This window comes from Pseudomonas sp. SJZ079, from assembly GCF_007993865.1.
Taxonomy (GTDB): domain Bacteria; phylum Pseudomonadota; class Gammaproteobacteria; order Pseudomonadales; family Pseudomonadaceae; genus Aquipseudomonas.
The window spans coordinates 228,767-285,239 of the sequence record NZ_VIUH01000003.1; the positions used below are offsets into that span (position 1 = coordinate 228,767).

Consider the following 56,473-nt stretch of genomic DNA (forward strand, 5'->3'; position numbering starts at 1 on the left):
CGTTGCTCCGCGCACCATCGACGAGGAAAAAGACAGTTTCCGCCGTGGTGGCCGAGGCAAGTCGAAGCTGAAGAAGCGCAATCAGCACGGCTTCACCAGCCCGGCTGGCCCCATCGTGCGTGACGTGCTGATCGGTGAAACCATCACCGTGGGCGACCTGTCGCAGCAGATGTCGGTAAAAGCCGCCGAAGTGATCAAGTTCATGTTCAAGTTGGGCACCCCGGTGACCATCAATCAGGTACTGGATCAGGAAACCGCACAGTTAATCGCCGAAGAACTGGGCCACAAGGTCAAGCTGGTCAGCGACAATGCGCTCGAAGATCAGTTGGCCGAATACCTGAAGTTCGAAGGCGAGTCGATTTCCCGTGCGCCGGTTGTCACGGTCATGGGTCACGTTGACCATGGTAAGACCTCGCTCCTCGACTATATTCGTCGCGCCAAAGTGGCCGCGGGTGAAGCCGGTGGCATCACTCAGCATATCGGTGCCTACCACGTAGAAACCGAGCGCGGCATGGTGACCTTCCTCGATACTCCGGGCCACGCGGCGTTCACCGCCATGCGTGCACGGGGTGCCAAGGCGACCGACATCGTCATCCTGGTTGTGGCGGCGGACGACGGCGTGATGCCGCAGACGATTGAAGCTGTTCAGCATGCCAAGGCTGCTGGGGTTCCGCTGGTCGTGGCCGTGAACAAAATCGACAAGCCGGGTGCCGATCTCGATCGCATCAGAAGCGAATTGTCGGTCCACGGCGTGACTTCCGAAGAGTGGGGTGGTGATACGCCATTCGTGTCCGTCTCGGCGAAAGCCGGTACCGGTGTCGACGACCTGCTCGAAGCAGTCCTGCTGCAAGCCGAAGTGCTGGAGCTGAAAGCGACCCCGTCCGCCCCAGGGCGTGGCGTCGTGGTTGAGTCGCGTCTCGACAAGGGTCGCGGTCCGGTTGCCACTGTGCTGGTTCAGGACGGCACCTTGCGTCAAGGCGATATGATTCTGGTCGGCTCGAACTATGGCCGCATCCGCGCCATGCTCGACGAGAACGGTAAGTCGATCAAGGAAGCCGGCCCAGCGATCCCGGTCGAGATTCTCGGTCTCGATGGTACGCCGGAAGCAGGCGACGACATGACTGTCGTAGCCGACGAGAAGAAGGCCCGCGAAGTCGCCCTGTTCCGTCAAGGCAAGTTCCGCGAAGTCAAGCTGGCTCGTGCGCATGCTGGCAAGCTGGAGAACATCTTCGAGAACATGGGGCAGGAAGAGAAGAAGACGCTGAATATCGTCCTCAAATCCGATGTCCGTGGCTCGCTGGAAGCTCTGCAGGGCTCGCTCGGCGGGTTGGGCAACGACGAAGTGCAGGTGCGCGTAGTCGGCGGCGGCGTCGGTGGTATCACTGAGAGTGATGCCAACTTGGCCCTGGCGTCCAATGCCGTACTGTTCGGCTTCAACGTGCGTGCCGATGCCGGTGCGCGCAAGATCGTCGAGCAGGAAGGTCTGGATATGCGTTATTACAACGTGATCTACGACATCATCGAAGACGTCAAGAAGGCCCTGACCGGCATGCTTGGCAGTGATGTTCGCGAGAATATCCTGGGTATCGCCGAAGTGCGTGACGTGTTCCGTTCGCCGAAGTTTGGCGCGGTGGCCGGTTGCATGGTTATCGAAGGTGTGGTGCACCGCAACCGTCCGATTCGCGTGCTGCGTGATGACGTGGTGATCTTCGAAGGCGAACTGGAGTCCCTGCGCCGCTTCAAGGACGACATGTCCGAGGTGCGTAGCGGCATGGAGTGCGGTATCGGCGTGAAGAGCTACAACGACGTCAAGGTCGGCGACAAGATCGAAGTGTTCGAGAAAGTCCAAGTGGCTCGCAGCCTGTAACAGGCATGTAAGCGCGAGTTGCGATACGCAGCGCCCGGCCCCGTTTACGCGCGGCCGGGCGTTTGCCGCTTTTAGGTCCACTGCTTATCCGGGCAGTGTGGCGAGTGAAGGTAGTAGAAATGGCCAAAGAATTTAGCCGGGCCCAGCGCATCGGCGATCAGATACAGCGCGAGCTGGCACAGTTGATCCGCATGGAAATCAAAGACCCGCGTCTGGGTGGTCTGGTGACCGTGACCGCGGTGGAAGTCAGTCGCGACTCCAGCCACGCCAAGGTGTTCGTCACCGTGATGGGTGGCGAGCCGCAAGAGGGTGTGGATAGCGTGGCGCAGAGCATCAAGGTGCTCAACGATGCCAGCGGTTTTCTGCGCATGCAGTTGGGCAAGGCGATGAAACTGCGCAGCGTGCCTAACCTGCGCTTCCACTACGACGCCAGCGTGATTCGCGGCGCACAGTTGTCGGCCTTGATCGAGCGGGCGGTGAGTCAGGATCGTCAGCATGGCGACGAATCCACCGAGGCCGAGGAGTAAGCGCGTGGCCCAGGTCAAACGTATTCGTCGTCCGGTCAATGGCATCATCCTGCTCGACAAGCCCCGTGGCTTCAGCTCCAACGCGGCGCTGCAAAAGGTCCGCTGGCTGCTCAATGCCGAGAAGGCGGGGCACACGGGCAGCCTCGACCCGCTGGCCACCGGCGTATTGCCGCTGTGCTTCGGCGAGGCGACCAAGTTTTCCCAGTACCTGCTGGACGCCGATAAAGGCTACGAGACGCTGATGCAGCTGGGTGTCACCACCACCACCGCGGATGCCGAAGGCGAAGTGTTGGAGCGTCGTCCGGTGACCGTTGGTCGCGCCGATATCGAAGCGCTGCTGCCGCGTTTTCGCGGTGAAATCAGTCAGATACCACCGATGTACTCGGCGCTCAAACGTGATGGCCAGCCGCTGTACAAGCTGGCGCGTGCCGGTGAAGTAGTGGAGCGTGAGCCGCGTTCTGTTACTATTGCGCGCCTGGAATTACTGGCCTGCGAGGCTGAGCAGGCGAGCCTCGCAGTTGATTGCAGCAAGGGCACCTATATCCGCACCCTGGTCGAGGATATCGGTCAGTTACTCGGTTGCGGTGCTCACGTTGCGCAGCTGCGCAGAACCAAGGCGGGCCCCTTCGATTTGAGCCGTACCGTGACGCTCGAAGAGCTGGAACGTGTGCATGCCGACGGTGGCAATGATGCGGTCGACCAGTTTCTCCTGCCGGTGGACAGTGGCCTGCAGCATTGGCCGTTGTTGCAGTTCTCCGAGCACAGTTCGTTTTATTGGTTGCAAGGGCAGCCGGTCCGCGCACCGGAAGCGCCGAAATTCGGCATGGTGCGGGTGCAAGATCACAACGGTCGCTTTATCGGTATCGGTGAAGTGAGCGAAGACGGGCGGATAGCGCCGCGTCGTTTGATTCGGTCGGTTTGACCGTAGTGGGTGGTCGCAAACCTTAGGTTTGCGATGTCCATGTCGAGGGTGGCTGTTAATAGGCACGGTCATACCTCATTTAAAAACACGGGAAGTAATTTCCGGCCTATTGGAACTGCTGGTTTTCGGCAGTTTCCTAACTGAGAGGAAGCCCACATGGCACTCAGCGTTGAAGAAAAAGCTCAGATCGTTAACGACTACAAGCAAGCTGAAGGCGACACTGGTTCGCCGGAAGTGCAAGTTGCCCTGTTGTCCATCAACATCAACAAGCTGCAAGGTCACTTCAAGGCCAACGGTAAGGACCACCACTCGCGTCGTGGCCTGATCCGTATGGTTAACCAGCGTCGCAAGCTGCTGGATTACCTGAAGAGCAAGGACGTTAGCCGTTACAGCGCCCTGATCGGTCGCCTGGGTCTGCGTCGCTAAGCAATGCTTACGCGAAGCTGAATGCCGAAGCTGGAAGTGGGGGTTATCCCTGCTTCCAGCTTTTGCCTTTCAGTTACACGCGTTTTGGACGGCTGCGGGTTCGACTCCCGCTGTTGCCCACGAATTCTGCAAGAAACAGCTTTCCCCAAAGGCAATGAAGAGAAGGAAAACACCGTGAACCCGGTCATCAAGAAATTCCAGTTCGGTCAGTCGACCGTTACCCTCGAGACAGGCCGTATCGCCCGTCAAGCCTCCGGCGCAGTGCTGGTCACCGTTGACGATGACGTTGCCGTACTGGTCGCCGTCACCGGCGCCAAGACTGCCGACCCAAGCAAAGGCTTTTTCCCGCTGTCGGTGCATTACCAGGAAAAAACCTACGCAGCCGGCAAGATCCCCGGCGGTTTCTTCAAGCGTGAAGCGCGTCCTTCCGAGAAAGAGACCCTGACTTCGCGCCTGATCGACCGTCCGATCCGTCCGCTGTTTCCGGAAGGCTTCCAGAACGAAGTGCAGGTCATCTGCACCGTGATCTCCACCAGCAAGAAGACCGACCCGGACGTCGCTGCGATGATCGGTACCTCGGCAGCTCTGGCCATCTCGGGTATTCCGTTCAACGGCCCGATCGGTGCCGCACGCGTCGCCTTTCACCCGGAAACCGGCTACCTGCTGAACCCGAACTACGAGCAGCTCAAGGCTTCCAGCCTGGACATGGTCGTCGCCGGTACCAAAGACGCTGTGCTGATGGTTGAGTCGGAAGCCAAAGAGCTGACCGAAGACCAGATGCTCGGTGCCGTGCTGTTTGCCCACGACGAATTCCAGGTGGTGATCCAGGCCATTACCGAGCTGGCTGCCGAAGCCGCCAAGCCGACCTGGGACTGGCAGCCCAAGCCCGAGAACACTGCCCTGCTCAACGCTATTCGCGGCGAGTTCGGCGAGGCTATCTCCCAGGCTTACACCATCACCGTCAAGCACGAGCGTTATGCCCGTCTGGGTGAGCTGCGCAATGAAATCGTCGCCAAGTTCGCAGGCGAAGAAGGCCAGCCGACTGCCGGTGAAGTCAAAGAGGTGTTTGGCGAGATCGAATACCGCACCGTGCGTGAGAACATCGTCAACGGCAAGCCGCGTATCGATGGCCGTGATACCCGTACCGTCCGCGGTCTGAACATCGAAGTCGGGGTACTGGACAAGACCCACGGTTCGGCGTTGTTCACCCGTGGCGAAACCCAGGCCCTGGTGGTTGCCACCCTCGGCACCGCACGTGACGCACAGCTGCTCGACACCCTCGAAGGCGAGCGCAAAGACCCCTTCATGCTGCACTACAACTTCCCGCCGTACTCGGTCGGTGAGTGTGGTCGCATGGGCGCTACTGGCCGCCGCGAAATCGGTCACGGCCGTCTGGCTCGTCGTTCCATCGCGGCCATGCTGCCGAGCGCCGACGTGTTCCCGTACACCATTCGCGTGGTCTCGGAAATTACCGAGTCCAACGGTTCCAGCTCCATGGCTTCGGTCTGCGGTGCCTCCCTGGCGCTGATGGACGCCGGTGTGCCGATGAAGGCGCCGGTTGCCGGTATCGCCATGGGTCTGGTCAAGGAAGGCGAGAAATTTGCAGTTCTGACCGACATCCTCGGTGACGAAGATCACCTCGGTGACATGGACTTCAAGGTAGCCGGTACTGACAAGGGCGTTACTGCTCTGCAGATGGATATCAAGATCCAGGGCATCACCGAAGAAATCATGGAAATCGCTCTGGGCCAGGCCCTGGAAGCGCGCCTGAATATCCTCGGCCAGATGAACCAGGTACTCGCCCAGTCGCGTACCGAACTGTCGGCCAACGCACCGACCATGATCGCGATGAAGATCGATCAGGACAAGATTCGCGACGTGATCGGCAAGGGTGGCGCGACCATCCGTGCCATCTGCGAAGAGACCAAGGCCTCGATCGACATCGAAGACGACGGCACCATCAAGATCTTCGGCGAAACCAAGGAAGCGGCTGAGGCAGCGCGCCAGCGCGTTCTGGGTATCACCGCAGAGGCCGAAATCGGCAAGATCTATGTCGGTAAGGTTGAGCGCATCGTCGACTTCGGCGCCTTCGTTAACATCCTGCCGGGCAAGGACGGTCTGGTGCACATCTCGATGCTGAGCGATCAGCGTGTCGAGAAGGTCACCGATATCCTCAAAGAAGGCCAGGAAGTGAAGGTTCTGGTACTGGACGTGGACAACCGCGGCCGTATCAAGCTGTCGATCAAGGATGTAGCGGCAGCCGAAGCCTCAGGCGTGTAACAGCACCTGTACTTCAGGTTAAGAAAAAAGGGTCCCTTCGGGGACCCTTTTTTGTTTGGTTATTAGCAGCCGCGGCAGTGCAGTCAGGGTTGAACCGGCGCGCTGCGGTTGTGCGTGGCATCGAGATACCGAGGGCATGGCACGCTAGGGTCTGTTGCCGTTTCATTCGCGGCCGCGCCGTAGCCTGTTTTTGCGCGAGGCAAGGCACGAGGAGCGCGGTTTGGTTGTTCCAAATGAGCGACGAGAAACGCCGCATCGCGCAAAAACAGGCCCGGCCCTTCGGGTTGCGCGGGAAATGGCCCCCGCTGTTGTTGCAGGACTTGGCAAGGGAATGACCATTACCTGCGTCCTGCGCCTAATCGGGGGCCATTTCTCGCGGCAACGCGGCTCGCAATGAAACGGCAACAGACCCTAGCCCCTGAACGGGATTTGAGGCTGTCAGTGGGGAGGGGGCGTTCGCCTATGCCGCTACACAAGCCCTCAAGGCTTGAGCGGCGCGGCCACTGATAACAGTGCGCGATTGGCTCCTGCCAAGGCTGTCGGCTGGTTGTCTGTGTTTTACCGGATGCCGGCGATATAGGCGCATCCAATGAGGCCCGCTGAGGCCTCCGGTTTGTGCACTTTTGGGCAGGTGACTCATTCAGCCTTGATGGCCTTTTGCTTCGTGCAATTTGCCTGAAGCAATTCGCTCGAGCATGCAGTTTGCATGAGCAGTGCAATCTTTGTGTTTTTATAAGTCATTGATAAATATTGGGTTATTAGTTGTATTTGGCTTGGCATAGGGCTTGCGACAGTACTCTCGAGACTGCAGCCGGGAACGGGCTTGCAGACAGTACTGAAACGTACAGGAGTCGATAGCCATGAAACAGTCAATCAACAAGTTTGCTTTTGCCGCGATCACTGCAACCGCCCTCAGCCTGGCGTTGGCCGGTACCGCCTTCGCCGGCAGAAGCACTGCTGTGCAGCCTACGCTGCTGGCGGGCAATACGATGGATAAAGCTGAAGAAGCGGTGTCCGATACCTGGATCACCAGCAAGGTGAAGTCGACTTTCCTGGCCGACGACAACCTCAGCGGCATGGATATCAAAGTCGAAACCAATCAAGGCGTGGTCGCACTCTCTGGCGTGGTCGCCAGCGATGCCGAGCGTGACCTGGCGATTGCCAAGGCCAAGGAGATCAAGGGCGTCGCCGCAGTGTCTGCCGACGGCCTGAAATCCGCCAACTAAGTGTGGCGTTATACGTCAGGCCTGTTTGGGTCTGACGTCATCCACGGAGGACAGAGCATGAATGCCGATGTGATCAAGGGTAAGTGGAAGCAGGTCAGTGGGCGGATCAAGGAGCGTTGGGGCAGCCTGACCGATGACGACCTGGATGTCGTCGAAGGCCATAGTGAGTATTTGGCCGGTAAGCTGCAGGAGCGCTATGGCTGGACCAAGGACAAGGCCCAGCAGGAAGTGCGCGACTTCAGCAGCAAGCTGTAAACGCTTGTGCTAAAAAGCCCCGCGAGTATTGCTCGCGGGGCTTTTGTGTTTGTTCCGACCCTTGTTCAGTACCGTTGTCAGGCTTGGTTTCTTGGCAGAACGGGGCAGTTGAAGCAGCGTACCTAGAAAGCGCAGATATCGTCTGCACCTAGGTGCTTGACTGGGAGCGGGGCATCGCCGACAGGTTGGCCTGCCTCAGTTACCGCGCTTGCTGTCGATCCTGATCAGCCGATTACCCTCGAAGCGCAGGAAGTGATACATGCCATTACGCGGGCCATAGGTCCATTCCTCGACCGCGACTTCGTTGCGAAAGCCATAGGCGTCGAGCACCTCACGGTAACCGAGAAAATCACGACTGAGTGGCTCGCCGCATTTACTGAGGACTTCGCTGCTGGGGTCGCCACCGCTAACTAACGCGCGGCCGCAGCGTAGCGTCGCAGCTTCGGCGGCGCTCGTGAGTAGCAGCAGGGAGAGCAACAGATACTTCACCAGGGCGTCTCTTAAAGCCTACGAGGGAAGCTCAGCCTACACCGCCTGATCGGGGCCTGTCAGTGACTGCGTCGCCGCTCGATGCGGGTTAGCCGATTGCCCTCGAAGGTGAGGATGGTCAGCACGCCATTGCTCGGGCCATAGACCCATTCTTCTATCTTGAACTCACGCCGTTCGTAGGGCCCTAGGGTGTAGCCGACCAGGTCGCGGGAAGCCGGCTCGCCGCATTTCTGCTGCACTTCGTAGGCGCGGTCGCCGACACTTACCAGTTGACTGCCGCAGCGCAGGGTGTCGGCATGTGCGCTGACGTTGTAACAGAGGAGCAGCGCCAGGCCGAGCAGGTAAATACGCATCATCGGCTCCAGTTCATTGGCTATCGAGGTGCAGCGCAGTGTTCACCTTGCCGCCCGCTGGTGCAGGATCGAGGCTGACGTCCAACAGATAGATACGCTCGTTTGGCAGGCCTCCTCGGTCGACCAGGAAATCCTTGATCGAGGCGGCGCGAGCCTGGGCCAGCCGACGCGGCAGTAATTTGCTCTGTGCCCAGAACTGCAGCACGGCATTGCGCAACTGGGCGGCGCGTTGCTCAGCCTCCAGTTGGGTCCACTCGGCGGGCGGCTGCTGTTTCAGACGGGCGCGGTAGATGCCTTCGAGCAGCGCGGCCTTTTCCTCTTCCGGGACCTGTAGCAGGCTGGCCTCGGCTGGTACTGGGGTGCCACGGCGCTGGAGGGTTTTGTAATAGCTGTACTGGTATTCGCGATCTAGGCGCTGGGCGGCCAGTGGTGGGCCATCGCTGAGTGGCGCGCTTGTGCCTTCAACTTCCAGGCGCAGCGCCGGGCGTTGTTGCAACGCCTTGGCCAGGGTGTTCAGGGCGGCCTGTGCCTCAGTGTCGAGCTCGGCGCTGCCGGCGGCGAATGGCACGTGACTCAGGTCCGTCTGCGAGCCGCCGCCGACCAGACCCGCAATGAACGTGAAGGGCGCTTGGACGGCCCGCAGCACCAGGCCGCGTAGGGTTTTCCAGACGATCGGCATGACGCTGAACTGGGGATTGTTAAGGTCGCCTTTAACCGGCAGCTGGATGGCGATCTTGCCTTCGCTGTCCTTGAGCAGGGCGACCGCCAAGCGTATGGGCAAGTCGACTGCGCTAGGACTGTCCACTTGTTCGCCCAGTTGTAGTTGCTCGACCACCACGCTGTTTTGCGCATTGAGCTGGCCTTTGCTGATGCGGTAATGCAGGTCCAGATTGAGCCGGCCCTTGCGAATCCGGTAACCGGCAAATTTACCCGAGTAAGGGGTCAGGGTGGTCAGCTCGACTTGCTTGAACTGGGTGATGATGTCCAGGCTCTCCAGCGGGTCAAAGGGATTGAGGCTGCCCTTGACGCTGACGGGCGCGTAGCGATCGATCTTGCCGACGATATCCACCTTGGCCGGCTTGGAACTGCGATTGTCGAGGGTGCCGATGCGCCCGTTGAGCTGCTGAATGGCGGTGGCGAAGTCGGGCGTCAGGCTGAAGTCGGCGAAGTTGGCCGAGCCATCGGCGATGACCACCTCGCCGATGTGAATGGCCAACGGGGTGCCGGTCGGCTCTGGGGGGACGGCTGCAGTCGAGGTGGCGGTCACCGGCTGAGTGATCAGCAGGTCGCTGACATTGGTGGTGAGGTCTTCGTTGATGATAAAGCGTGCATAGGGTTGGCTCAGGCGCACGCTATCGATGCTCAGGCTGTCGCCGTGTTGGTAGTTCACGCCGTCCAGGTTGAGCTGCTGCCAGCGCACGAAATCGCGCTCCTTGAGGCTGTCGAGGCTGTGCAACTGGTTGATCTGGGCCTTGCCGGAGACGCTGAACGCCAGCGGCGCGGTACTGCTCAGGTCGACGTCCAAATCGCTGCCGAGCAAGCCACTACGCAGTTCGAGGCGCACGAAAGGGCTGAGGTAGGCCTGGGCCAGACGCAAGTCGATGTCGCGCGTACTGACTTTCAAGGTGGCGGAGATCGGCTTCAGCTGTACTCGACCTTCGGCCTGCAGCTGGCCCTGTTGGCCCAGACCGCTGTCCAGCTTGAGGCTGAAGGGCGAGGTGCCGAGGCTGTCGAGGTTCTGCAGGTCGAGGTTGAGCGGGCCGAGTTCGAGCGTGACTTCCTGCTCCGGCAGGCGATCGGCCAGATGAGCCCGATAATCACGCAGTTGCACATCCTGCAGCAGCACCTGCCAGGGTTTACTGGCTGTCGGGTTCTGCTGCTGTTTGCCTGGACGTTCTGCCGGCGCCTGGATTGCCGAGGTGCCTTCCGGCGCGGTCGGTAGCAGCAGCCTTTGCCAGTCCAGTTGGCCATCGCGCTCGCGTGCCGCCCAGGTCTCCAACTGCTGGCTGCGGATTTTACCCACTACCACCTGTTGTTTGGCCAGGTCCAGGCGGGCGTCGCTGATCTCCAGGTTGGCCAGTTTGACCAGCGGCCGGCCGCTCGGTGCTGCAATGGCGAACGCTTTGACTTGGACCTGGATGTTGTTCAGCAGCAGCTGGAGTTTGTCGTCGAGCTTCAGTTGATAGTCGGTGGCCAGGCTGATCTGGCCTTTTTCCAAGGCCAGCGGGGCGGCATCGCGCACGTAGGGCCAGAGGCTTTTCAACTGGCCTTGGCTGAGCGTCAGGTGGCCGCTGGAGCTGAGCGGTCGCAAACTGATTTGACCACGCCAGTCTATCCGCCCGACTTCAGGACCGTTGGCGCTCAGGGTTATTTCGGCGTTGTCGTCGGGCAGGGTACTGAGGTGCTGCAGTTCCAGGCTGAGGTCGTCGTAGATCAGTTCTATAGGTTCGCTCGGACGCCGATCCGCGAAGTGCAGATTGCCGCCGGCCAGTTTGATTCGGTCGATGCGCAGCGGGAACGGCTCGCCTGGCGCTTGGTCTGGCGCGGGCGCGCGGCGCTCGGGCAGCGTGAACAGTTGCGCCAGATTGAGCCTGCCTTGCTTGTCGAGCAGCACCTGACTGCGGGCTTGATCCAGTTCGACATTGGCCAAATGCAGCACGCCACTCCACAGACTGTCGAGTTGCAGGTTGCCGTACAGACGCTCGAAGGCCACTTGCGGTTGATCCTGCTCGCCGATGCGCAGGCCCCACAGGCTGAGTTCCAGGCTGAACGGGTTGAGCTGCAGGCGTTCGAGTTTGGCCGGCACGGTGGCGTAGAGGGCCAGTTGCTGGTTGGCCAGGCGCAAGGCGATACCGGGCAGAATCAGGAAGCCGAGCAGACTGTAGAGGGTTGCGGCAATCAGCAGGGCGCCGGCGGCGCGTTTCGTTCCTTGGTGCATGGCGAGGCGTCATCTATCCCGATGAGAAGTGCCTTGGAGTATGGCATGTGCCACCGGTTCCTTCTTCGCCCTGCTGTTTCTGCTGCGCGTCGTCGGCGGTTAGAGATGCAGGATCAAGGTCTTCAGTGGCGGCTGGCCGTCGCGCGAGGGGAAGTCCGTGGCTGGCGCCAGAACCTGGCACTCACGCACGGGTCGCCCGAGTTTGCTGGCGCAGCGCAGCACCTGTTCGCGCCAGTCGGCCAGGCCGACTTTCGCCAGGTTGTTGCAGCAGATCAGCACGCCACCCTCGGCGGTGGCGAGCAGTGCCGGTTTGAGCAGGCTCTGGTAGTCGCGCAGCAAGTCGACGGTGCCGAAGGCGCTCTTGGCCCAGGCGGGGGGGTCGAGAAACACCAGATCGAACTGTTGCGGCTCCACGCGCGGATAACTGGGCAATTTTTGCCCGCGGCGCTGGGCAATTGGTAGCCCGGCCAGTTGCCGGATCGCCGGGAAATAGTCCGACTGGATGAAGTGCATCGGTGCCAACTCTGGGTTGAGTGCGCCATTCTCGCGGCCGACCGCCAGGTTGCCCTCGGCGAAGTCCAGGTTGAGCACCTCAGTCGCGCCACCGGCTGCGGCGCTGAGGCCGATACCGCAGGTGTAGGCGAACAGATTGAGCACGCGTTTACCGGCGCTGTGCGCTTTTACCCAGCCACGGGCGTTGCGCAGGTCGAGAAACAGCAGCGGGTCCTGGCCGGCATGGCGACCACGCACGCGATAGTTGAGGCCCCATTCATGCCCAATCAAATCGGCCAGCGCGGCGGGTTCGGCTGGGTAGATGGGATCCTGGCGGTCGATCCGCGAGTTGCCCTGGGAACGGTCGTTGTACACCAGCAATAAGGCCGCCCCCAGCGCTTCGGCGCACTGGTTGGCCAGCTGCAGCAGCTCATCGCGGGGCAGGCTGTGGTGAAAACTCTGCACCAGCAATTGCGGGCCATAGCGGTCTATGGTCAAGCCGCCGGCACCTTCCTGGCTGCCGTGGAACAGGCGGTAGCAGTCGGTGCCTTGCTGATGCAGTTCATCCAGCAGGGCTTGGCGATTGTGCAGGGCGGCGCGCAGCGCCTGGTCGAGAGCAGGCATGCGCGGCGACTCGGAAAAAGAGGGACGCGCAGTCTAGCAAGAAAAACGCCGGCGCCTGCTCTCGCAGCGGTGCCGGCGTTCAGCCGTTAGCACTGTTTGTCCAGTGCTCGTAGTAGCGAGGCGGCGGCGCGCAGGCAGTAGATCGACTACGGCAAGCGACGCCGAGGCAGCTAGTGCGAGTGCCAGGCGTCAGCAGGCCGTTGAAAAATGTAGCGAGCGATGGCTAGGCAAGGCGAAATCAGCCGCAACGCAGCGAAGCGGAGTAACAGCCGGAGGCTGGCCCGCAGGGTGAGCGTAGCGAATCAAAAGCGCAGTGTACGAGTTGTACATGAGCATTTGATTCGCTTCGCTCACCCCTTCGGGGCCGCGCTAAAGCGCGTTCAACGCGGCGCTTTTGTGAGGCTGATTTCAACGCCGCATAGCCGAGCGCAGTAGTTTTTCAACGGCCTGTTAGTCGCGTTCGATGGCCAGGGCCACGCCCTGACCGCCGCCGATGCACAGGGTGGCCAGACCTTTCTTGGCGTCGCGCTTGATCATCTCGTGCAGCAGGGTCACCAGCACCCGGCAGCCGGAGGCGCCGATCGGGTGGCCGAGGGCGATGGCACCGCCGTTGACGTTGACCTTGCTGGCATCCCAGCCCAGCTCCTGGCCGACCGCCAACGCCTGGGCGGCGAAGGCTTCGTTGGCTTCGATCAGCTCGAGCTCACTCAACTGCCAGCCGGCCTTGTCCAGGCAGCGACGGGTCGCCGAGACCGGACCGATGCCCATGATCGCCGGGTCGACGCCGGCATTGGCGTAACCGGCGATCCGCGCCAGCACCGGCAGGCCGAGGGCCTTGGCCTTGCTCGCGCTCATCAGCAGCACCGCGGCGGCGCCATCGTTGAGGCTGGAGGCATTGCCGGCGGTGACGCTGCCGTCCTGCTTGAACGCCGGCTTGAGCTTGGCCAATGATTCGGCGGTGGTACTGGCGCGCGGCTGTTCGTCGCTGGCGAAGGCGACGGGTTCGCCCTTGCGTTGGGGAATCAGGATCGGGGTGATTTCGTCGGCGAAGCGCCCGCCCTCGATGGCCGCGCAGGCTTTCTGCTGCGAGGCGGCGGCGAAGGCATCCTGGGCTTCACGGCTGATGGCGTACTTGTCCACCAGGTTCTCGGCGGTGATGCCCATGTGGTAATCGTTGAAGGCGTCCCACAGGCCATCTTCGATCATGCTGTCGAGCACTTTGCCGTGGCCCATGCGCAGGCCGGTGCGGGCGCCGGGCATGACGTAGGGGGCCAGGCTCATGTTCTCCATGCCGCCGGCGATGATCACCTCGGCATCGCCGCAGCGGATGGCCTGGGCGCCCAGGTGCAGGGCTTTGAGGCCCGAGCCGCAGACCTTGTTGAGGGTCAGGGCCGGCACCGCATGCGGCAGGCCGGCCTTGATCGCGGCCTGGCGCGCGGGGTTCTGCCCGGCGCCGGCGGTGAGCACGTGACCGAGGATCACTTCGTCGACCTCGGCGCCATTCAGGCCGGTTTGCTCGAGCAGGCGGCGGATCACCGCGGCGCCCAGTTCGACTGCCGGGATGCCGGCCAGCGCGCCCTGGAAACTGCCGATGGCGGTGCGGGTGGCGGCGACAATGACGACTTCTTGCATGATTCGATCCTCACGAGTGAAAGGCGCGGTAGGCCGCGAAGGCCATTATGGTGGCACAGGGGCTTTGCCCGCGGCCACCCCGTGAAACCCGTACGGTCAGCCAGCTAGTGGTGGCCCTATGCAAGCAGGCACGCTAGGGAACGCCTCGTTATGCGATCCGGTGAGGGCAGGCGACTCGGCTTGTAATGGCAGGGGTGGTTTTGTCGCCCCATACTTGCCGGTTCGTGGTACTCGGGGTGAACAGCACAGCGCCTCGTCAGGGATGACGAGGCGCTGACGGCGTTGGGGGCCGCCTGCGCAGCATCACCCGGGCAACACGGCGCGTGTGCCCGGGTGTGCCGCCTTCAGCGGTTGAGGCGCTTGTCGATCAGGCCGTCGACCACGGATGGGTCGGCCAGGGTCGAGGTGTCGCCGAGGTTGTCCAGTTCGTTGCAGGCGATCTTGCGCAGGATGCGGCGCATGATCTTGCCCGAACGGGTTTTCGGCAAGCCCGGCGCCCATTGGATCAGCTCCGGTCTGGCGAAGCCGCCGATTTCCTTGCTGACCAGGGTCAGCAGCTCCTTTTGCAGCGCCTCGCTCGGCTCTACGCCGTTCATCGGGGTGACGAAGGCATAGATACCCTGGCCCTTGAGGTCATGCGGGTAACCAACCACCGCCGCCTCGGCGACCGCATCGTGCAGGACCAGGGCGCTTTCCACTTCGGCGGTGCCGATGCGGTGGCCGGATACATTGATCACGTCGTCTACCCGCCCGGTGATCCAGTAGTAGCCGTCCTCATCGCGGCGTGCGCCGTCACCACTGAAGTAGTAGCCGGGGTAGGCGGAGAAATAGGTGTCGATCATCCGCTGGTGGTCGCCATAGACGCTGCGGATCTGGCTCGGCCAGCTGGCCTTGATCGCCAGCACGCCTGAGCCCGCACCCTCGATTTCCTGGCCTTGCTCATCCAGCAGGACCGGCTGCACGCCAAAGAACGGCCGGGTCGCCGAACCGGGCTTGAGGTCGGTGGCGCCGGGCAGCGGGGTGATCAGGATGGCGCCGGTTTCGGTCTGCCACCAGGTGTCGACGATCGGGCAGCGCCTGTCGCCGACCACATTGAAGTACCACTCCCAGGCTTCCGGGTTGATCGGCTCGCCGACGCTGCCGAGCAGGCGCAGGCTGCTGCGCGAAGTCTGCTTGACCGGGGCTTCGCCTTCGCGCATCAGCGCGCGCAGGGCGGTCGGCGCGGTGTAGAAGATGTTCACCTGGTGCTTGTCGATCACCTGCCAGAAACGCGAGGCGTCGGGGTAGTTCGGCACGCCTTCAAATATCAGGCTGGTGGCGCCGTTGGCCAGCGGGCCATAGACGATGTAACTGTGCCCGGTGACCCAGCCGACATCGGCGGTGCACCAATAGATGTCGCCGTCGTGGTAGTCGAACACGTACTTGTGGGTCATGGCCGCCATCAACAGATAGCCGCCGGTGGTGTGCAGCACGCCTTTAGGTTTGCCGGTGCTGCCCGAGGTGTAGAGGATGAACAACGGGTCCTCGGCGTCCATCGGTTCGGCCGGGCAATCGTCGTCGGCGTCGTGCAATGCCTCGTGATACCAGAGGTCGCGGCCCTCGACCCAGTCGATCTCGCCTTGGGTACGCTCGACCACCACCACGGTCGAGACGTTCGGGCAGCTTTGCAGCGCCTTGTCGACACTGGCCTTGAGGGGCACGTATTTGCCACCGCGGACGCCTTCGTCGGCGGTGATCACGGTGCGGCAATCGGCGTCCAGGATGCGATCACGCAGGGCGTCGGCAGAGAAGCCGCCGAACACCACCGAGTGCACCGCACCGATGCGCGTGCAGGCGAGCATGGCATAGGCCGCTTCCGGCACCATCGGCATGTAGATGCACACCCGGTCGCCTTTCTGCACGCCACGGCTCTTCAGCACATTGGCCAGGCGGCAGACGTGATGGTGCAGTTTGCGGTAGGTGATGTTGGCGGATTCGCTGGGGTTGTCGCCTTCCCAGATCAGCGCGATCTGCTCGCCGCGTTGTTCCAGGTGGCGGTCGATGCAGTTATAGCTGACGTTCAATTGCCCGTCCCTGAACCAGCTGGCCTGGCCTTTGCGCATGTCGCCGTGGTGCACGCTGCGCCAGGGTTTGAACCAGTCGAGAAAGGTCGTCGCCTGCTCGGCCCAGAAGGTTTCGGGCTGCTCGACGGATTGTCGGTACAGGCGCTGGTAGTCCTCGTCATTCAGGTGGGCACGCTGACGCACAGCAGCGCTGACGGGGTGGCGGGTGATCTCAAACATGGCGGGGCCTTCTTGTTGTGTGTCCGCGATGCCCGTAAGGGTAGCACCCAAGTCGCTGTCTGATTCAAGTGCTGGCGGGTGGTTTTAGCGAGTGCGCAGGATCGCCGCCGCGCCTGCGCAGGACGCAGGTCGCTGTCGCGCCGCAAGGCCAGCAAGTAGGCGGTGTAACAGTGGTGGATGGGTCGTGCTACCTGGCGCATGCCGGGTAGCGCGTGGGGCGCTTAGCCGCGATGGCGACCGCGGAAATAGTCGATCAACCCCTGGGTGGAGGGGTCTTCCGCCGGCTGCTGCTCATCGCCGGTGAGGCGTTGGTACACCCCCTTGCCCAGCTCCTTACCCAGTTCGACGCCCCACTGGTCGAAGGCGTTGATGCCCCAGATCGCACTCTGTACGAACACCTTGTGTTCGTACATCGCGACCAGTGCCCCCAGGCGGCGCGGGCTGATGCGCTCGAGGACCAGGGTGTTGCTCGGGCGGTTGCCGGGAATCACCTTGTGCGGCGCGAGGAACTGCACCTGCTCTTCGTTCATACCCTTGGCGCGCAGCTCGGCTTCGGCTTCTGCGCGGCTCTTGCCCAGCATCAGGGCCTGACTCTGCGACAGACAGTTGGCGTACAGCCATTGGTGGTGGTCGGCGACCGGGTTGTAGCTGACCACCGGCACGATAAAGTCCGCCGGAATCAGCTGGGTGCCCTGGTGCAATAATTGGTGGTACGCGTGCTGGCCGTTGCAACCGACCCCGCCCCAGATCACCGGGCCGGTCGCGCAATCCACCGGGCTGCCGTCCTGCCGCACGCGCTTGCCGTTGGACTCCATGTCCAGTTGCTGCAGGTGTTTGGTGATATTGCGCAGGTAATGATCGTACGGCAGGATCGCCTGACTCTGCGCGTCCCAGAAATTGCCGTACCAGATGCCCAGCAGCGCCAGCAGCACCGGCATGTTGCGCTCGAACGGTGCGCTCTGGAAATGCTCATCCATGCTGTAGGCACCGGACAACAGCTCCTTGAAGTTGGACATGCCGATGGACATGGCGATCGGTAAGCCGATGGCCGACCACAGCGAATACCGCCCGCCGACCCAGTCCCACATGGGGAAGATGTTTTCTTCGTGGATGCCGAACGCGACCGCCGCCTCGCGATTGCTCGACACCGCAATAAAGTGCCGATACAGCTGCGCTTCGGAGCCGCCCTGGGCCAGGTACCAGCGGCGTGCGGCCTGGGCATTCTTCAGGGTTTCCAGGGTGCTGAAGGATTTCGACGAGACGATGAACAGTGTGGTTTCCGCACGCAGCTTGGCCGACAGTTCATGGAACTCGCTGCCATCGATATTGGCCAGGTAATGGCAGCGCACACCGCGTTGGGCGAATGGCAGCAGCGCTTCGGAGACTAGTTGCGGACCGAGAAACGAGCCGCCGATGCCGATATTCACCACGTCGGTGATGGGTTTTTCAGTGTAGCCGCGCCACAAGCCATCGTGGATGCTGCCGACCAGTTCGGTCATCTGCTGCAGCACCCGCTGCACTTCCGGCATCACATCGACGCCATCGACCAGGACCTTGTCGCCGATGGGACGGCGCAGGGCGGTATGCAGCGCCGGACGCGCTTCCGATGCATTGATCGGCTCGCCATCGAACAGGGCGCGAATCGACTGGGCCAAGCCGGTTTCTTGCGCCAAGTTGACCAGAAGTTCGCGCGTCTCCTGGTTAATCAGGTTTTTCGAGTAGTCGAGAAATATCCCACAGCTGCTTAGCGACAGTTTGCTGAAGCGCTCTGGATCGGTGCAGAACGCTTCGCGCATGTTGAAGTTCTGCAAGCTGGCTCGATGAGTTTGCAGGGCCTGCCAAGCGGGCAGGGCAGTGACATCGAGCGGGTGCTGGTAGTACGCCATATGCGGAGGCTTCCTTGTGCGGGTGCATGCTTAAAAAACGGGGCAATAAAAAGCCCGCAACGCTGCTTGTGTACCGGGCTGTTAGTGTAGCGGCCTGGGTACAGGATTAGCAGGCCGTCGAAAATGTAGCGAGCGAAGGCTAGGCAAGGCGAAATCAGTCGAAAAAGCGCAGTGTACGAGTTGTACATGAGCATTTGAGGCTGATTTCAACGCCGCATAGCCGAGCGCAGTAGTTTTTCAACGGCCTGTTAGGCAACCTGCAGGGGGATGGCGTTGCTGGTGTGGCTCAACTCGTTGCCCGGTGCCATGTACAGCATGCGCGGTTTGAAGTTGAGCAGGTCGGCCTCGCTGTAGTGGGCGTAGGCGCAAATGATCACGCGGTCGCCAACCCCGGCCTTGTGCGCGGCCGCGCCGTTCACCGAAATCATCCGCGAGCCGGCTTCGCCACGAATCGCGTAAGTGGTGAAGCGCTCGCCATTGTCGATGTTGTAGATCTGGATCTGCTCATATTCCTGGATGCCGGACAGGTCCAGCCATTCCCCGTCGATGGCACAGGAGCCCTCGTAATCGAGCACTGCATGAGTGACTTCGGCGCGGTGCAGCTTGGCTTTGAGCATGATGGCGTGCATGGCTTTTCCTTGGAGGTCCACAAACGGCGGATGAAGTGTGCCCTGGGTGATAACAGCGCAGTAAGGGCACAAGCAGTCGGTTAAGTCGCGGCGTCGAGGTCGAACGCCAGGTTATCGATCAAGCGGGTGTTGCCAATAAAAGCGGCAGCCAGAACGACCAGTTGGCGATCCGCCGGGCTGGCCACTCGCAAGCTGTTCGTCTCGCGAATTTCCAGGTAGTCCGGGCGAAATCCGGCGTCGCGTTGTTGCTGTTGTGCGGCCGCGATCAGCGTGGCGAAGTCACGCTCGCCGCTGCGAATCGCCGAGGCAATCTGCTGCAGGCTGCGATACAGCGCCGGCGCCGCACTGCGTTGTTGTTCCGTCAAGTAACCGTTACGTGAGGACAATGCCAAGCCATCTTCGGCGCGCACGGTCGGCTCGCCGATAATCTGCACGGGCATGTTCAGATCACGCACCAGGGTACGAATCACCGCCAGTTGCTGGAAGTCCTTCTGGCCGAAGACGGCTAGATCCGGCTGCACTATGTTGAACAGCTTGGTCACCACAGTGGCGACCCCGTCGAAATGGCCGGGGCGACTGGCACCGCACAGTCCTTCGGCGACGCCTTGCACGCAGACGCGGGTTTGGCCGGCCATGCCGCCGGGATACATTTCGTCGACATCCGGGGTGAACAGCAAGTGACAACCGGCCTCGAACAGTTTTTTCTGATCCGCGGCGAGGGTGCGCGGGTAGGTGCCAAGGTCTTCGGTGGGGCCGAACTGCAGCGGATTGACGAAGATACTGGCGACCACGAAGTCGGTACGCTGGGCGGCTTTGGTCACCAAGGCTGCATGCCCGGCATGCAGGTTGCCCATGGTCGGCACGAAACCTATCTGCTTGCCTTCGGCGCGGGCCTGGGCGACAGCGGCATGCAGTTCGCGGATGGTTTTAACCGTGTTCATGCAGAAAACCCGTGTTCGGCTGCGGGAAAACTCTGGTCTTTGACCGCTTTGACGTAAGCGCTGAGCGCCGTCTGGATGCTGCTCTGGCCAGCCATGAAGTTTTTCACGAACTTCGGCGTGCGGCCACTCAGGGACAGGCCGAGCATGTCGTGCAGCACCAGTACCTGACCGTCGGTGGCGTTACCCGCACCGATGCCAATGACCGGGATATGCACCGCCTGGCTGATCTCGGCGGCCAGTTCACTGGGCACGCATTCGAGCAGCAGCATGGCGGCGCCGGCTTGTTCCAGGGCCATGGCGTCGGCGCGCATTTGCCGTGCCTGAGCCTCCTGGCGTCCCTGGACTTTATAGCCGCCAAGGATATTCACCGCTTGCGGGGTCAGGCCCAGGTGGGCACAGACCGGCACGCCGCGCTCGGCCAGCAGGCGAATAGGTTCAGCCAACCAGGCTGCGCCTTCCAGCTTGACCATGTGCGCGCCCGCCTGCATCAGCGCGGCGCAGTTGTGCAGGGCTTGTTCGGTGGTGGCATAGGCCATGAAGGGCAGGTCGGCGAGGATCAACGCGCCCTGGTTGCCGCGCTTGACGCTGGCGACGTGGTAGGCCATGTCGCCAAGGCTGACCGGCAGGGTGCTGTCATGCCCTTGCAGAACCATGCCGAGGGAGTCGCCGACCAGCAACACGTCGACGCCCGCCTGGCAGGCGGCTTGGGCGAAGGTGGCGTCATAGCAGGTCAGCATGGCGATTTTTTCGCCGCTCTGCTTGAGGCTTTGCAGGGTGGTCAGGGTAATTTCTGGCATGAGAATCGTCCTCACTCAGGCATTCAGCAAGCAGGTAACCTGCTTCAATGTGGCCTGCATTGGCCTCGTTTTGCACCGGTGCTGGGCAACGGGACGCCTATAGTCCTGATGGGGGGGCTTGAAGTCAATTGCGGGTGTTACCGACTTGTTACTGACGTTACCGCCAATCCCCGAGCCGGGCTGTTCTACGCCCCTGCTGAGGCCACTGATTTTTCGGCCGAAGCGGCACAGTGCGGTCGTTCATCGCGTGGCTAACGCCGCATGCGCCCACCCAGTGTTCAGACGGGTAGGCGCTCCAGTCCTGCGAAGGGACAAGCCGCGAGCAGTTCGCTGAGTGCCCGGCCGTCGGGCAAACGCAAGGCGGGCGCCAGCTCGGCCAGGGGGTACAAAACGAAGGCACGGGCATGCATATGGTAATGCGGGACTGTCAGGCGGGCTTGGTTCAGCAGGCGCTCGCCAAACAACAGAATGTCCAGGTCGAGGGTGCGTGGTCCCCAGCGCTCGGCCTTGCGTTCGCGGCCTTGACTCAGCTCGATGGCTTGCAGGGCGTCGAGCAAGACCAGCGGCTCAAGCGCGCTATCCAGTGCGGCGACCGCGTTGACGTAGCGCGGTTGATCCGCAGGGCCGAGCGGGTCGCTGGCATAGAATGAGGAGCGGGCCAACAACTGCGTCTGCGGCAAGGCGGCCAGCGCTGTCAGGGCGCCGCGCAGTTGCTCGAGCGGTTCGGCCAGGTTGCTGCCGAGGCCGATATAGACGCGTTCCATCACTCCTGCTCCGGCCTCGCAGCACCTTCGCCGCTGGGGCTGCGCTTGCGTTTGCCGCCGCTACGCTTACGTTTGCGCGGTGCGCCAGGGCCGTCGTCCTTGCTGCTGAGGTCGCGAATCATGCCGCGTCGTTCGCTGTCGCTGGCGTCCTGATAGTCAGTCCACCAGTCGCCGAGGCCGTCGGTCTGCTCGCCCGCGCTTTCGCGCAGCAGGAGGAAGTCGTAGCCGGCGCGGAAGCGGGAGTTGTCCAGCAGCATGTCGGCGCGCTTGCCGCTGCGTCGCGGCAGGCGCTCTTGCATGTCCCATATTTCGCGGATCGGCAGGGTGAAGCGTTTCGGTACGGCGATGCGTTGGCACTGCTCGGCGATCAGCTCGTGGGCGGCTTCCTGCATCGCCGGAATCGGCGGCATGCCGCGTTCCTGCAGCTGCAATACGCGGGCTGGCAGCGCCGGCCAGAGCAGGGCGGCGAAGAGAAACGCTGGGGTCACCGTTTTGCCCTGCTGGATGCGCAGGTCGGTATTGGCCAGGGCATTGCGGATCAACTGGTCGGTGTAGTCAGGGTTCTGCTTGAGCGCCGCGGCACTGGCGGGGAACAGTTGGCCGAACAAACCGTAGTCGACCAACAGTTCATAGGTGTATTCGGCGTAACCGGCGAGGAACAGCTTGAGGACCTCGTCGAACAGGCGTGCCGAGGGAATCTCGCGGAGCATCGGTGCCAGCTTGTAGATCGGCGCGGCACTGTGTTTCTCGATCTCGAAATCCAGCTTGGCGGCAAAACGCACCGCCCGCAGCATGCGTACCGGGTCTTCCTGGTAGCGCTGGGTCGGGTCGCCGATCAGGCGGATCAGCTGGTTGCGAATGTCATGCACGCCATTGGCGTAATCGAGAATGCGCTCGCTGCCCGGGTCGTAATACAGGGCATTGATGGTGAAGTCGCGGCGCTGGGCGTCGTCTTCCAGGCTGCCGTAGACGTTGTCGCGCAGAATTCGCCCGCTTTCATTGCGCGAGGACAGGTTGCTGTTCTCTTCTTCCTCACCCTGCGGGTGATTGGCGCGGAAGGTGGCGACTTCGATGATCTCCCGGCCGAAATGCACGTGTACCAGCTTGAAGCGACGACCGATTACCCGTGCATTGCGAAACTCGGCGCGCACCTGCTCGGGTGTCGCGCTGGTGGCCACGTCGAAGTCTTTGGGGTCGATGTCCAGCAGCAGGTCGCGTACGCAGCCACCGACCAGATAGGCCTGGTAGCCGGCTTTCTGCAGGCGCTCGACGATACCTGTGGCGTAACGGCTGATTTGACCACGACGAATGGGGTGCTGGTGATTGCTCAGCACTTCTGGGGTGCTGTGCGAATGTTTGGCGCGGCGCAGTGGGGAGCGTAAAGACTTGAACAGCTTTTTCAGCATAAGGGGCACTGTTTGACGAAATGACCGGCCAGAATAAGGGGTGACCGCATGGATGCTGCGGATTCTAGCATTGAGTCGGGGGATGGTGTAGGAAGCGAGGGAAGGCAGTCGGAGCTGGGAGGGGTGAAGCTACTGGGGGAGCCTAAGCTCCCCCCCAAGTAGGTGCGTGCTTTGTTTTTATTATTATGGCGGGCTTGTTGTTTTTGTTGGTTTACCCGTTCCATTAAGTCAGAGACTCTAGGAAAACCTCCCAAGCTGGGAGTTAGTAGCAAACGGATTGCTTTGGATGCTGACGCTACCATGGTCGCGTGGCGACCTAACCAGTACAGGCACTGCCTTCGAGCAGTTTTATTGTTCTCAGCCTGGTTATGGGGCAAGCCCCAAAGGCAATTCCTCTCCAAAAGAATCAGTTAGCTGCGCCTCCGCCCTGTTGTTTTTGTTGTGCTGGAGTCGATACGTCTTGTTTTTATTGTCTGTGGCGTTGCTTGTTATTGTTGTTGTGCCAGAGATAAAGCAGATGCCGTGCCAGTTTTTTAGAAGTCTTTTAAAACAAGGGCTTGCGTGGATTGTGTGGTAATCGGCAGCTATAAAAAAGCCGGGTTCTCGTTACCATAAGACCCGGCTTTTGTTACTAAGTGTTGAAACGGTAACAGCGCAGGGAACCTCTCGGGCATCCATCTGTCATCGCGGATCGGCTTACCCGGTAGTTGCGCCGGACTTGCGTCGCGGGATGCCCAGGCGCTGGCGGCGCTCCCACAGACACTTGCGACTGATGCCGAGCTTGCGCGCCAGTTCGGTCTCGGTCATGTGGTCCTGGTGTTCGAGGACGAAGTGCTGGAAGTAATCCTCCAATGACAGGTCTTCGGTGGGCTCAAGGCTGCTGTTGCTCGCCTGGTGGGGCAGGCCGACGAAGTCGTCTTCCTCTTCCAGGTCGCTCAACTCGATGTCGATGCCCAGCAACTCGGCCGAGATGGCCGTGCTCTCACAGAGAATGACCGCGCGCTCGATGGCGTTCTCCAGTTCGCGCACGTTACCCGGCCAGGGGTAATGGCGTATCGCTTGTTCGGCATCCGGGGCGAAGTGCAGATCGTCGCGGCCCTGACGCATGCACTGGCGCAGGAGAAAGGCGCGGGCGATTTCGCTGACGTCGGCGCCGCGCTCGCGCAGCGCCGGTAGCTTGAGGGCAATCACATGCAGGCGGTAATACAGGTCTTCGCGGAACTGGCCGATCTTGGCCAGGCCCTTGAGGTCGCGGTGAGTGGCGGCGATCAGGCGCACGTCGACTTTTTGCGACTGCACCGAACCGACCCGGCGGATTTCGCCTTCCTGCAGCACGCGCAGCAAGCGGGCCTGGGCCTCCAGCGGCAATTCGCCGATCTCATCGAGGAATAGAGTGCCGCCATCGGCGGCTTCGACCAGGCCGGCGCGACCGGCGCTGGCGCCAGTGAAGGCGCCTTTCTCGTGGCCGAACAGTTCGGACTCGATCAGCGATTCCGGGATCGCCGCGCAGTTCACCGAAATCAATGGCGCCTTGGCGCGTCTGGACAGGTTGTGCAGGGCGCGGGCAACCAGTTCTTTGCCGGTGCCGGACTCACCCTGAATCAGCACGTTGGAGTCGGTCGGCGCCACCTTGCGAATCTTGCTGTACAGCTCCTGCATGGCTGGGCAGGAACCGATGATGCCAATCTCGCCGTTGCTGTTATCGACTGCCTTCTCGCTGGTGCGGTTGCCATTGCTGCGTTCGCTCGGGGCCTGCTTGGCTTGCTGGCGGTCGCTGAGGATGCGGGCCACCGCCTTGAGCATTTCATCATGGTCGAAGGGTTTGGCGATGTAGTCGACCGCGCCCATCTTCATCGAGTCGACCGCCGAGCGCAGGCTGGCGTAGCTGGTCATGATCAACACCGGCGTGCCTTCGCTGTGCTTGATCAGTTCGGTGCCGGGGGCACCCGGCAGGCGCAGATCACTGACGATCAGGTCGAAGCTGGGAATGCTGAAGCGCTCCTGCGCTTCCTGCACCGACCCGGCTTCGCTGACTTGGTATTGGTTGCGTTCCAGGAGGCGGCGAAGGGCGGAGCGGATAATGGTTTCGTCTTCGACGATCAGAATATGAGGCATTAATACGGTCTCTTGGCGGTCTCAGGTCGCTGGTTCAAGTCGCTACGGACGTCGCCTCGACATGCCGCGGTAACGTCACCCGTATTCGGGTGCCGCGCTGTTGCTCGGGGTCTACCGGGCTGTCGATTGTTATCTGTCCATAATGCTCTTCCACGATCGAATAGACCAGTGCGAGGCCAAGTCCCGTGCCTTTGCCGGGGTCCTTGGTGGTGAAGAACGGCTCGAACAAGCGCTCGATGATGGCCTTGGGAATGCCGCTGCCTTCGTCTTCGACAATCAGGTCGACGGTGTGCTCGGAGGCCTCGCTCCTGACCCGGATTGCCGCGCCTGGCGGCGACGCGTCGCGCGCATTGGACAGCAGGTTGATCAGCACTTGGGCGAGCCGCTGCGAATCACCTTCGGCCCAGTGATCGGGGTCGCACAGGTTGAAGAAGTGCACTTCGACACTGAGCCGGTTGAGCGCTAGCAGGCCGATGGCATCCTGGGCCACCTGGGCCAGGCACACCGGCTCGTCGGCCTGTTGATGCTCGCCAGAGTGGGCGAAGCTCATCAGCGACTGGACGATGCGTGATACGCGTTTGGTCTGTTCGAGAATCTGTCCGCTGATTTCGGTCAGCTCGCTGTCGTCTTCGCGCTCCTCGCGCAGGTTTTGCGCCAGGCAGGCGATGCCGGTGATCGGGTTGCCGATCTCGTGCGCCACGCCGGCGGCCAGGCGACCGATGCTGGCCAGGCGCTCGGAGTGCACCAACTTGTCTTCCAGGTACTGAGTTTCGGTGAGGTCCTCGACCAGCAGCACCAGACCGCTGTTGCCCGGGGTCAGTGGCTCGTCGATGGCCGCCTTGTGCAGGTTGAGCCAGCGTATCTGGCCGTCCAGCTCCAGTTGCTGTTTGTGCAGGTGCTGATCGGGCAGTTCGATGAAACGCTCCAGCAGATCGCGCCAGGGTTCGCCCAGGGTCGACAGGCGTGAACCGACCACGCGTTGCGCCGGCACCTCGGTGAGCTCTTCCATGGCCTTGTTCCACATCAGGATCTCCTGATCCTTGGCCAGCGAACAGACGCCCATCGGCAGCTCCTGCAGCGTCTGTCGATGGTAGCGGCGTAAGGTGTCGAGCTCGGCGGCCAGGCCGGTGAGGCGCGAGTGGTAGTCCTCCAGGCGGCTCTCGATGAAGTGGATGTCTTCGGTGACGTAGTTTTCGCTGCCGGATTTATACGGCAGGAAGGTTTCGACGATGTCCTGCGCGACGCTCGGCCCCATCAAACCGGAGAGGTTGGCCTCGATGCGGTCGCGCAAGCGGCGCAGGGCATAGGGACGGCCCTCGTCGAACGGCAAATGCAGATCGCGCAACGCCTGCTCGACCTCGCGCTGCGCCGTCTTGGCGCCCAACGGTTTGGCCAGCTGGGTGGCGAACTCCTGCGGCGACAGCGCCAACAGCTCGCGCCGTTGCGGGCGTCGGACATTGTCCACGGCGCAAGCTTCGGCGGCGCTCTTTTCCTCGGCGCTGGCCTCGGTAAACAGCGAGACCAGGGTGAACGCCAGCACGTTGGCCGCCAGCGAGGCGATCGCGGCCATGTGCCAACTGCTGTCATCGAGCACATACACCACATCGAAAAACGGCAGGTAGAGGCCTTGCAGGTTGCCCAGCATCGGCAGCAGCATGCCCACCACCCAGACACCGATGCCCATCAGCAGGCCGGCGATAAAGCCGCGACGGTTGGCGGTCGGCCAATACAGCACCGAGAGCACGCCGGGGAGAAACTGCAGGGTGGCGACGAAGGCGACGATGCCCAGATTGGCCAGATCCTGCTCGGCGCCGAGTAATAGGTAGAAGCCGTAGCCGGCCATGATGGTGACGGAGATCAGCGCGCGCCGCGTCCACTTCAGCCAGCGATAGATATTGCCCTCGGCCGGCGGCTGGTACAGCGGCAATACCACGTGGTTGAGCAGCATGCCGGACAGCGCCAGGGTGGTGACGATGATCAAGCCGCTGGAGGCGGAGAGGCCGCCGACATAGGCGATCAGCGCCAGGGTCTGGCTGTTGACCGCGATGCCCAGGCCGAGGGTGAAGTACTCGGGGTTGGTGGTGGCCCCGAGTTTCAGGCTGGCCCAGAGGATCAGCGGCACCGCCAGGCTCATCAGCAGCAGGAACAGCGGCAACCCCCAGCTCGCGCTGACCATGGCCCGTGGATTGAGGTTCTCGGTAAAGGTCATGTGGTACATGTGCGGCATGACGATGGCCGAGGCGAAGAACACCAGCAGCAGCGTGCGCCAGGGACCTTCCTGCAATGGCGTGTGCAGACTGCTCAGCACACCCTGGTTTTGCACCAGCCACAGCTCCAGATCCTTAGGACCGTCGAATACGCCATACAGCGCGTACAGGCCGATGACACCGAGGGCGACCAGCTTGACCACCGATTCGAAGGCGATGGCGAACACCAGGCCTTCGTGTTTCTCGCGCGTGGCGATATGCCGGGCGCCGAACAGAATGGTGAACAGGATGATCAGCCCGCAATAGCTCAGGGCGACGCGTTCCTTCAGCGGCTCCTGGGTGAGGATGCCGATCGAGTCGGTCACTGCCTGCATCTGTAGGGCCAGCAAGGGCAGCACGCCAATCAGCATGAACACGGTGGTCAGGGCACCGGCCCAGGTGCTGCGAAAGCGAAAGGCGAACAGGTCGGCCAGTGAGGATAGTTGATAGGTGCGGGTGATACGCAGGATCGGGTAGAGCAGCACCGGTGCCAGCAGGAAGGCCCCGGACACCCCGAGGTAGCTGGCGAGAAAGCCATAACCGTATTGGTAGGCCAGGCCGACCGTGCCGTAGAACGCCCAGGCGCTGGCGTATACGCCGAGCGACAGGGTGTAGGTCAGTGGATGGCGGATGATCCAGCGTGGGATCAGGCCGTGCTCGCTGATCCAGGCCACGCCGAACAGAACCAGCAGGTAGGCGGCGCTGATCAGGATCAGCTGGCTTAGGCTAAAGCTCGTCAGCATCACATCGGCTCTGCGAATAAGGGCAAGGGGCGGTCACTGGGTTTCGCCGCCGCGCCTCAGAGTTCATCGGCATCGCGTTGGCTCTGCGAATAAGGGCAAGGGGCGGTCATCAAGTTTCGCCGCTGCATATCAGAGTTCATCGGCATCACGTTGGCTCTGCGAATAAGGGGAAGGGCGGTCACCAGGTTTCGCCGTCGCGACTCAGAGTTCATCGGCATCGCGTTGGCTCTGCGAGTAAGGGTAAGGGTGGTCACCAGGTTTCGCCGCTGCGACTCAGAGTTCATCGGCATCGCGTTGGCTCTGCGAATATGGGTAAGGGCGGTCACCAGGTTTCGCCGCTGCGACTCAGAGTTCATCGGCATCACGTTGGCTCTGCAGGATAAAGGTCACCACGATCAGGATCAGCCAGAGCAGATAAGGCCGATACCACGCGCCATTGGGGTCGATCCACCAGTCCATGATGGCCGGGGAAAACAGGTAGATCCCCACCACCAAGATCAGAACCAATCGATAGATATACATGCCGCATCTCTTTGCGAGGATGGCGCGATGGTAACGGATGCGCAGCCGCCTGCGTAGGCTGCGTCTGCTGACTGCAGTAGGTTGCAGCCGTGGTGACAAGCGGCTGTTAGGCCCTGAGTGCACGCCAGGTGCGCGTGGCGAGACTGACCACGGCCAACGTCAGCGCCCCGGCGGCGATGCCGACCAGCGCATTGAGCAGGGTTGGTAGTAGGGCGGCCAGCACGCTGCTGCTGGCGCTGGCACTGTGCGCCAGGTGCTCGATCAGATGATGAACCGGGGCAATGCCATGGGTGAGAATGCCGCCGCCGACCATGAACATCGCCGCCGTACCGAGGACCGATAGGCCCTTCATCAAGTAGGGCGCTGCCAACAGTATCCAGCGACCCAGCGCGCGTTGCAGGCGGGCCGTCAGCCCGGTGCCGCTGCGCTGGCTCAGGTACAAGCCGCCGTCGTCGAGTTTGACGATACCGGCCACCAGGCCGTAAACCCCCGCGGTTATCAGCAGGGCGATGCTGCAGAGTACCAGCACCTGCTGGGTAAACGGCGCGGTCGCCACGGTGCCGAGGGTGATGGCGATGATCTCGGCAGAGAGAATGAAGTCGGTGCGAATGGCCCCGCTGATTTTGCTGTTCTCGAAGGCCAGCATGTCCATCTGCGGATCGGCTGCGACCTGCAACAGCTCGGCCTGATACGCCCGAACCTCGGCTGGGTCGTGGAGGAATTTATGCGCCAGCTTCTCGAAACCCTCGTAACAGAGAAAGGCGCCGCCCAGCATCAATAAGGGGGTCACCGCCCAGGGTGCAAAGGCGCTGATCAGTAGGGCGGCGGGGACCAGAATCAACTTGTTTTTCAGCGAGCCCTTGGCCACCGCCCAGACCACCGGCAGCTCGCGCTCGGCACGTACTCCGCTGACCTGCTGGGCATTCAGCGCCAGGTCATCGCCGAGCACGCCGGTGGTCTTCTTGGCCGCCACTTTGGTCATCAGCGCCACGTCGTCCAGCACCGTGGCGATGTCATCGAGCAGGGTCAACAGGCTGCTACCGGCCATGCCAATCGTTCCTTATTTATCGGGAGATGGAAAACCTACGGCGCCGATTATGTCAGGCGGGTGCGTCCTGAACCTATCGCCAGCCTCGCTCGCTCGCTCACTCATCTAGCTGACTCAGCAGGCGCAAGGGACTCGCAGCGTTAGTCGGGCTGGCGATCCGCCCACTTGGGCGTGGCGCAAGGTTGCCAAAGGCGTAACGCATTGAGCAGCTCGGCCGGCGATTCGCTGAGTTGCAACATGGCGCGGTGCTGCGAGCGCACGAAGCGTTCGGCCACCAGGTGGTCGAGAAACTCACCAAGCTTGGCGTAGAAGCCGTCGACGTCGAGCAGGCCGAGCGGCTTGCCGTGGTAGCCGAGCTGGCCCCAGGTCCACACTTCGAACAGCTCCTCCAGGGTGCCGAGGCCGCCGGGCAGGGCGATAAAGGCGTCGCTGAGTTCGGCCATGCGGGCTTTGCGCGCGTGCATGCCGTCGACCACTTCCAGGCGAGTCAGGCCCGGATGGCCGATCTCGGCGCGCTCCAGGCTCTGCGGGATGATGCCGATGACTTCACCGCCTGCGGCCAAGGCGGCATCGGCGACCACACCCATCAAGCCAACCGCGCCACCGCCATAGACCAAGCGCAGGCCTTGTTCGGCCAGGTGACGGCCGAGACTTTCCGCCGCTTGTCGATAGATAGGTTGGGCGCCGGGGCTGGCGCCACAGAATACGCAAATGGAACGCAGGGTCATGGTCGATCCGTGAGTGTCGGCAAGACCTGCAGGGTAGCGGTTGTGGCGCCTGAGTCCAATCGTTCAGCCGGCAAAGTGCTCGTCAGGGGAGGCGCCACAAGCGCCACAGGCATAGGCGGCCAGCAGGCTGTGCAATAGGCTAGAAAAGGACATGTCGATTCTTCCTTGGGATTGAGCAGGCAGGCTATCGCTCGCATGGCCGACGGACCTGTTGATTGTTGCGATAGGTGCGATAGCGTTCTCCAGAGTCTAGTGGTCGTTCATGGCGACGCCACTCGAGCTGTTCGCGGCCCCAGAAGTCTGCTTCTTGGCCGCGCGACTGCATGACTAAACGGAATGATGTGGCGAATAAAGGTTGCTTGTTGTGCTGCGCGCGCCCGGCTATTACTTGAGCCGCGTGAATTTATCGCAAGCGGATCCGCAGCCCATTCAGGGGGGCTTGCCTCGATAAATCCACTGTCGACTCGCTACCGTATTGACCCCTATGCCGCCGTTAAGGATTGAGCAATGACGCTGCGCCAAGAGTGTTTGTGGGAACAACTGACGTCGGCGCGGCCAACGGCCGGCGCCCTGAGCGGTGAGCTGAAGGTCGATGTCTGTGTGATCGGGGCGGGCATCACCGGGCTTTCCGCGGCGCTTCACCTGCTCGAACAGGGTAAAAGTGTCTGCGTACTGGAGGCCCATGAAACCGGGCATGGCGGCTCCGGGCGCAATGTCGGCCTGGTCAACGCGGGCATGTGGATCGCCCCGGATGAGGTCGAATCCAAGCTGGGTCAGACGGTCGGTAGCAAATTGGTGGCGACCATGGGCGCCGCGCCGGCGCTGGTGTTCTCGCTGATCGATAAATACGCCATCGATTGCCAGCTGCGCCGCGCAGGCACCCTGCATATGGCGCACAACAGCCGCGGTCTGGCCGACCTGCAAAGCCGCTGCGAGCAATGGCAGCGCCGCGGCGCGCCAGTCGAGATGCTGACTGGCTCGGCCTGCCGCGAGGCGACCGGTACCCAGCGGATTGCCGCGGCCTTGCTCGATCGGCGCGCCGGCACGCTGAACCCCATGGCCTACACCGGCGGCTTGGCCGCGGCGGTCATGCGCCTGGGCGGTAAGTTGTTCCATCATTCCCCGGTTAGTCGTCTGGAGCGGCAGGGCTCGACCTGGTGTGTGCTCACCGAGCACGGCGCGGTCAAGGCCGAGCAGGTGGTGACGGCCTCGAATGCCTACACCGAAGGCGAGTGGACCGAACTGCGGCGCAATTTCTTTCCCGGTTTCTACTACCAAGTGGCTTCTGCGCCGCTGACTGGCGATGCCGCCGCGCGCATCCTGCCGGGCGGCCAGGGCGCCTGGGATACGCGGCAGGTGCTCAGCAGTATTCGCCGGGACGCCGACGGACGCCTGCTGCTCGGCAGCCTGGGTAGTGGCACACACAAGCCGGTCTGGTTCTTGCGGGCCTGGGCCGATCGTATCCAGCGGCATTACTTCCCCGAACTGGGCACGGTGGATTGGCAGAGCACCTGGACCGGCTGTATCGCCTTCACCCCGGATCATTTGATGCGCCTGTTCGAGCCCGCGCCCGGGTTGCTCGCGGTGACCGGTTATAACGGCCGTGGGGTCACCACTGGTACGGTGGTTGGCAAGGCCTTCGCCGATTACCTGTGTCAGGGCGACCCGCAGGCGTTGCCCATGCCGATGCAGCCCATGGCTAAGGTCGGTGCTGCGGGGCTGCGCAGCTGTCTGTATGAAACAGCCTTTTCGCTGTACCACGCGGGGCAGTGTCTACGCGTGGTGATCTGAATGACTGACTCGGGCATGAGGTGCAGGGGTATAGCACTCATATGCGCAACTGAACTTGGCGTTATAGCCATTTACACAGTTGCGATGGCAAATCGGCAAGGGCTGTCTATTGTTAGTACAGCTGTGCCATGGCGCTGCGCTTAGCCAGTTCCAAGTGCTCCATGACGTTGCGTAATAATCAATCAAACGACTGCTTTACCGTAATAACTACAAAAAAATAGAGGAGAAATACCGCTTTCAGGCGAACTGCAACTATAACAACCAACGGCACGCCGCTTGCTTATCCAAGCCGAAAGTAGCAGTACTCACTCATAGCATCGGAGCAATAAAACTATGTCGCAGAAGGTTTTCAGAAAGGGTTTTCTGGCGCTCGCCGTGACCGGCGCACTGGGTCTATCTTCACTGGCTCAGGCCGATCTGGTCATCGGGGTGGCCGGTCCGCATACCGGAGCCAACGCCACGTTCGGCGAGCAGTATTGGCGCGGGGCGACCCAGGCGGCGGAAGACATCAATGCGGCGGGCGGCGTCAATGGCGAGAAGATCAAGCTGATCAAGGCCGATGACGCCTGCGAACCCAAGCAGGCCGTCGCCGTGGCCAACCGCCTGGTCGATCAGGATGGGGCTCAGGGTGTCGTCGGGCACTTCTGTTCGTCCTCGACTATTCCGGCTTCCGAGGTCTACGACGAGGCAGGCATCATCGCCATCACGCCCGGTTCGACCAATCCTGCGGTGACCGAGCGCGGTCTGTCCGGCATGTTCCGTATGTGCGGGCGCGACGATCAGCAGGGCATCGTCGCCGGCAATTACATTGTCGATACCTTGAAGGCGAGCAAGGTTGCGATCATCCATGACAAGGATACCTACGGCCAGGGCCTGGCGGATGCGACCAAGGCGCAACTGCACAAGCGCGGCGTCACCGAGGTGCTCTACGAGGGCCTGACCCGCGGCGAGAAAGACTTCAACGCCCTGGTCACCAAGCTGCGCGCCGCTGGCGCCGAGGTGGTGTACTTCGGTGGTCTGCATGCCGAAGCGGGTCCGCTGGTGCGGCAGATGCGTGAGCAGGGGCTGACGGCGACCTTCCTCTCCGGCGATGGCATCGTCACCGATGAGCTGGTCACCACCGCCGGTGGTCCGCAGTACACCAAGGGCGTACTGATGACCTTTGGCGCCGACCCACGCTTGATCCCTGATGGCAAGGCGGTGATCGAGAAGTTCCGCGCCAACGGCTTCGAACCTGAAGGCTATACCCTGTACTCCTACGCCTCTGTGCAAGCCCTGGCGGCCGCCTTCAATGGGGCCGGCGAGAACGATAGCGCCAAGGCCAGCGCCTGGCTGAAATCCCACCCGGTGCAAACCGTGATGGGCAAGAAGGAGTGGGACTCCAAGGGCGACCTGAAAGTCTCCGACTACGTCGTCTACGAATGGGATGACCAGGGCAAATACCACCAGCAGTAAGTACTAGCTCGGCTAACCGTTCAGGTGCTACCCGTGCCTGAACGGTTGCTGCCTTCCGGGAACTGCTGAGTTGTCATTCCCGCTCGCTGCTGCATTGCGTGCCGTGGTCGTTCAGCAGTCCCCGTCTGATTTCACTTGAGCAGGCCGGCCGAACCCCAGGCCGCTTGTCTCAGCAGACGAGACTGAGTCAATGGACGGTATTTTCCTGCAGCAAACGATTAACGGGCTGACCCTCGGGGCGGTCTATGGCCTGATCGCCATCGGTTACACCATGGTCTACGGCATCATCGGCATGATCAACTTCGCGCATGGCGAGGTGTACATGATCTCCGCCTACCTGTCGGCCATTACCCTGGCCATTCTGGCTTCTTTCGGTCTTGAATCCTTTCCGCTGCTGATTCTCGGCACATTGCTGTTCACCATCGCAATTACCGGGGTGTACGGTTGGGTGATCGAGCGGGTGGCCTACAAACCGCTGCGCAACTCGACACGGCTGGCGCCGCTGATCAGTGCCATCGGCATGTCGCTGGTGCTGCAGAATTACGTGCAGATCAGTCAGGGCGCTCGCCAGCAAGGCGTGCCGACTCTGCTCGAGGGGGCGTTCAAACTGCACATCGGTGAGGGCTTCGTGCAACTCACCTACACCAAGGTGTTCATCCTGATCGCCGCCTTTGTCGGCATGGCGCTGCTGACCTATGTGATCCAGTACACCAAGCTCGGGCGCATGTGTCGCGCCACCCAGCAGGACCGCAAGATGGCCTCGATCCTCGGCATCAACACCGACCGGGTGATCTCCTATGTCTTCGTCATCGGCGCCGCCATGGCCGCGTTGGCCGGTGTGCTGATCACCATGAACTACGGCACCTTCGATTTTTATGCTGGCTTTATCATCGGCATCAAGGCCTTTACCGCTGCGGTGCTGGGCGGCATCGGTTCCTTGCCTGGCGCCATGCTCGGCGGGCTGATTCTGGGCGTGGCCGAGTCGCAGTTCTCGAGCATGGTCAACACCGACTACAAGGACGTGTTCAGCTTCTCCTTGCTGGTGCTGATCCTGATCTTTCGGCCCCAAGGTCTGCTGGGCCGTCCTCACGTGGCGAAGGTGTAACCATGTCCTCAGCCATTGCAAACAATCCTATGGATATTAAGAAGAGCCTGGTGGATGCCGTGCTCGCCGGCTTGATCGCCTTGATCGTGTTCGGCCCCATCGTCGGCGTGGTGCTCGACGGCTATCAGTACAACCTGGAGGTCGAGCGCGTCGCCTTGATCATCGGCGTGGTGATGCTCGGTCGCTTCGCCTTGAGTCTGTTTCTGCAGACGGCCAAAGGGCTGGCGATGCTCGCCAGCTTCGAGAGCAGCGACTCGGGCGTACACGTGCTGGCGCCGGACTATAAGAGCCGGCTGCGCTGGATCATCCCGTTGCTGATCGTGATCGCGATGATTTTCCCGATCTTCGCCAGCAAGTACCTGCTGACCGTGGTGATTCTCGGCCTGATCTACGTGCTGCTGGGCCTCGGCCTGAACATCGTGGTTGGCCTGGCCGGCCTGCTCGACCTGGGCTACGTGGCCTTTTACGCCATCGGCGCCTATGGCCTGGCGCTCGGCTATGAGTACCTCGGTCTGGGCTTCTGGACGGTGCTGCCATTGGCCGCGCTGGCTGCGGCGATGGCCGGAGCACTGTTGGGCTTTCCGGTGCTGCGCATGCACGGCGATTACCTGGCCATCGTGACCCTGGGCTTCGGCGAGATCATCCGCCTGATTCTCAATAACTGGCTGGAGTTTACCGGCGGGCCGAACGGCATGTCGGTGCCTTCACCGAGCTTCATGGGCCTGGAGTTCACCCGCCGGGCCAAGGACGGCGGCGTGCCGTTCCATGAGTTCTTCGGCTTCAGCTACAACCCCAGTATGAAATTCATCTTCATCTACCTGGTGCTGTTTCTGGTGGTGATGCTGGTGCTCCATATCAAGCACCGGCTGACCCGTATGCCGGTGGGCCGCGCCTGGGAGGCCTTGCGCGAAGACGAGATCGCCTGCCGCGCCATGGGCTTGAACCATGTGCTGGTGAAGCTTTCGGCCTTTATGATCGGGGCGTCCACGGCCGGATTGGCCGGGGTGTTTTTCGCCAGCTACCAGGGCTTCGTCAATCCGGCGTCCTTCACCTTCTTCGAGTCGGCGCTGATCCTCGCCATCGTCGTGCTCGGTGGCATGGGCTCGACCGTCGGCGTGGTGTTGGCGGCCTTCATGCTGACCGTCGCCCCGGAGCTGTTACGCAGCTTCGCCGAGTACCGGGTGCTGCTGTTCGGCATTCTGATGGTGCTGATGATGATCTGGCGCCCGCGCGGGCTGATCCGGGTGAGCCGCAGCGGTGTCGTGCCGCGTAAGGGAGTTGCGCCATGAGCGAAGAAATTGTCCTCTCGGTCGACCGCCTGGCCATGCATTTCGGCGGAATCAAGGCCCTCAGCGATGTCAGCCTGAACATCAAACGTAACTCCATCTCTGCGCTGATCGGCCCCAACGGTGCTGGCAAGACCACGGTATTCAACTGCCTGACCGGTTTCTACAGGGCCACCGGTGGCACGATCAAACTGAATGCTCGCGGCAAGAGCACCGACGTGGTCAAGGTGCTCGGGGAACCCTTCGAACTGGGCGACTTCATTTCCCCACCGACGCTGTTCAGTCGGCTCTACTACAAGATGTTCGGCGGCACCCATCTGGTCAATCGCGCAGGTCTGGCGCGGACCTTTCAGAACATCCGCCTGTTTCGGGAAATGTCGGTAGTGGAGAACCTGCTGGTGGCGCAGCACATGTGGATCAACCGCAACATGCTCGCGGGCGTGTTCAATACTCGCGCTTTCCGCAAGGCCGAAAGCCGGGCGCTGGATCATGCCTTCTACTGGTTGGAAGTGGTCGACCTGGTCGACAGCGCCAACCGCTTGGCGGGCGAGCTGTCCTACGGTCAGCAACGCCGTCTGGAGATCGCCCGGGCCATGTGTACACGGCCGCAGATCATCTGCTTGGATGAACCGGCCGCCGGTCTCAATCCACAGGAAACCGAGGCGCTCAGTCGGATCATTCGCCTGTTGCGCGACGAGCACGATTTGACGGTGCTGTTGATCGAACACGACATGGGGATGGTCATGAGTATTTCCGACCATATCGTGGTGCTCGACCATGGCCTGGTGATTGCGCAAGGAGGGCCGGAGGCGATCCGTAACGATCCTAAGGTGATTGCCGCTTATCTGGGCGCGGAAGAGGAGGAGCTGGTATGAGCGAGCCACTTCTCGAACTGAAAGCGCTGGATGTGTTCTACGGGCCGATCCAGGCGTTGAAACAGGTCTCGCTGCATATCCAAGAGGGTGAGACGGTCAGCCTGATCGGCGCCAATGGTGCGGGCAAGTCCACCCTGCTGATGTCGATCTTCGGCCAGCCGCGGGCCTCGGCGGGACAGATTGTCTACCGTGGCACCGACATCACCCATAAGTCCTCGCACTATGTGGCCTCCAACGGTGTGGCGCAGGCCCCGGAAGGGCGCCGGGTGTTCCCCGACATGAGCGTCGAGGAAAACCTGATGATGGGCACCATCCCGATTGGCGACAAGCACGCCGACGAGGACATGCAGAGCATGTTCGAGCTGTTCCCGCGACTCAAGGAGCGGCGTAATCAGCGGGCCATGACCATGTCCGGAGGCGAGCAGCAAATGCTCGCCATCGCCCGCGCCTTGATGAGCCGGCCCAAACTACTGCTGTTGGACGAGCCGAGTCTGGGCCTGGCGCCGATTGTGGTGAAGCAGATCTTCCAGACCCTGCGCGAACTGGCGCAGAGCGGCATGACCATCTTTCTGGTCGAGCAGAACGCCAACCATGCGTTACGTCTGTCCAATCGCGGCTATGTGATGGTCAACGGCGAAATCCGCCTGAGCGGCACTGGTGAGGAGCTGCTGGGCAACGAGGAGGTGCGCAAGGCTTACTTGGGCGGGCACTAGTTTCCGCCGGTGGCTCGCGCTGCGTGTCCCAATGGATGCGCATCAGCTGGCTGATGTGCAGAACAGCCGAGGGCAATCCTCGGCTTTTTTGTGGGGCGCGGTTGTATAGGTTGCACGCTAATCACACTCGAACCTGGACCGCTGCCAAGAGGCAAGGGGCGGCAGGGGAAAGCCTGTGGGTGTTCACCCGTAGGCTGTTGCCGAGCAGCTGCCCTGTAGGGGGAGGCTATCGCTATGCAGAGTTGCCCACAAAGACTGTGGAGCGAACTGTGGATAAGGTGGGAGTAGAGCTGTGCAGGCCTTGTCGTGGGGCTTTTTGTACTGCCTGAGTGTTTTTTGATCAGTGTTGTTTTTATCTTAAAAACAGAGAGTTAGTCGATTTTTTCAGCAGCGTGCCGCTCCGCGGAAGTTGTCCCCGGCTGCTGTGGGTAGGGCTGTGGGTAACTACGGTAAGCCTTGCTGGGAGCCCCGCTAGTCAAGGCTTTGCGGGTATTGGTCAATTATTGATCAATGCATCGCTGGGCTCTTTTGGGCCCTGTCAAACGGCTCTGAGTCAAGAAATAATCAAGTTATTTCAACGTTTTGGCCGCAAGCCAGGTCCTGGGTCGAATAGTTATCCAGTTTGGCTGTGGAGTTATCTGTGGATAAGCTGCGTGTGCATACGCCTAAGCCAGGCCCGCTAAGGCGTGGCCGGGGTTGCTGGTTATTTGCTCAATCTCAGTCCTGTGGGCTCAATCGCTCAGTGCGCTGATCCGGGTCGAGCGGCCGAGCAACTGCAGGGCGCGGTCCGGGTAGTCAGTGATCAGGCCCTGGGCGCCGAGATCGAGCAGGCGGCGCATGGCCGGTTGTTCATTGATCGTCCACAGCTGCACGTTCAGCCCGCGCGCCTGGGCGGTCTGCAGCAATGCAGCGCTGGCGATGCGCAGGCCGCTGTGTTGTTCGGGAATTTGCAGCGCCTGGTAGGAGGGCGAGAGCAGGCTGCCCAAACCTAGCCAGTTGAGCGCCACCAGCATGCGCACCGAGGTGGGCCCGGCAGCGGTGGCGACTCCTGGGCATTGCTCGCGAAACAGTTGCAGGCTGCGTTCATAGAAGCTGCCGACTATCACCCGCTCACGTTGGTCATTGGCGCTGAGCACTGCACACAGTTGGGCCTCCATGCCGACATCCGGCACTTTGATCTCGATCACCTTGGGCATGTTCGGCAGACGTTCGAGCACTTCGGCGAAACTCGGGATGCGGATGCCCTGGCCGCGATAGGGGTAGCTTTCGCCGCCGTCGGCGGTCCAGCGGTAGCCGGCGTCCAGGGCTTGCAGTTGCTCCAGGTTGTACGCGGCGACGGCGCCTTCGCCGTTGGTGGTGCGCTCCAGGCTGGTGTCATGCATCACCACCAACTGACCATCGCTGGACAGTTGCAGGTCCATCTCCAGCATGTCCACGCCGAGGGCGCTGGCACGTTCGAAGGCGAACAGGCTGTTCTCCGGCCATAGCCCTCTGCCGCCACGGTGGGCGATCACCAGGGGCTGGCCACCGAATGCGCTGAGCACCAGGGGTGGCGCTGTTGGCCGGCTGGTCAGCGCCAGTACGGACAGCACGATGACGATCAACAGCAATGGGGCGAACAGGAAGCGAATGAGGCGCAGCATGGCGGATTCCAAGCGTTCAGGGATCGGACGTAGTCAATGCTTGGACTATGGCAAATCGACGGCTGTCGGGCGAGCGGCGAATGGTGTCAGGCAGCAGACCATTGAGGACAGGGCGTTACGGACACCGTGCGGTGTCGCCTGCAGCGCCCTGGCTGCCCCATTAGCTGGCCAACAAGCAAACACCGGCCGCGGCCGCGATGATGCCAGCCAGGCGCACCAGGGGCGCTACGCTGTGCGGCAGGCTGCGTACCAGCGCGTAACCGGCGGCGTGCAGGCCCGCGGTGGCGATCAGGAAGCCGCTGGCGTAGGCCCATGGATTGGCCTGTGCCGGCAGCTCCAGGCCATGGGCGAGGCCGTGGCTGAGTGCGAACAGGCCGGTCAGGCCGAGCGAGGCAGCCATCGGCAATCGCGCCGCGACAGCGACCAGCAGGCCGAAGGCCAAGACCGAGGCGGCGATTGCCCCTTCCAGCAACGGCATGCCTGCGCCGCCGAGGCCCAGCACGCCACCGACCAGCATGCTGGCGACAAAGGTCAGCGGTAACGTCCAGCGTGCGGCGCCCGACTGTTGCGCGGCCCACAGGCCCACGGCGACCATCGCCAGCAGGTGATCGAGGCCGAGCAGTGGGTGGCTCAAGCCGGCCAGCAGGCCTGCGTGGTCATGCCCGCTGTGGGCGAATGCCAGGGTTGGACTGAGCAGCAGGGCGAGGGCGAAGAGGGATTTGTGGCGAGTCATGGTGGGGCTCCTGGTTGTCCGTTGTTGTCCGGCTAAACGGGTGCGCGCTGGCTGTTGCGCGCCGCGATCAGGCAGGGTTGAGCATGCCGTGGCGTTCGATGAAGGCGATGACTTGATCGAGGCCCTGGCCGATTTTCTGATTACTGAAGACGAAGGGTTTGTCGCCGCGCATCTTCAGGGTGTCGCGTTCCATCACCTGCAGTGAGGCACCGACCAGGGGCGCCAGGTCGATCTTGTTGATCACCAGCAGGTCGGATTTGCAGATGCCCGGGCCGCCCTTGCGCGGCAGCTTGTCGCCGGCCGATACGTCGATCACATAGAGGGTCAGGTCGGACAGTTCCGGGCTGAAGGTGGCGGACAGGTTGTCGCCGCCAGACTCGATCAGGATCAGGTCGAGGCCGGGAAAGCGCCGGTTGAGTTGATCGACCGCCTCCAGGTTGATCGAGGCGTCCTCGCGTATCGCGGTATGCGGGCAACCGCCGGTTTCCACGCCGATGATCCGCTCCGGCGGCAGGGCCTCGTTGCGCACCAGGAACTGAGCGTCTTCCTGGGTGTAGATGTCGTTGGTTACCACGGCCAGGTTGTAGCGCTCGCGCAGGGCCAGGCACAGCGCCAGGGTCAGCGCCGTTTTGCCGGAACCGACCGGGCCGCCGATGCCGACACGCAGGGGTTGGCTGTTCATCGTTGAGTGTTCCTTATCAAGAGCGGAATAAACGGCTGTATTGGCGTTCATGGGCCATGCTCGTCAGCGTCAGGCCGAACGCGGCGCTGCCCCAGTGTTCGGGGCGTAGCTGAAGGCTCTGCTGCTGCGCCTGTTCGAGTGCGGGTAGCAGTTGCGAAGTCAGGCGCTGCGCGGCCTGCTGACCGAGTGGCAGGGTTTTCATCAGCACCGCCAATTGGTTTTCCAGCCAGCCCCAGAGCCAGGCGGCGAGGGCATCCGGCGACTCGATCTGCCAGGCCCGGGCGGCCAGCGCCCAAGTTACGGCCAGGCCGGGTGTCTCGAGGGTAGCGAGCAGTTCGCGCGACGCGTCGTCCAGCTCCGGCAGGTCTGCCAGCAGTTGCGCCAGCGAGTAGCCCATCTGCCGGCTTTCCTGGTGCAATTCGCGGGTCTCGCGGCTGGCGCGCTGCTGCTCGGCCAGGGCTTTCAGGGCCGCCCAGTCGGCGTTGGCGGCCGCTGTGCAGTGTGCCAGCAGCAAGGGCGCCTCGAAGCGCGCGAGATTCAGCAACAGTTGATCGGCGATCCAGCGTCTGGCGCTTGCTGGGTCGTGGACCAGGCCTTGCTCGACCGCCATCTCCAGCCCCTGCGAATAGCTGTAGCCACCGATAGGCAGCTGTGGGCTGGCGAGCCTGAGCAAGGCCCATGCTTTATTCATCGGCGGCCACCGCGCGAATGGCAGTACGACGCGGTGTCAGCCGCACCGTAGCCGACAGACTATTCGTCAAATGAGGGCTGGCCAGCCTGAGTAAGGCCCATGCTTTATTCATCGGCGGGCACCGAGCGAATGGCGGTACGACGCGGTGTCAGCCGCACCGTAGTCGGCAGACCATGCGGCAACCGTAGGTTGGCCGGGTGCAGCAAGGCCCGCGCGGACCTCACTTGCGCACCCCGAACTGATGCAGGCGCGGCGCATAGCTGAACTCGGCATCGCCAGCATGGGAGTGGTGATGACCGCCGCCGTAGGCGCCGTGCTCGGGTTGATAGGGCGCTTCGATCCGCTCTACCGTGGCGCCCAGTTGTTCGAGCATGGTCTGCAGCACGTAGTCGTCGGGCAGGCGCAGCCAGCCTTCACCCAGTTGCAGGGCCACGTGGCGGTTGCCCAGGTGATAGGCGGCGCGGGTCAGCTCGAAGGCGTTGCTGCAGGTGACGTGCAACAGCGTTTCGGCGCGGGCGCACACGCGGACCACGCGGCCGTCCTCGGCCTGCAGGCATTCGCCGTCGTGCAGCGGTGCCTGGCCACGTTCGAGGAACAGGCCGACCTCTTCGCCTTGGCGAGTGAAGCAGCGCAGGCGGCTTTTACTGCGGGCTTCGAAGCTCAGTTCGAGCTCGGCGTCGCAGTGGTCCTGGGCGGGGATACGTTGGTGGATCACCAGCATGGGGCAGTTTCCGGCAGCTCAATGCCGGGAACAGAGCAAGGGGCTTGCCAACCTGCGCTAACGTCGAGAGACGCGGGCCTGGGGCGCAGAGGGTGACGAAAATGAGGCGCTGCTCAGGTTTATTTGGTGCGCCACGGCTCCTGATGCACCGTTTGAGTGCTAGCGGTGCTTCAGCTGCACGCCAGCGCACCGCTGGCTCACGGGAAGCAGCCACGACAAGCGGCTGGCTTGTCCGCCTCAATAACCTCCACCCCGGTCGAAGACCGGCGCATGAGCGCGCGCGCGTTCGTTTTTCTCCATCTGCTGACAACTGATAAAACCTTTGCCATCGACGCGGCCCGCCGAGTTGAAGCTGACGTAATAGGCCTGCTGCCGACCTTCCTTATTGAGAATGTAGTTATTGCAGGTGCCGGGGCTGACCGTGCGCGGTTCCTCGCTGGACGGGGGGCCGGCGATTTCCAGGACGTGCTGTTTGTTCATGTCTAGAGCCACTTCCTGGACCAAGGGTTCGTCGCGATAGGTCAGGTAGTCGATCGGGTTCTCTGCCTGGCCGGCACACCCGGCCAGCGCCGTCAGCACACCGGCAACACTCAGGGTTCGCATGTACATGGTGTCTTCCCTTGTGGCGAGCCTGGCCGGGCTACAGCTTATTGGAACCGCAAAAGCCGGTAGGCAGTGTCCGCAACGTGCATGGGGCGAGTCGTATTTCGGTGGGCGCGCGCATACACTTGCGCCCTCACAAGCACGCCCCAGCGGGCGGCGTTTGCACTTTACGTTGCGTGGTTCAGGAGCCTCTCCATTGATGGTAGCTGTTCAGGCGATTCTGCCGATCTTTGCGTTGGTGCTGCTGGGCTACCTACTGGGTTGGCGTCAGTGGCTGAGCGCCGAGTCGGCGGTGGGCTTGGCCAACATCACCTTCAAGCTGTTCATGCCGACCTTGCTGTTTGCCGGTATCGCCAAGGCGCCCCTGGCCGACGGCCTGTCGCCGATGCTGCTGCTTGCCTACTACCTGCCGGTACTGCTGGTGTTTGGCCTGGTCAACCTGATCGCCCACCGGCAGCGCGGCACGGCCACACCGTTGGGGCTGGTCGCGGCCTATTCCAATAATGTACTAGTCGGCATTCCGCTGGTGACGACCCTGATGGGCTCGGCAGGGCTGGTGTATGTGTTCGCCATCCTGGTGTTTCACAGCCTCACGCTGTTCTCCCTGCATAGCTTCTACGCCGCCTTCGGTAGCCCGGAACGCGTCGATGCGAGGGGGCTGCTGAAGAACCTGGCCAACCCGATGATCATCGGTCTGCTGCTTGGCGCGTTGCTCAACGTCTCGGGGGTGAGTGTGCCGGAGCCGCTGTGGCGCATGTTCACCTGGCTGGCCCAGGCGGCGCTGCCCTGCGCCTTGATCGTGCTGGGCGTCAGCCTGTCACGCTACCGGCTGCGCCCTGGGCGCATGGTACTGGGCCTGGCCCTGGCCAAGCTGGTGCTGTTCCCGGCCATGGTCTGGTGGCTGAGCCAACAACTGCCCGGGCTGAACGACGAAGCGCGGGGCGTGCTGGTATTGCTGGCCGCCTGCCCCAGCGGGGTCAATGTCCTGGCCTTCGCAAAAGCTCCGGAAGACACCCGTAGCGTCAGCTCGGCGGTGTTTCTATCCACCGTACTGGCGGCGCTGACGCTGCCGTTATGGATGCTCCTGGTGGTCTAGCGGCAGAGCGCTTGCGTCCTGCTTCAGCCGACCTGGAGTTGCTCCAGTAGCCGCTCGGCACCGCCTTCGGCCACATGCAGGTGCTTTTGCCCAGGCGTGCGCGCCGCACCGTTCTGCGCAGTATGCAAGCGCTGCTCCAGCAGACGCTCGGCGCCGCCTTCGGCTACGTGGCGATCTTGCAGCTGAATTTCCGGCTGGCTGTCTCTCACCTCACCGAGCAGAGGTTGCGGCGTGTGGTTCGGCAGCGCGAAGGCGTTGGCGGCGAGCAGGCTCAGGCTCAGGCTGATAAGGAATTGGCGTTTCATGTCGGCTCCTCCAGGTGGGGGCTCAATGGCTACAGGAGGCAATACTAGGGACTTGGCGGAGGATAAGAAGTTGAGTGGCTCGATAGTACCCATCGACCCCTTTGATGGTCGGGCAAACCTCTCTATATCAGGGGTCTTGGTCGGTTCTGCGCTATGGTTAACCATGTCATTTGCGGCTGCCGACATGTTTGCCCGCGTCGCTCACTCAACTGCTTGTCGAACAGGGATGCTCCCTCATGTCCAACTCCGCGACACCGCGATACCCCCTGGTGCTGGTGCCGGGACTGCTGGGGTTCATCCGCCTGCTCGGCTACCCCTATTGGTTCGGCATCGTCTCGGCGCTGCGCCGGCAGGGCGCCAAGGTGTTTCCCGTGCTGGTGTCCTCGGTGCATTCCAGCGAGGTGCGTGGCGAGCAGTTGCTTGAGCGTATCGCCCAGGTCTTGCAGGAAACCGGCGCCGACAAGGTGCACCTGATCGGGCATAGCCAGGGCGCGTTGAGTGCCCGCTATGCGGCGGCGCTGAAACCGCAGTGGGTGGCCTCGGTGACCTCGCTGGCCGGGCCCAATCATGGCTCGGAGTTGGCCGATTTTCTCCAGCGTTGGGCGCCGCATGGCAGCCTGCGCGAGAAACTCCTGAGCGCCTTGTTGCGCGGCGTGGCGCGTTGCATGGCCTGGCTGGAAAGCGCTTATAAAGGGCCGCGCCTGCCCATGGATGTGGCCGCCGCGCAGCAATCGCTGACCACCGCCGGAGTCACCGCGTTCAACGCAAACTATCCACAAGGTCTGCCCGAAACCTGGGGCGGCGAAGGCGCGGAGGAGGTCAATGGGGTGCGCTATTACTCCTGGTCCGGCACCTTGCAACCGGGGATCACCAATCGTGGCGGCAACCGCCTGGATGGGCCGAATCTCGCCTGTCGGTTGTTCGCCCGCACCTTTCGCCGCGAGGCGGGACACTGCGATGGCATGGTCGGCCGCTATAGCTCGCACCTGGGAAAGGTGATTGCCGACGACTTGCCGTTGGATCATTTCGACATCATCAATCAGAGTTTCGGCCTGGTCGGCAAGGGCGCCGAACCGGTGCGCCTGTTCGTCGAGCATGCTCGGCGCCTGCACGATGTCGGGCTGTAGACGCGGCCCTCAAGTGCAAGCTTAGGCCGGTGTGCGGTTCGCGCCGATTAAGAGACCGTGCTGTACCTCCCCCGACTTAACGGTCCGGTTATTGGCTGACCAATGGTCCTGGTCGCGATGCGCTAGCAGCGCTGCGGGGTAGGGGCCTGGGCGAGTTGGCTTTAGCGAATCTTCGGCTAGTCTGATGAGATAGCGACTATTTCGCGGGAATTGGCATGCCAAAAGCCATAAGGGTGTTTGTCCGAGCAGTGGATGCGATGAACCGGATCATCGGTCGGTTCGCCATGTACCTGATCTTCGTCATGCTGGGTGTGCTGCTTTACTCCTCGATCAGCAAGACCTTCGCCGACCCGGCGATCTGGACCCTGGAAACCGCTCAGTTCCTGATGGTTGCCTACTTTCTCCTCGGCGGCGGCTACTCCATGCAGCTGGATGCCCATGTGCGCATGGACCTGTTCTACAGTCGCTGGTCGCCGCGCACCAGCGCGATCATGGACGCCATCACCGTCGGTTTCCTGATCTTTTACCTGGTATTCCTGCTCTACGGCGGAATCTCCTCGACCCACTATGCCCTGCAGTACGGCGAAACCAGCTACTCGGCCTGGTCGCCGCAGATGGCGCCGATCAAGATCATCATGACCGTCGGCGTGGCGCTGATGCTGCTGCAGTCGATCGCCACTTTCTTCAAGGATCTCGCCACGGCACGCGGAGAACCGCTGTAATGAGTTACGAACTCATCGCGCTGCTGATGTTCTCTACCATGATGTTGCTGCTGCTCACCGGCAAGCGGGTGTTCGGTGCCATTGGTTTCGTCGCGGTAGCCGCCGCCTTGCTGCTGTGGGGTGACGGCGGTTCGGAAGTGGCCTTCAACGCCGCGATGAAGTTGATGAAGTGGTACCCGCTGTTGACCCTGCCGATGTTTGTGTTCATGGGCTACATGCTCTCCGAGTCCGGGCTGGCCGAAGACCTCTACCGCATGTTCCACGTGTGGATGGGACCGCTGCACGGTGGCTTGGCCATTGGCACCATCGCCCTGATGGTGGTGATCTCGGCGATGAACGGCCTGAGCGTGGCCGGCATGGCCATTGGCGCCAGCATCGCCTTGCCGGAGCTACTGCGCCGCGGTTACGACAAGATCATGGTCACTGGGGTGATCCAGGCCGGCAGCTCCCTGGGCATCCTGATTCCGCCCAGCGTGGTGCTGGTGCTATACGGCATGATCGCTCGCCAGCCGGTGGGCCAACTGTGGCTGGCCGGGGTCTTTCCCGGGCTGATGATGGCGAGCATGTTCGTGCTCTATATCGTCATCCGTTGCCGTCTGAACCCGGCGTTGGGGCCTGCCCTGCCCGAAGAGGAGCGCCAGCAGATCGGCTGGGTCGAGAAACTGCGCCTGCTCAAGGCCGGCATCGCCCCGCTGTTTATTTTCTTCTGCATGACCGGGCTGTTCCTCATGGGTATCACCAGCCTGGTCGAGAGCTCGGCGGTCGGCGCGGCGGCGGCGACCTTTACGGCCTTGGTCAAAGGCCGGTTGAACCGTGAGGTGATGGAAGAGACCCTGCGCAAGACGCTCGGCATCACCTGCATGTTTATGTGGATCATCCTCGCCGCCTTGTGCTTTGGCGCGGTGTTCGATGGCCTCGGCGCGGTCAAGGCGATCGAAGGCTTCTTCGTCGACCGTCTGGGCCTGGGGCCCTGGCAGGTGCTGATCATGATGCAGCTGTCGTTCATCATCATGGGCATGTTCCTCGACGACACCGCCATGCTGGTGATCGTCGCGCCGCTGTACATCCCCCTGGTCGGCGCCCTGGGCTTCGACCTGATCTGGTACGGCGTGCTCTACACCATCACCTGCCAGATCGCCTACATGACTCCGCCCTTCGGCTACAACCTGTTCCTCATGCGCGCCATGGCGCCACCCGAGGTGACGCTGAGGGACATCTACGTTTCGGTCACCCCCTTCGTGCTGGTGATGATCCTCGCGCTGGTGCTGGTGATGATTTTCCCGCAGCTGGCGCTGTGGTTGCCCCAGTGGCACTACGCGCGCTGAACGAGAAAATTCGGGAACGCCAGTGGGCAATTGATCCGCTGTCGAGGATGGGCAGGCCCATCCACCTGAAAACGCTGCACCGACCTGGCTGGGTCGCAGTAGTGCTATGCGGTTGTATGACATCTGAATCGACATCAATGGAGATAACAGCATGAGTACGAGACGCGATTTCCTCAAGACGGCTGCGGTTACCACCGGGGCGGTTAGTGCTACGGCTCTGGGTTCGGCGCACATCTACGCCGCCGAGCCGAAGAAGATCACCTGGCGCCTGCAGACCTATGCGGGCCCGGCTCTGGCCGAGCATGTGATCAAGCCGTCCATCGATGCCTTCAACAAGGCGGCCAACGGTGAGATGGAGATCCAGTTGTACTTCGCCGATCAACTGGTGCCGACTGGTGAGCTGTTCCGCGCCATGCAGCGCGGCACCATCGACGCGGTGCAGAGCGACGACGACTCGATCGCCGCGCCGGTGGACGTCTCGGTATTCGGCGGTTACTTCCCCTTCGCCACCCGTTACAGCCTGGATGTGCCGGTGCTATTCGAGAAGTACGGCTTGCGGCAAATCTGGGAAGAGGCCTACGGCGAGGTCGAGGGCGTTACCTGGCTCGGTGCCGGGGCCTGGGACCCCTGCCATTTCGCCACGGTCGAGCCGATCAAGAGCCTGGCTGACCTCAAGGGCAAACGCATCTTCACCTTTCCCACCGCAGGCAAGTTCCTTGCTCGTTTCGGCGTGATCCCGGTGACCCTGCCCTGGGAGGACGTCGAGGTGGCGGTGCAGACCGGCGAACTGGACGGCATCACCTGGTCGGGCATCACCGAGGACTACACCGTCGGCTGGGCCAACGTCACCAAGTACTTCCTCACTAACAACATTTCCGGCGCCTGGATCGGCTCCTACTTCGCCAACTCGGAGAAGTGGGCCGAGGTGCCTGCGCACCTGCAGACCCTGTTCAAACTGTGCATGGACAGCTCCCACTATTACCGCCAGCACTGGTACTGGGGCGGCGAGGCGCAGTTGCGGGTCGAGGGCGGCAAGCTGCAGCTCACCACCATTCCCGACGCGGAATGGGCCACCGTCGAGGACGAGGCGCACAAGTTCTGGGACGAGATCGCCAAGGCCAGCCCACGCAGCGCCAAAGTGGTGGAGATCTTCAAGAAGTACAACGCCCTGATGGCCAAAGCCGGCCCGCCATACCGCTATTGAGACCGGTGTGGGCTGCCCTGATCGCGGCTCTCTGTGCTGCGTGCGCTAGCGCGTGGCTCGGGCTGCGGAGCGGTCGGTGGCCGCGACCCGGTTGGCCATCGGCATCAGGCAAGGCTTAGTCGACTGACATCGCCGACAGCGGAGGTCGGCCATAACAATAAACAGGGGTGCATATGCTCAATCCGCGGGATGTTAAAACCATCGAGGACGCTAAACGCATCGTCGAAGAGCGCGGTCTTAGCCACATCAAGGTGGGCGTCTTCGATAACGATGGGGTGATGCGCGGCAAATACCTCAGCCGCAGCAAGTTCTTCTCCGCCCTGGAGCACGGCTTCGCCTTCTGCGACGTGGTGCTGGGCTGGGACGTCAAGGACCAGCTGTATGACAATGCCAGCTATACCGGCTGGCACACCGGTTACCCGGACGCACCGGTGCGGGTGCTTGCGCATACCTGCCGGGATATCCCCTTCGAGAACGGCATGTTGCTGTTTATCTGCGAGTTCGATCAGCAGGCCGAGAAAGTCTGTCCGCGCGGCACGCTGCGCCGGGTGATCGAGCGCTGTCAGGCGATGGGCTTCGACGCCTATGCGGCGCTGGAGTATGAGTTCTTCATCTTCGATGAAACCCCGGAGTCGGTGCGCGAAAAGGGTTATCGCAACCTCAAACCCTTCACTCCGGGCTGGTTCGGCTACTCGACCATCCGCAGTTCGGTGCACGCCGAGCTGTATCACGAGATTCTCGAGATGGCCGAGCGCATGGACTTTCCCATCGAGGGGCTGCACACCGAGACCGGGCCGGGTGTGCTGGAGGCCGCGATTGCCTACGATCATGCCGAAGCGGCGGCGGACAAGGGCGCCTTGTTCAAGACCTTCATGAAGGTGCTGGCCCAGCGCAACGGCCTGATGGCCACTTTCATGGCCAAGTGGTCGGGCGCCTATCCGGGGCAGAGCGGGCATATACACGTTTCCCTGCGCGACCGTGCCAGCAACAAGTCGGCCTTCTACGACCCCGGCCAACCGCACAACATGAGCCAGATTCAGCGGCACTTTCTCGCCGGCCAGCAGCGCCTGATGCCCGAGTTCCTGTGCATGGTGGCGCCCACCCTGAACAGCTACCGGCGCATGATTCCGGGCTTCTGGGCACCGACCGACGCCACTTGGGGCGTGGAAAACCGTACCGCCGCGCTACGGGTGATTCCCGGCAGCGACAAGTCGCAGCGCCAGGAGTACCGCCTGGGGGCGGCGGACGGCAATCCCTACCTGGCCCTGTCGGTGGCCTTGGCGTCTGGCCTGTACGGCATCATGCAGAAGTGGGAGCCGACCGATCCGGTGGTCGGTAACGCCTATGCGCAGAAGCATCCCGAAGAGTTGGCCCTGCCGCGCACCCTGTGGGATGCGGCGCAGCGGCTGAAGGCTTCCAAGGCGGCGCGTGAGTTGTTCGGTGATCCGTTCGTCGAACATTTCGCCGCCAGCCGCGAATGGGAGGAACGTGAATACCGTCGGCATGTCAGCGATTGGGAGTTGGATCGCTACTTCGAAATCATCTGAGTCACGCACGTCCCTTCTTGTAGCCCGGATGCAATCCGGGGGGCGGCTCGACCCCATCCCGTATTGCATCCGGGCTACGTGTCTATCGGCACAGGCTTCTACGGAGCGAGCAATGAGCAAGCAATTGCAGTGCATTTCCCCCATCGACGGCTCGGTGTATGTCGAGCGTCCCCTGGCTTCGGCCAGCGAAATAGAGGCGGCCCTGACCAGGGCCGAGCAGGCGCAGAAAGTCTGGAAGCACACCCCGCTGGCCGAGCGTGTCGCCATCGCGCGCAAGGCCATTGCCGCCTTCGCCGCCAAGGAAAGCCAACTGGCCGAAGAGCTGTGCTGGATGATGGGCCGGCCGATCCGCTACGCCGCCGGCGAGGTCCGTGGCTTTGTCGAGCGCGCCAGCCATATGGCGGATATCGCCGAGAGTGCCCTGGCCGATATCCAGCTGCCGGCCAAGCCCGGCTTCATCCGTTTTATCCGCCGCGAGCCGCTGGGCGTGGCCCTGGTTATCGCACCCTGGAATTACCCTTACTTGACCGCGGTGAATGCCGTGCTGCCGGCGCTGCTGGCCGGCAACGCGGTATTGCTCAAGCATTCGGCGCAGACGCCCCTGTGCGCCGAGCACATGGTTGAGGCCTTCGCCGAGGCGGGGCTGCCGGACGGGGTGTTTCAGTACCTGCACCTCAGTCATGCCGATACCGAGCAACTGATCAAGGCCCCGGCGGTGCAGCATGTGGCGTTCACCGGCTCGGTGCCGGGCGGCGCCATGGTCGAACGCGCAGCGGCGGGGCGCTTCATCGGCACGGGACTGGAACTGGGCGGCAAGGACCCGGCCTACGTGCGCGCCGATGCCGATCTCGCCCATGCGGTGGAGACCAGCATCGATGGCGCCTTCTTCAACTCCGGGCAGTCCTGCTGCGGCATCGAGCGCATCTACGTGCACGAGACGCTGTACGACACCTTCGTCGAGCAGGCGGTGGCCCTGGTCAAACAATACCAACTGGGCCGCTCCGACGACCCCGAGACTACTCTGGGCCCCTTGGTGCGCAGCGAGGCGGCCGACTTCGTCCGTCGGCAGATCGCCGAGGCCGTGGCTCAGGGTGCCACCGCCCATATCGACGCGGCAACCTTCGCCCTGGACAAACCCGGCACCCCCTACCTGGCGCCGCAGGTACTGAGCGGCGTACACCATGGCATGCGGGTGATGACCGAGGAATCCTTTGGCCCAGTGGTCGGCATCCAGAAGGTCAAGGACGATGAGGAGGCGCTGGCGTTGATGAACGACAGCGAGTTCGGCCTCACCGCCGCGATTTTCAGTCGCGATGTCGAGGCCGCACTGGCCCTGGCCGACCGGGTCGAGGCCGGCACGGTGTTCCTCAACCGCTGCGACTACCTCGATCCGGCGCTGGCCTGGACCGGGGTGAAGAACTCCGGGCATGGTTGCAGCCTGTCGAGTGTCGGCTACGAGCACCTGACCCGGCCGAAATCCTTCCACTTCAAGACTCAGCTGTGAGGCGCGTCATGGACCTGAACCACTACCGCATGAACTGGAACTACCCGACCGCGATCCGTGTCGGCGCGGGACGCATCGTCGAACTGCCAGCCGCCTGTCGCGAGTTGGGCATGCGCGCGCCCCTGCTGGTCACCGACCCCGGCCTGGCCGGCCTGTCGATGATCGATCACGCCCTGCTGCAGTGCCGTGACGATGGCCTCAAGGCCGGGCTGTTCTCGGCGATCAAGGGCAACCCCACCGGGCAGAACGTGATGGACGGCGTTGCCGCCTTCAAGGACGGCGGCCACGACGGGGTGATCGCCTTCGGCGGTGGTTCGGCGCTGGACGCCGGCAAGGCCATCGCCCTGATGGCCGGGCAGGACCGCCCCCTGTGGGATTTCGAGGACATCGGTGACAACTACCTGCGGGTCAATGTCGCCGGCATGGCGCCGGTGGTGGCGGTGCCGACCACCGCCGGTACCGGCTCGGAAGTCGGCCGCGCCTCGGTGATCACCGACGAGGTGGCGCACATCAAACGCATCATCTTCCACGCCCGCATGCTCCCGGCCCTGGTGATTCTCGACCCGCAGCTGACCCTCGGTCTGCCGGCCAAGATCACTGCCGCCACCGGCATGGACGCGCTGTCGCACAGTTTGGAGGCGTATTGCTCGCCACTGTTCCACCCCATGGCCGAAGGCATCGCGCTGGAAGGCATGCGCCTGGTGCAGCAGTACCTGCCGCGCGCAGTGGCCAAGGGCGCGGATGTCGAGGCGCGCCTGCAGATGCTGGTGGCCTCGAGCATGGGTGCCACCGCCTTCCAGCGCGGCCTGGGCGCCATGCACGCCCTGGCGCATCCGCTCGGCGCCTTGTACGACGCCCACCACGGGCTGCTCAACGCGGTGCTGATGCCCTACGTGTTGCAGGCCAATAAGGCCAGCATCGAAGCGCAGATGGAAAAACTTGCGCGCTACCTGGGCCTGAAAAAACCAGGCTTCGCCGGGGTGCTCGACTGGGTGCTGGAGCTGCGTAGCGAGGTGGGTATCCCGCATAGCCTGGGCGAGATCGGCATCGACGACAGGCGCATCGAGCAGGTTGGCAAGATGGCTGAGGTCGATCCCTCGGCGGGCACCAATCCGACTACTTTCACTGCGGCGCAATACAGCCAGTTGTTCGAGAAAGCGCTGCGCGGAGAATTGTAGAGCCGTGGCGGCCTCCCCAAGGCGACTAGTCTGTCCCGTCTGGGGCCGGAATAACCTAAGCGCGCCTGATTCACCAGCAGCACTACGAATTGCAGGTGCGGAGCATTGCCGATCGAGTGATTGCGGCTGGAGTTGGCGGTCGGCTACCTGTGCAGCTATTCGTTTGCCGCCGCTAGCGCAGCCTTCAACGCCTCGTAAGCTGGTACTGCGTAAATCCCCACTTCGACGCACAGCTCCATGACGCGCGGCAGGTCGCTGCTGTACACCAGCACGGCTTGCAGCTCGTCATCCAGCGGCTCGCTGAAATCCAGCAGTACATAGCCCTGGGTCTCCGGGCTCATGCTGCTGAGCTGCACCTGGATGCGGTTCAGTGCCTTCAGTGGTTCAACTTTCTGCAGCTGTTTGGGCTTGATGTTGAAGGGTACGCCCGGGCCGAAGGAGTCGACTATCTGCTGGAACAGCTCGGCGTAGTTGTCGGCCTGGAACAGCACGGTGTCCGGCAGGCTGCCGACGATCACCCATTCGCCGAGCGGGATGGGGAAGCTGTCGTCGTAGTTGATATCCGGATTGGCCGTGAGAAACGCCAGTGGGTCGGCATAGGCTTGGGTGGCTTCCTCGGCGATGCGGGCTATTTCATCCGGCCCCATGCAGCCCGAGCTTATCTTGCTGATCAGTTCTTCGAGCTGAGCGTTCATTGGCAGGGTCCTGTGAGTGAGTTGAATGAGTAATGGGCGCAAGGATAAGGTAACTGGCCCCTGTCGAGACACCGCAAAGTAGCCCGGATGGAGTCCGGGGGGCGTCACGTCCGGGAGATGGTTTTCCCGGATTGCTTGCGGCTACAGCTCAACGCTCAGCGCAGTTGCGCCTCGTCCAGGGTGCGCCGGCAGGGAATCAGCTCGGCGTTCCAGTGCCGAGCGGCCCAGCTCAACAGCTCAGGCGCGCGGGCCTCCTCAAGCTCGCTGGGCACCCGTTGCCCCAGTGTATGCAGGCCGCGGATCAGCAGCGCAGTGGCCTGGTCCGCCGGCAGCGGCGGTGAACGGTAGGACTTGCCCAGCTTATGCCCATCCGGCTGGAGGATCAGCGGTACGTGCAGGTAGCGCGGTTGTGGCAGGCCGAGCAGCTCTTGCAGGTACAGTTGGCGCGGGGTTGAATCGAGCAGGTCGGCGCCGCGGACCACGTCGGTGATACCTTGCCAGGCATCGTCGAGTACCACCGCCAGTTGATAGGCGAACAGCCCGTCGCGGCGGCGAATCACGAAGTCGCCGACTTCCTGGCTCAGGTGCTGGCGGTACTCGCCCTGCACGCGGTCGTTGAAGTGATAGGCCACGTTGGGCACGCGCAGACGAATGGCCGCATCCTGCGTGGCATGTCCGGCATCGCGGCAGAAACCGGGGTAGATGCCCTGATAGCCCTCCAGCTGCTTGCGTGAGCAGGTGCAGGCATAGGCCAGGCCCTGGTCGACAAGGCGCTCGATCAGGGCGGCGTACTCGGCATGCCGTTCGCTCTGCCGAACCAGCTCGCCGTCCCACTCGAAACCGTAGGTTTCCAGGGTCTTGAGAATCGCATCTTGTGCACCGGGGACTTCGCGCGGCGGATCGAGGTCTTCCATGCGCAGCAGCCAGCGCCCGCCCACGGCGCGCGCGTCGAGGTAGGAGGCGAGGGCTGCGACCAGGGAGCCGAAGTGCAGGTAACCACTGGGGGTGGGGGCGAAGCGACCAATGTAGCTGGGGGCGTTCATCTGGGCGAGGGTGAGCCAGTTGCCGGGGAGAGGTTTCGGGGCGTCGGCGATAGTGCAGCAGAAACAACACGGGGCGCCTAAGCGCCCCGTAATCGGGTCAGGACCCGACTTGCTTTTCCCTGATTTCCGCCAGGGTCTTGCAGTCGATGCACAGTGTCGCGGTGGGGCGCGCTTCCAGACGGCGGATGCCGATCTCGACGCCACAGGAATCACACCAGCCGTAATCGTTGTCTTCGATCAACTGCAGGGTCTCGTCGATCTTTTTGATCAGCTTGCGCTCGCGATCACGGGCACGCAGCTCCAGGCTGAACTCTTCTTCCTGGCTGGCACGGTCGGCCGGGTCGGGGAAGTTGGCCGCTTCGTCCTGCATGTGGTGCACGGTACGGTCGACTTCCTGCATCAATTCCAGCTTCCAGGTATTGAGGATGCTGGTGAAGTGGGCGCGCATCGGCTCACTCATGTACTCCTCGCCCTTGCCTTCTTTGTAGGGTTCGAAGCCACGAATCAGTTGACTGCTTTTTGCTTTTGCTTTGGTGGGCATGGATGACCGCCTCTCACATTCTCTAATCCACTGCGCAGGATGATGTCCATTGCCGGTTATAAAACGGCCCTGCGACTGCAAGCGGGCGAACTTACCAGAACAACTCAAGCCGCGCCACTCCCGGTTGTCGAGGTTGCTGACGTTTCGCCGAGACGTTGGTTAGAATCCGCGCCTCAACTCTATAAAGGCAAGACCATGGCCCAGCCTTACAGTGCCCGCAGCCGCGCCATCGAACCCTTTCACGTCATGGCCTTGCTCGCCCGCGCCAACCAGTTGCAGGCCGATGGCTGTGATGTGATTCACCTGGAAATCGGTGAGCCGGATTTCACCACCGCGGCGCCTATCGTCGCGGCCGGCCAGGCTGCCCTGGCTGCAGGACATACGCGCTATACGGCAGCGCAGGGTATTCCGGCCCTGCGCGAGGCGATTGCCGGCTTCTATGCGCAACGTTATCGATTGAGCATAGACCCTGAACGGATTTTGATTACCCCGGGTGGTTCCGGCGCCTTGTTATTGGCCACCAGCCTGTTGGTCGATCCGGGTAAGCATTGGCTACTGGCCGATCCGGGTTACCCCTGCAATCGCCACTTCTTGCGCTTGATCGAAGGCGCCGCGCAGCTGGTGCCGGTGGGCCCGGAGGTGCGTTATCAGCTGACCCCAGCACTGGTTGAACGGCATTGGGACCGCGATAGCGTCGGCGCCCTGGTCGCGTCGCCAGCCAACCCGACCGGCACCTTGCTGCAGCGCGATGAGTTGGCTGGCCTGTCGCGGGCCTTGAAAGATCGCGGGGGGCATTTGGTGGTCGACGAGATCTACCACGGCCTGACCTACGGGGTCGACGCGGCCAGCGTGCTGGAAGTGGATGATGAGGCATTCGTGCTCAACAGCTTTTCCAAGTATTTCGGCATGACCGGCTGGCGTCTCGGCTGGCTGGTGGCCCCGCCCGCGGCGGTGCCGGAACTGCAGAAACTGGCGCAGAACCTCTATATCAGCGCGCCGAGCATGGCCCAGCACGCCGCGCTGGCCTGTTTCGAACCGCAGACCCTGGAGATTCTCGAGCAGCGCCGCGATGAGTTTGCGCGGCGACGCGACTTCTTGCTGCCGGCGCTACGTGAGCTGGGTTTCAAGATTGCGGTAGAACCAGAAGGCGCCTTCTATTTATATGCGGACATCAGCGCGTTTGGCGGCGACGCCTTCGCCTTCTGTCAGCATTTTCTGGAAACCGAGCATGTGGCCTTTACTCCCGGTCTGGACTTCGGTCGGCATCAGGCCGGGCAGCATGTGCGGTTTGCCTACACGCAGAGTCAGGCGCGACTGCAGCAGGCCGTCGAGCGCATCGCCCGTGGCCTGAAAACCTGGCGGCCCCATGCACTTTGATCCGCCACTGGAGCAGGGGCGTCTGTTACGTCGTTACAAGCGTTTCCTCGCCGATATCGAAACCGCCAACGGCGAGTTGCTGACCATCCATTGCGCCAATACCGGCTCGATGCTCAATTGCATGGGCGAAGGTGCGCGGGTCTGGTTCAGCCGTTCCAGTGATCCCAAACGCAAGTTGCCGGGCACCTGGGAAATTGGCGAGACACCGCACGGTCGCCTGGCCTGCATCAATACGGCGCGGGCCAACGGCTTGGTCGAGGAGGCGTTGCATGCCGGGCTAATCGTCGAGTTGGCCGGTTTTAGTGGGCTTAAGCGCGAAGTGCCCTATGGGCAGGAACGCAGTCGGGTGGATTTTCGTCTGGACTATCCGAGC

At 62.3% G+C, this 56,473-nt stretch carries 50 protein-coding genes (2 of these 50 cut by a window edge); 23 read left to right on the forward strand and 27 right to left on the reverse strand.

Translation table 11 applies throughout. The features are described from left to right. The 7 genes from infB to FBY03_RS05200 form a co-directional block, all read left to right on the forward strand. Positions 1-1,867 carry the 3' portion of a translation initiation factor IF-2 gene (infB, locus tag FBY03_RS05170; protein ID WP_147171123.1) on the forward strand. 623 nt of this gene lie to the left of the window's left edge, so only the last 1,867 of its 2,490 coding nucleotides appear in the window; its start codon lies beyond the left edge, outside the window; its stop codon occupies positions 1,865-1,867. A gap of 119 nt (positions 1,868-1,986) precedes the next feature. Next, positions 1,987-2,394: a 30S ribosome-binding factor RbfA gene (gene rbfA / locus FBY03_RS05175; protein ID WP_147171124.1), complete on the forward strand. Its 408-nt coding sequence runs from the start codon at positions 1,987-1,989 to the stop codon at positions 2,392-2,394. A 4-nt stretch (positions 2,395-2,398) separates the two neighbouring features. After that, positions 2,399-3,316 carry a tRNA pseudouridine(55) synthase TruB gene (truB, locus tag FBY03_RS05180; protein WP_147171125.1) on the forward strand — a complete coding sequence of 306 codons (918 nt, stop codon included), beginning with the start codon at positions 2,399-2,401 and terminating at the stop codon, positions 3,314-3,316. Between the two features lie 156 nt (positions 3,317-3,472). Beyond that, positions 3,473-3,742, forward strand: a complete 270-nt coding sequence (gene rpsO / locus FBY03_RS05185) for a 30S ribosomal protein S15 (RefSeq protein ID WP_025164698.1) — start codon at positions 3,473-3,475, stop codon at positions 3,740-3,742. A gap of 174 nt (positions 3,743-3,916) precedes the next feature. Further along, positions 3,917-6,022: a polyribonucleotide nucleotidyltransferase gene (gene pnp, locus FBY03_RS05190; RefSeq protein WP_147171126.1), complete on the forward strand. Its 2,106-nt coding sequence runs from the start codon at positions 3,917-3,919 to the stop codon at positions 6,020-6,022. 860 nt (positions 6,023-6,882) lie between these two features. Continuing rightward, positions 6,883-7,248 carry a BON domain-containing protein gene (locus FBY03_RS05195; protein ID WP_147171127.1) on the forward strand — a complete coding sequence of 122 codons (366 nt, stop codon included), beginning with the start codon at positions 6,883-6,885 and terminating at the stop codon, positions 7,246-7,248. A gap of 57 nt (positions 7,249-7,305) precedes the next feature. After that, positions 7,306-7,503, forward strand: a complete 198-nt coding sequence (locus tag FBY03_RS05200; RefSeq protein WP_147171128.1) for a CsbD family protein — start codon at positions 7,306-7,308, stop codon at positions 7,501-7,503. Between the two features lie 195 nt (positions 7,504-7,698). Here FBY03_RS05200 and FBY03_RS05205 read toward each other — a convergent pair whose 3' ends face one another. The 17 genes from FBY03_RS05205 to FBY03_RS05285 form a co-directional block, all read right to left on the reverse strand. After that, positions 7,699-7,995 (reverse strand): DUF2845 domain-containing protein, encoded by a 297-nt coding sequence (locus FBY03_RS05205; protein WP_371920754.1) that lies wholly within the window; start codon positions 7,993-7,995, stop codon positions 7,699-7,701. A gap of 56 nt (positions 7,996-8,051) precedes the next feature. Further along, positions 8,052-8,348: a DUF2845 domain-containing protein gene (locus FBY03_RS05210; protein WP_178090566.1), complete on the reverse strand. Its 297-nt coding sequence runs from the start codon at positions 8,346-8,348 to the stop codon at positions 8,052-8,054. 10 nt (positions 8,349-8,358) lie between these two features. Then, entirely contained in the window at positions 8,359-11,283 is a 2,925-nt protein-coding gene (locus FBY03_RS05215; protein WP_147171131.1) for a DUF748 domain-containing protein, read from the reverse strand. Between the two features lie 99 nt (positions 11,284-11,382). Beyond that, on the reverse strand, positions 11,383-12,399 hold the full coding sequence (locus FBY03_RS05220) for a class I SAM-dependent rRNA methyltransferase (protein ID WP_147171132.1): 1,017 nt from the start codon (positions 12,397-12,399) through the stop codon (positions 11,383-11,385). 450 nt (positions 12,400-12,849) lie between these two features. Continuing rightward, complete coding sequence (locus FBY03_RS05225) at positions 12,850-14,031, reverse strand: acetyl-CoA C-acetyltransferase (RefSeq protein WP_147171133.1); 1,182 nt, start codon at positions 14,029-14,031, stop codon at positions 12,850-12,852. Between the two features lie 344 nt (positions 14,032-14,375). Then, complete coding sequence (gene acs / locus FBY03_RS05230; RefSeq protein ID WP_147171134.1) at positions 14,376-16,313, reverse strand: acetate--CoA ligase; 1,938 nt, start codon at positions 16,311-16,313, stop codon at positions 14,376-14,378. A gap of 221 nt (positions 16,314-16,534) precedes the next feature. Then, positions 16,535-18,199, reverse strand: a complete 1,665-nt coding sequence (gene pgi, locus FBY03_RS05235) for a glucose-6-phosphate isomerase (RefSeq protein ID WP_147171135.1) — start codon at positions 18,197-18,199, stop codon at positions 16,535-16,537. A 248-nt stretch (positions 18,200-18,447) separates the two neighbouring features. Continuing rightward, positions 18,448-18,828: an aspartate 1-decarboxylase gene (panD, locus tag FBY03_RS05240; RefSeq protein ID WP_147171136.1), complete on the reverse strand. Its 381-nt coding sequence runs from the start codon at positions 18,826-18,828 to the stop codon at positions 18,448-18,450. A gap of 80 nt (positions 18,829-18,908) precedes the next feature. Continuing rightward, positions 18,909-19,769 carry a pantoate--beta-alanine ligase gene (panC, locus tag FBY03_RS05245; protein WP_147171137.1) on the reverse strand — a complete coding sequence of 287 codons (861 nt, stop codon included), beginning with the start codon at positions 19,767-19,769 and terminating at the stop codon, positions 18,909-18,911. After that, positions 19,766-20,566, reverse strand: a complete 801-nt coding sequence (gene panB, locus FBY03_RS05250; RefSeq protein WP_147171138.1) for a 3-methyl-2-oxobutanoate hydroxymethyltransferase — start codon at positions 20,564-20,566, stop codon at positions 19,766-19,768. Before panB ends, panC begins: the two co-directional genes overlap by 4 nt. Before the next feature lie 278 nt (positions 20,567-20,844). Then, complete coding sequence (gene folK, locus FBY03_RS05255; RefSeq protein ID WP_147171139.1) at positions 20,845-21,330, reverse strand: 2-amino-4-hydroxy-6-hydroxymethyldihydropteridine diphosphokinase; 486 nt, start codon at positions 21,328-21,330, stop codon at positions 20,845-20,847. Beyond that, a complete protein-coding gene (locus tag FBY03_RS05260; RefSeq protein ID WP_147171140.1) occupies positions 21,330-22,736 on the reverse strand; it encodes a polynucleotide adenylyltransferase PcnB in 1,407 nt (468 codons plus the stop codon). Before FBY03_RS05260 ends, folK begins: the two co-directional genes overlap by 1 nt. 696 nt (positions 22,737-23,432) lie before the next feature. After that, positions 23,433-24,851 carry a sigma-54 dependent transcriptional regulator gene (locus tag FBY03_RS05265; protein WP_147171141.1) on the reverse strand — a complete coding sequence of 473 codons (1,419 nt, stop codon included), beginning with the start codon at positions 24,849-24,851 and terminating at the stop codon, positions 23,433-23,435. Positions 24,852-24,885: 34 nt separating this feature from the next. Further along, complete coding sequence (locus tag FBY03_RS05270) at positions 24,886-27,840, reverse strand: sensor histidine kinase (RefSeq protein WP_147171142.1); 2,955 nt, start codon at positions 27,838-27,840, stop codon at positions 24,886-24,888. A gap of 345 nt (positions 27,841-28,185) precedes the next feature. Beyond that, positions 28,186-28,362, reverse strand: coding sequence for a hypothetical protein (locus FBY03_RS05275; RefSeq protein WP_003244646.1), 177 nt, complete (start codon positions 28,360-28,362; stop codon positions 28,186-28,188). A 106-nt stretch (positions 28,363-28,468) separates the two neighbouring features. Further along, positions 28,469-29,410 carry a DUF808 domain-containing protein gene (locus FBY03_RS05280; protein WP_147171143.1) on the reverse strand — a complete coding sequence of 314 codons (942 nt, stop codon included), beginning with the start codon at positions 29,408-29,410 and terminating at the stop codon, positions 28,469-28,471. A gap of 140 nt (positions 29,411-29,550) precedes the next feature. Next, positions 29,551-30,138 (reverse strand): TIGR00730 family Rossman fold protein, encoded by a 588-nt coding sequence (locus tag FBY03_RS05285; protein WP_147171144.1) that lies wholly within the window; start codon positions 30,136-30,138, stop codon positions 29,551-29,553. 507 nt (positions 30,139-30,645) lie between these two features. On the opposite strand from FBY03_RS05285, the gene FBY03_RS05290 reads away from it, so the two are divergent. From FBY03_RS05290 to FBY03_RS05315, 6 genes are all read left to right on the forward strand, one after another. Continuing rightward, the gene (locus FBY03_RS05290; protein WP_147171145.1) at positions 30,646-31,929 is read left to right on the forward strand and encodes an FAD-binding oxidoreductase; all 1,284 of its coding nucleotides are present in this window, start codon (positions 30,646-30,648) and stop codon (positions 31,927-31,929) included. 333 nt (positions 31,930-32,262) lie between these two features. Beyond that, a complete protein-coding gene (locus FBY03_RS05295) occupies positions 32,263-33,384 on the forward strand; it encodes a branched-chain amino acid ABC transporter substrate-binding protein (protein ID WP_147171146.1) in 1,122 nt (373 codons plus the stop codon). A gap of 190 nt (positions 33,385-33,574) precedes the next feature. Then, positions 33,575-34,489, forward strand: coding sequence for a branched-chain amino acid ABC transporter permease (locus FBY03_RS05300; protein ID WP_025164719.1), 915 nt, complete (start codon positions 33,575-33,577; stop codon positions 34,487-34,489). A 29-nt stretch (positions 34,490-34,518) separates the two neighbouring features. Further along, a complete protein-coding gene (gene livM, locus FBY03_RS05305) occupies positions 34,519-35,778 on the forward strand; it encodes a high-affinity branched-chain amino acid ABC transporter permease LivM (protein WP_371920753.1) in 1,260 nt (419 codons plus the stop codon). Then, positions 35,775-36,650 (forward strand): ATP-binding cassette domain-containing protein, encoded by an 876-nt coding sequence (locus tag FBY03_RS05310; protein WP_147171148.1) that lies wholly within the window; start codon positions 35,775-35,777, stop codon positions 36,648-36,650. Before livM ends, FBY03_RS05310 begins: the two co-directional genes overlap by 4 nt. Then, positions 36,647-37,363, forward strand: coding sequence for an ABC transporter ATP-binding protein (locus tag FBY03_RS05315; RefSeq protein ID WP_147171149.1), 717 nt, complete (start codon positions 36,647-36,649; stop codon positions 37,361-37,363). Before FBY03_RS05310 ends, FBY03_RS05315 begins: the two co-directional genes overlap by 4 nt. 731 nt (positions 37,364-38,094) lie before the next feature. Here FBY03_RS05315 and FBY03_RS05320 read toward each other — a convergent pair. The 6 genes from FBY03_RS05320 to osmE all read right to left on the reverse strand — a co-directional run bounded on the left by FBY03_RS05320 (position 38,095) and on the right by osmE (position 42,442). Continuing rightward, on the reverse strand, positions 38,095-39,006 hold the full coding sequence (locus FBY03_RS05320) for a glycerophosphodiester phosphodiesterase (RefSeq protein ID WP_147171150.1): 912 nt from the start codon (positions 39,004-39,006) through the stop codon (positions 38,095-38,097). A 160-nt stretch (positions 39,007-39,166) separates the two neighbouring features. Beyond that, positions 39,167-39,739 carry a HupE/UreJ family protein gene (locus tag FBY03_RS05325; protein ID WP_147171151.1) on the reverse strand — a complete coding sequence of 191 codons (573 nt, stop codon included), beginning with the start codon at positions 39,737-39,739 and terminating at the stop codon, positions 39,167-39,169. Between the two features lie 67 nt (positions 39,740-39,806). Further along, the gene (gene ureG, locus FBY03_RS05330; protein ID WP_147171152.1) at positions 39,807-40,421 is read right to left on the reverse strand and encodes an urease accessory protein UreG; all 615 of its coding nucleotides are present in this window, start codon (positions 40,419-40,421) and stop codon (positions 39,807-39,809) included. Between the two features lie 16 nt (positions 40,422-40,437). Further along, the gene (locus tag FBY03_RS05335) at positions 40,438-41,112 is read right to left on the reverse strand and encodes an urease accessory protein UreF (RefSeq protein WP_147171153.1); all 675 of its coding nucleotides are present in this window, start codon (positions 41,110-41,112) and stop codon (positions 40,438-40,440) included. Between the two features lie 220 nt (positions 41,113-41,332). Further along, a complete protein-coding gene (gene ureE / locus FBY03_RS05340; protein ID WP_147171154.1) occupies positions 41,333-41,833 on the reverse strand; it encodes an urease accessory protein UreE in 501 nt (166 codons plus the stop codon). A 237-nt stretch (positions 41,834-42,070) separates the two neighbouring features. After that, positions 42,071-42,442 carry an osmotically-inducible lipoprotein OsmE gene (gene osmE / locus FBY03_RS05345; RefSeq protein ID WP_147171155.1) on the reverse strand — a complete coding sequence of 124 codons (372 nt, stop codon included), beginning with the start codon at positions 42,440-42,442 and terminating at the stop codon, positions 42,071-42,073. A gap of 193 nt (positions 42,443-42,635) precedes the next feature. On the opposite strand from osmE, the gene FBY03_RS05350 reads away from it, so the two are divergent. Beyond that, positions 42,636-43,532 (forward strand): AEC family transporter, encoded by an 897-nt coding sequence (locus tag FBY03_RS05350; protein ID WP_147171156.1) that lies wholly within the window; start codon positions 42,636-42,638, stop codon positions 43,530-43,532. Between the two features lie 23 nt (positions 43,533-43,555). Here the strand turns inward: FBY03_RS05350 and FBY03_RS05355 are convergent, their stop codons facing one another. Beyond that, positions 43,556-43,837 (reverse strand): hypothetical protein, encoded by a 282-nt coding sequence (locus FBY03_RS05355; RefSeq protein WP_147171157.1) that lies wholly within the window; start codon positions 43,835-43,837, stop codon positions 43,556-43,558. Positions 43,838-44,073: 236 nt separating this feature from the next. Between FBY03_RS05355 and FBY03_RS05360 the strand changes: the two genes are divergently transcribed. The 7 genes from FBY03_RS05360 (at position 44,074) to FBY03_RS05390 (ending at position 52,444) form a co-directional block, all read left to right on the forward strand. Then, a complete protein-coding gene (locus FBY03_RS05360) occupies positions 44,074-44,964 on the forward strand; it encodes a triacylglycerol lipase (RefSeq protein ID WP_147171158.1) in 891 nt (296 codons plus the stop codon). A gap of 215 nt (positions 44,965-45,179) precedes the next feature. Further along, a complete protein-coding gene (locus FBY03_RS05365; protein WP_147171159.1) occupies positions 45,180-45,686 on the forward strand; it encodes a TRAP transporter small permease subunit in 507 nt (168 codons plus the stop codon). Next, positions 45,686-47,011 (forward strand): TRAP transporter large permease subunit, encoded by a 1,326-nt coding sequence (locus FBY03_RS05370; RefSeq protein WP_147171160.1) that lies wholly within the window; start codon positions 45,686-45,688, stop codon positions 47,009-47,011. Before FBY03_RS05365 ends, FBY03_RS05370 begins: the two co-directional genes overlap by 1 nt. 151 nt (positions 47,012-47,162) lie before the next feature. Further along, positions 47,163-48,215 carry a TRAP transporter substrate-binding protein DctP gene (dctP, locus tag FBY03_RS05375; protein ID WP_147171161.1) on the forward strand — a complete coding sequence of 351 codons (1,053 nt, stop codon included), beginning with the start codon at positions 47,163-47,165 and terminating at the stop codon, positions 48,213-48,215. A 173-nt stretch (positions 48,216-48,388) separates the two neighbouring features. Next, positions 48,389-49,762 (forward strand): glutamine synthetase family protein, encoded by a 1,374-nt coding sequence (locus tag FBY03_RS05380; protein ID WP_147171162.1) that lies wholly within the window; start codon positions 48,389-48,391, stop codon positions 49,760-49,762. A gap of 112 nt (positions 49,763-49,874) precedes the next feature. Then, positions 49,875-51,266 (forward strand): aldehyde dehydrogenase family protein, encoded by a 1,392-nt coding sequence (locus FBY03_RS05385; RefSeq protein ID WP_147171163.1) that lies wholly within the window; start codon positions 49,875-49,877, stop codon positions 51,264-51,266. Positions 51,267-51,274: 8 nt separating this feature from the next. Then, on the forward strand, positions 51,275-52,444 hold the full coding sequence (locus FBY03_RS05390) for an iron-containing alcohol dehydrogenase (RefSeq protein WP_147171164.1): 1,170 nt from the start codon (positions 51,275-51,277) through the stop codon (positions 52,442-52,444). 155 nt (positions 52,445-52,599) lie between these two features. On the opposite strand, the gene FBY03_RS05395 is transcribed toward FBY03_RS05390, so the two are convergent. The 3 genes from FBY03_RS05395 to dksA all read right to left on the reverse strand — a co-directional run bounded on the left by FBY03_RS05395 (position 52,600) and on the right by dksA (position 54,723). Beyond that, entirely contained in the window at positions 52,600-53,139 is a 540-nt protein-coding gene (locus FBY03_RS05395) for a hypothetical protein (RefSeq protein ID WP_147171165.1), read from the reverse strand. A gap of 155 nt (positions 53,140-53,294) precedes the next feature. Then, complete coding sequence (gene gluQRS / locus FBY03_RS05400) at positions 53,295-54,182, reverse strand: tRNA glutamyl-Q(34) synthetase GluQRS (protein ID WP_147171166.1); 888 nt, start codon at positions 54,180-54,182, stop codon at positions 53,295-53,297. A gap of 97 nt (positions 54,183-54,279) precedes the next feature. After that, positions 54,280-54,723, reverse strand: coding sequence for an RNA polymerase-binding protein DksA (gene dksA / locus FBY03_RS05405; RefSeq protein ID WP_025164746.1), 444 nt, complete (start codon positions 54,721-54,723; stop codon positions 54,280-54,282). Positions 54,724-54,918: 195 nt separating this feature from the next. Between dksA and FBY03_RS05410 the strand changes: the two genes are divergently transcribed. Both FBY03_RS05410 and sfsA read left to right on the forward strand, forming a co-directional pair. Further along, the gene (locus FBY03_RS05410) at positions 54,919-56,100 is read left to right on the forward strand and encodes a pyridoxal phosphate-dependent aminotransferase (protein ID WP_147171167.1); all 1,182 of its coding nucleotides are present in this window, start codon (positions 54,919-54,921) and stop codon (positions 56,098-56,100) included. Beyond that, positions 56,090-56,473 carry the 5' portion of a DNA/RNA nuclease SfsA gene (sfsA, locus tag FBY03_RS05415; RefSeq protein WP_147171168.1) on the forward strand. It continues 324 nt past the right edge of the window, so only the first 384 of its 708 coding nucleotides appear in the window; the start codon lies at positions 56,090-56,092; its stop codon lies beyond the right edge, outside the window. The genes FBY03_RS05410 and sfsA overlap by 11 nt, the downstream gene beginning before the upstream one ends.

What these genes read in the sequence shown, in the direction of transcription:
- FBY03_RS05285 (WP_147171144.1), bottom strand. Translation starts at nt 30,138, where the DNA reads ATGACCCTGCGTTCCATTTGCGTATTCTGTGGCGCCAGCCCCGGCGCC.
- FBY03_RS05290 (WP_147171145.1), top strand. Translation starts at nt 30,646, where the DNA reads ATGACGCTGCGCCAAGAGTGTTTGTGGGAACAACTGACGTCGGCGCGG.
- FBY03_RS05275 (WP_003244646.1), bottom strand. Translation starts at nt 28,362, where the DNA reads ATGTATATCTATCGATTGGTTCTGATCTTGGTGGTGGGGATCTACCTG.
- FBY03_RS05260 (WP_147171140.1), bottom strand. Translation starts at nt 22,736, where the DNA reads ATGCTGAAAAAGCTGTTCAAGTCTTTACGCTCCCCACTGCGCCGCGCC.
- acs (WP_147171134.1), bottom strand. Translation starts at nt 16,313, where the DNA reads ATGTTTGAGATCACCCGCCACCCCGTCAGCGCTGCTGTGCGTCAGCGT.
- FBY03_RS05395 (WP_147171165.1), bottom strand. Translation starts at nt 53,139, where the DNA reads ATGAACGCTCAGCTCGAAGAACTGATCAGCAAGATAAGCTCGGGCTGC.
- FBY03_RS05225 (WP_147171133.1), bottom strand. Translation starts at nt 14,031, where the DNA reads ATGCAAGAAGTCGTCATTGTCGCCGCCACCCGCACCGCCATCGGCAGT.
- folK (WP_147171139.1), bottom strand. Translation starts at nt 21,330, where the DNA reads ATGGAACGCGTCTATATCGGCCTCGGCAGCAACCTGGCCGAACCGCTC.
- FBY03_RS05210 (WP_178090566.1), bottom strand. Translation starts at nt 8,348, where the DNA reads ATGATGCGTATTTACCTGCTCGGCCTGGCGCTGCTCCTCTGTTACAAC.
- FBY03_RS05320 (WP_147171150.1), bottom strand. Translation starts at nt 39,006, where the DNA reads ATGCTGCGCCTCATTCGCTTCCTGTTCGCCCCATTGCTGTTGATCGTC.
- FBY03_RS05385 (WP_147171163.1), top strand. Translation starts at nt 49,875, where the DNA reads ATGAGCAAGCAATTGCAGTGCATTTCCCCCATCGACGGCTCGGTGTAT.
- FBY03_RS05350 (WP_147171156.1), top strand. Translation starts at nt 42,636, where the DNA reads ATGGTAGCTGTTCAGGCGATTCTGCCGATCTTTGCGTTGGTGCTGCTG.
- FBY03_RS05200 (WP_147171128.1), top strand. Translation starts at nt 7,306, where the DNA reads ATGAATGCCGATGTGATCAAGGGTAAGTGGAAGCAGGTCAGTGGGCGG.
- FBY03_RS05355 (WP_147171157.1), bottom strand. Translation starts at nt 43,837, where the DNA reads ATGAAACGCCAATTCCTTATCAGCCTGAGCCTGAGCCTGCTCGCCGCC.
- FBY03_RS05295 (WP_147171146.1), top strand. Translation starts at nt 32,263, where the DNA reads ATGTCGCAGAAGGTTTTCAGAAAGGGTTTTCTGGCGCTCGCCGTGACC.
- FBY03_RS05360 (WP_147171158.1), top strand. Translation starts at nt 44,074, where the DNA reads ATGTCCAACTCCGCGACACCGCGATACCCCCTGGTGCTGGTGCCGGGA.
- FBY03_RS05335 (WP_147171153.1), bottom strand. Translation starts at nt 41,112, where the DNA reads ATGAATAAAGCATGGGCCTTGCTCAGGCTCGCCAGCCCACAGCTGCCT.
- dctP (WP_147171161.1), top strand. Translation starts at nt 47,163, where the DNA reads ATGAGTACGAGACGCGATTTCCTCAAGACGGCTGCGGTTACCACCGGG.
- panB (WP_147171138.1), bottom strand. Translation starts at nt 20,566, where the DNA reads ATGCCAGAAATTACCCTGACCACCCTGCAAAGCCTCAAGCAGAGCGGC.
- FBY03_RS05380 (WP_147171162.1), top strand. Translation starts at nt 48,389, where the DNA reads ATGCTCAATCCGCGGGATGTTAAAACCATCGAGGACGCTAAACGCATC.
- gluQRS (WP_147171166.1), bottom strand. Translation starts at nt 54,182, where the DNA reads ATGAACGCCCCCAGCTACATTGGTCGCTTCGCCCCCACCCCCAGTGGT.
- livM (WP_371920753.1), top strand. Translation starts at nt 34,519, where the DNA reads ATGGATATTAAGAAGAGCCTGGTGGATGCCGTGCTCGCCGGCTTGATC.
- FBY03_RS05325 (WP_147171151.1), bottom strand. Translation starts at nt 39,739, where the DNA reads ATGACTCGCCACAAATCCCTCTTCGCCCTCGCCCTGCTGCTCAGTCCA.
- FBY03_RS05215 (WP_147171131.1), bottom strand. Translation starts at nt 11,283, where the DNA reads ATGCACCAAGGAACGAAACGCGCCGCCGGCGCCCTGCTGATTGCCGCA.
- ureG (WP_147171152.1), bottom strand. Translation starts at nt 40,421, where the DNA reads ATGAACAGCCAACCCCTGCGTGTCGGCATCGGCGGCCCGGTCGGTTCC.
- panD (WP_147171136.1), bottom strand. Translation starts at nt 18,828, where the DNA reads ATGCACGCCATCATGCTCAAAGCCAAGCTGCACCGCGCCGAAGTCACT.
- pgi (WP_147171135.1), bottom strand. Translation starts at nt 18,199, where the DNA reads ATGGCGTACTACCAGCACCCGCTCGATGTCACTGCCCTGCCCGCTTGG.
- FBY03_RS05310 (WP_147171148.1), top strand. Translation starts at nt 35,775, where the DNA reads ATGAGCGAAGAAATTGTCCTCTCGGTCGACCGCCTGGCCATGCATTTC.
- panC (WP_147171137.1), bottom strand. Translation starts at nt 19,769, where the DNA reads ATGAACACGGTTAAAACCATCCGCGAACTGCATGCCGCTGTCGCCCAG.
- osmE (WP_147171155.1), bottom strand. Translation starts at nt 42,442, where the DNA reads ATGTACATGCGAACCCTGAGTGTTGCCGGTGTGCTGACGGCGCTGGCC.
- FBY03_RS05195 (WP_147171127.1), top strand. Translation starts at nt 6,883, where the DNA reads ATGAAACAGTCAATCAACAAGTTTGCTTTTGCCGCGATCACTGCAACC.
- FBY03_RS05280 (WP_147171143.1), bottom strand. Translation starts at nt 29,410, where the DNA reads ATGGCCGGTAGCAGCCTGTTGACCCTGCTCGATGACATCGCCACGGTG.
- FBY03_RS05370 (WP_147171160.1), top strand. Translation starts at nt 45,686, where the DNA reads ATGAGTTACGAACTCATCGCGCTGCTGATGTTCTCTACCATGATGTTG.
- FBY03_RS05270 (WP_147171142.1), bottom strand. Translation starts at nt 27,840, where the DNA reads ATGCTGACGAGCTTTAGCCTAAGCCAGCTGATCCTGATCAGCGCCGCC.
- FBY03_RS05220 (WP_147171132.1), bottom strand. Translation starts at nt 12,399, where the DNA reads ATGCCTGCTCTCGACCAGGCGCTGCGCGCCGCCCTGCACAATCGCCAA.
- FBY03_RS05315 (WP_147171149.1), top strand. Translation starts at nt 36,647, where the DNA reads ATGAGCGAGCCACTTCTCGAACTGAAAGCGCTGGATGTGTTCTACGGG.
- FBY03_RS05300 (WP_025164719.1), top strand. Translation starts at nt 33,575, where the DNA reads ATGGACGGTATTTTCCTGCAGCAAACGATTAACGGGCTGACCCTCGGG.
- FBY03_RS05265 (WP_147171141.1), bottom strand. Translation starts at nt 24,851, where the DNA reads ATGCCTCATATTCTGATCGTCGAAGACGAAACCATTATCCGCTCCGCC.
- dksA (WP_025164746.1), bottom strand. Translation starts at nt 54,723, where the DNA reads ATGCCCACCAAAGCAAAAGCAAAAAGCAGTCAACTGATTCGTGGCTTC.
- FBY03_RS05365 (WP_147171159.1), top strand. Translation starts at nt 45,180, where the DNA reads ATGCCAAAAGCCATAAGGGTGTTTGTCCGAGCAGTGGATGCGATGAAC.
- FBY03_RS05390 (WP_147171164.1), top strand. Translation starts at nt 51,275, where the DNA reads ATGGACCTGAACCACTACCGCATGAACTGGAACTACCCGACCGCGATC.
- ureE (WP_147171154.1), bottom strand. Translation starts at nt 41,833, where the DNA reads ATGCTGGTGATCCACCAACGTATCCCCGCCCAGGACCACTGCGACGCC.
- FBY03_RS05410 (WP_147171167.1), top strand. Translation starts at nt 54,919, where the DNA reads ATGGCCCAGCCTTACAGTGCCCGCAGCCGCGCCATCGAACCCTTTCAC.
- rbfA (WP_147171124.1), top strand. Translation starts at nt 1,987, where the DNA reads ATGGCCAAAGAATTTAGCCGGGCCCAGCGCATCGGCGATCAGATACAG.
- rpsO (WP_025164698.1), top strand. Translation starts at nt 3,473, where the DNA reads ATGGCACTCAGCGTTGAAGAAAAAGCTCAGATCGTTAACGACTACAAG.